A 57671-nucleotide genomic window follows, 5' to 3' on the forward strand; every position below is an offset into this window, starting at 1 on the left:
GAAGACGCTTGTTACTTTTGATTTAGATAACACATTGTGGGATGTGGCTCCTGTCATTATGCGTGCAGAATACGCTATGGCATCTTGGTTTGATGACCGTTTCCCTGGGTTCTCTCGGTGTTATTCTTTATCCGTTCAAGAGGCGTTTAAAAAAGCCATTGTGACCAAAAATCCAGCAATATCCTCTAATCTTACGGCTCTTCGACTGGAGGTTTATAAGCGGGCTTTGAGGCAGTTTGGTTTGCCATCTGAAGAAGCCGATGCTATAGCCAGTGCGGCGTTGGGGCATTTTTGTGAGTGGCGCCAAAAAGTCGATCTTTACCCGCATGTTGTCGATGTTTTAGAGGCGTTGAGCCAGGATTATAGCTTGGCTGTTATAACAAACGGCAATGCTGATGTGTTCCATCCTTATGTGGGGCTGGGGCAATATTTTGATTTTGCCATTCGGGCAGATCAAGCGGGTGTTGCTAAACCTTCTGTCGATGTGTTTCTTGCTGCTGCAAAAACAGCTGGAGTGGATTTGTCTCAGCTTATACATATTGGAGATCATCCGGTTGATGATGTGTATGGCGCTACTAATGCGGGTGCGAAAAGCATCTGGTTTAACCGACATGGTGCGCAACGCTGGGGAGAGGATTGGGGAAATCAATCCAATGCAGAAGTGCATTCATTGCTCGAGTTGCCCACCGTTATTCGCTCCTTGATGTTATAGCGTTTGTCTATCGCGTTAATTAATTAGAACGCATTTTTACCCCAACCATTTAGTGGTACACTAACTTCATTAATTGGTTAATAAATTTTAAGGAATGTATCTATGAGTGAAAATACAATTCAAATCACTGATGCTCAATTTGCAGAAGAAGTGTTGAATTCAGATATCCCTGTTATTGTGGATTTTTGGGCACCTTGGTGTGGTCCATGTAAAATGATTGCACCTGTTTTAGAAGATGTTGCTGCTGAGTTCGCTGGCAAAGTGAAAGTGGTTAAGCTCAACGTCGATGAAAACCAAGAAACAGCGCCTAAGTATAATGTACGCGGTATCCCTACTTTACTTGTCATCAAAGGCGGTGAAGTGGTTGCTACTAAAGTCGGTGCGGTGTCTAAGTCGCAGTTGGTTGAGTTTGTAAGCTCAGCAATATAAGTGATGTTGTGTGATTAAAAAAGCAGCCAATCGGCTGCTTTTTTTGTTCTAGTCTCGCGCTGTCTGGTTTTTAACGGTCTAGTTTTTCAGTAATGCCAGCTTTTGAGCAAAGGAAGGAGAGTGCGATTCTGTTAATGTGGTTACAACCTCTTGTGCATAAGGGAGAAAGTTTTTTAAGTCACTTTTGGGCATAGGATCATCATTAGGCAGTTTGACGGTGACAGGGTTTTTATGGGTGCCGTTTATTCTGAATTCATAATGTAGATGTGGGCCAGTAGCCCAGCCAGTCTGGCCTACATAGGCGATGATTTTTCCCTGTTGTACTCTGGCGCCGCGTTTTGTGCCCCTTGCAAACCCTCTTAGATGAGCATAAAGGGTTTGATAGCCTTTTCCGTGATCGATAATCACCACATTACCATAACCATTTTGCTTGCCAGCAAAAGATATTTTGCCATCGCCAGCGGCTTTAACTGGTGTGCCACTTGCTGCTGCATAATCAACGCCCCTATGTGGTCTAGTGGTTTTGAATACCGGGTGTAGTCTATTGGGGTTAAATTTAGACGATATACGGGTGAAGTCCACAGGGGTTCGTATAAAGGCTTTTCTCATGGCTAAGCCGTCAGGGGTGTAGTAGTTTGCCCCTTTTTTTGTTTCGTATCGGATGGCTTGAAATGTTCTGCCATTGTTGATGAATTGGGTGGCAATGATGTTGCCATGGCCGATTTTTTCGCCATCAAGGAACTTTTCCTCATACAAAACGCTAAGGCTATCGCCCTTGCGTATATCTAGTGCGAAGTCGATATCCCAGCCAAAAATATTAGCAAGCTCAATGAGTAAGGGTTGGTCGATACCGGATTTTAACCCGTCAACAAACAAGGAGTTGTTTATTTCTGCTTCTTTGTAAGTTTGGGTGATTTCTGGTGTTCTTGATGCTTCTTTTCTATCGAACTTGTCTCCGTTGCGCTCAAAGGTAACGCTGTCTAAGCGATTCAGTGTGAGTGTTAATTGCGTGAGTTCACTGGATGTTTCGTTGGTTGTGAAGTTAAGTGTTTGCCCTGGCCTCATTTGCAACAGTGTTTTCTGCGTTTTATCGGCTAAAGAGACCTTGTAAATATCTTGCGCCGTCACGCCTTCACTCGATAGAACTTTTGATAAAGAGTCACCCGCTTTCACTTCAACAGATTGTGTTTTGAAGGTTGGAGGGCTGTTTTTTTTCACTAGGGTGTCTGGTGTGGGGATTTCATAGATATAATTTGTTTCGTTAAGGGGTAAAGACGTGGATGAAGCTACCTTGCTGTTAGGTATTGGTTTTTTTAGGTCTTGGAACACCAGTTTAGACTGGTCTATTACCTCGAAGCTTGCTTCAACAGATATCGTATTGTTGGTTGATTTTTCTTCAGGAACGGCGATAAGCACTATGGCGAGAAGAATGCTCACTGCAGCGATGAGAAGTAAGTGTTTAGTTGGTAGTGATTTAATCAAAATATGTACCCGAAAAATCTTTGTAAATGCCTTATAATCCTACCAACATTACTTTTATAATTGAATGCTTAAATTAAGATAAACTCACTAGGATATGGATCAATATAATGACAGTAAGCAGTGAAGACCTTTTAAATGACTTGCAAGCTCGTGGACTCATCGCTCAGATGACGGCTGAAGATGAGCTAAAAAAACATCTCGATGATGGAAGTCGTACTCTTTATTGTGGTTTTGATCCAACCGCAGACAGCCTACATTTGGGGCACCTTGTCCCTCTTTTGGTGCTAAAGCGCTTTCAAAATGCAGGGCATAATCCAATTGCATTGGTTGGCGGTGCAACTGGCCTTATTGGTGATCCAAGTTTTAAAGCGTCTGAGCGTCAATTAAATACCTCCGAGGTTGTTGCTAGTTGGGCGGAAAAAATTAAAGGGCAAGTCAGTCAGTTTATAAAGTTCGATGGTGTGTCAAATCCTGCGCGAGTAGTAAATAATCTTGATTGGGCAGGTGAAATGAATGTCCTGGATTTTTTACGCGATATCGGCAAGCATTTTTCTATTAACGCTATGATCAACAAGGAATCTGTCCAGCAGCGCCTTAATAGAGAAGGCGCTGGCATTTCATTTACAGAGTTCTCTTATGCTCTATTGCAAGGGATGGACTTTGCAGAATTGAATCGTGTTTATGATTGTACGCTACAGGTGGGCGGCAGTGATCAGTGGGGTAATATTGTTGGTGGTATCGATTTATCGCGTCGCCAAAATCAAGCTCAGACGTTTGGTTTGACGGTTCCCTTGGTTACAAAATCTGATGGGACAAAATTTGGTAAAACTGAATCTGGCGCTGTTTGGCTGGACCCTGCAAAAACCAGCCAATACGCTTTTTATCAATTTTGGATGAATACGGCTGATGCTGATGTCTATAAATTTTTAAGATTCTTCACTTTTCTTGATCTCGAAGAAGTGGCTGCTATTGAAAAAGCCGACCAAGAAAGCGGTGGCAAGCCACAAGCTCAGTCTATTCTTGCTCGTGAAGCAACTAAGTTGGTGCATGGTGAAGAGGGGCTGCAGGCCGCTGAACGTATTACCAATGCTTTGTTTAGTGGCGAGGCAGACCAACTCAGTGAACAAGATTTAGAACAGATCCAGCTAGATGGTTTGCCAAGTAGTTCTTTGAGCGATGTGAATTTGGCTGAAACCCCATTAACTAGCCTAATGGCGGATGCAGGACTGGCAGCCAGTGGTAAGCAAGTTAAGGACGCCCTACAGCGTAACTCTGTTTTCGTAAACGGCGTGGCGAAAGGACTGGAAGATAATATGGCGGCCGCAGACATATTTACAGCGGCAAATGGCTACTTCGGAAAATACTTCCTGATTAAATTGGGTAAGAAAAAACACCACCTGTTCGTGTTGTAGCTTATGAGTTGATGGCGACTGAATAAACAAAGACACTTCGGTGTCTTTTTGTTTATTTGGCGGTATTTAAATTAATTTAAAATTTCTTCAAAAAAGGGTTGCACAAAATCTGTAGATCCTTAATATACGCCCTCGCTGACACGGACAAGGCTTCAGAGCAACGAAGACCAAGTTCAACTTAATCAGATTAAGATCTGGTAAAGAATTCAAGTCAGCCCGCTCTTTAAAATAGATAATCAGATAATTTGTGTGGGCGCTCGCTGGAGGCTTCAGAAGATCATCGCAGACCGGTTTTGCCGAGATGTAGTTGATCAAAAAAATTGAAGTCTTACGAGTGTTTATACAGTAATTCGCTTTATGTTGGCTTGTTGTTTTTCGAAGCAGTGAGTCGATTAAGTTATAGTTAGTGTAATAGATTTGAGTAAGCAAGCTTTTTTAACTGAAGAGTTTGATCATGGCTCAGATTGAACGCTGGCGGCAGGCTTAACACATGCAAGTCGAGCGGTAACAGGGGAGCTTGCTCCTGCTGACGAGCGGCGGACGGGTGAGTAACGCGTAGGAATCTGCCTAGTAGAGGGGGACAACATGTGGAAACGCATGCTAATACCGCATACACCCTGAGGGGGAAAGGAGGGGATCACTTGTGACCTTCCGCTATTAGATGAGCCTGCGTAAGATTAGCTAGTTGGTAGGGTAAAGGCCTACCAAGGCGACGATCTTTAACTGGTCTGAGAGGATGGCCAGTCACACTGGGACTGAGACACGGCCCAGACTCCTACGGGAGGCAGCAGTGGGGAATATTGGACAATGGGCGCAAGCCTGATCCAGCCATGCCGCGTGTGTGAAGAAGGCCTTAGGGTTGTAAAGCACTTTCAGGGGTGAGGAAGGGCGTTTGGCTAATATCCAAATGTTTTGACGTTAGCCCCAGAAGAAGCACCGGCTAACTCTGTGCCAGCAGCCGCGGTAATACAGAGGGTGCAAGCGTTAATCGGAATTACTGGGCGTAAAGCGCGCGTAGGTGGTTTGTTAAGTCGGATGTGAAATCCCAGGGCTCAACCTTGGAATGGCACCCGATACTGGCTAGCTAGAGTATGGTAGAGGGGTGTGGAATTTCCTGTGTAGCGGTGAAATGCGTAGATATAGGAAGGAACATCAGTGGCGAAGGCGACACCCTGGACTAATACTGACACTGAGGTGCGAAAGCGTGGGGAGCAAACAGGATTAGATACCCTGGTAGTCCACGCCGTAAACGATGTCTACTAGCCGTTGGGTTGTAATGACTTAGTGGCGCAGCTAACGCAATAAGTAGACCGCCTGGGGAGTACGGCCGCAAGGTTAAAACTCAAATGAATTGACGGGGGCCCGCACAAGCGGTGGAGCATGTGGTTTAATTCGACGCAACGCGAAGAACCTTACCTACTCTTGACATCCACAGAACATTTGAGAGATCAGATGGTGCCTTCGGGAACTGTGAGACAGGTGCTGCATGGCTGTCGTCAGCTCGTGTTGTGAAATGTTGGGTTAAGTCCCGTAACGAGCGCAACCCTTATCCTTATTTGCCAGCACTTCGGGTGGGAACTTTAAGGAGACTGCCGGTGACAAACCGGAGGAAGGTGGGGACGACGTCAAGTCATCATGGCCCTTACGAGTAGGGCTACACACGTGCTACAATGGCGTATACAGAGGGCAGCGAGCTAGCGATAGTGAGCGAATCCCAGAAAGTACGTCGTAGTCCGGATTGGAGTCTGCAACTCGACTCCATGAAGTCGGAATCGCTAGTAATCGTGAATCAGAATGTCACGGTGAATACGTTCCCGGGCCTTGTACACACCGCCCGTCACACCATGGGAGTTGATTGCTCCAGAAGTAGGTAGTCTAACCGCAAGGGGGACGCTTACCACGGAGTGGTCAATGACTGGGGTGAAGTCGTAACAAGGTAGCCCTAGGGGAACCTGGGGCTGGATCACCTCCTTAAACGATAGAAGGCTCTGGTGAGCGTTCACACAAATTATCTGATGTCTAATTTATGAGAAGCACAGAAAGTATTTGGGTCTGTAGCTCAGTTGGTTAGAGCGCACCCCTGATAAGGGTGAGGTCGGCCGTTCAAATCGGCCCAGACCCACCAGTATATAAATAACAGCGTTATTTAAGATCTCGTTTAGCAGGCTAAACGTCGACCTTAAAAGCCTTGTTCTTGACATCCTGGTAATTGGTTGGAGATATCTTCTTCGATTAACCAAATACGATCAAATAAATAATGGGGCTATAGCTCAGCTGGGAGAGCGCCTGCTTTGCACGCAGGAGGTCTGCGGTTCGATCCCGCATAGCTCCACCATTTATAAATGATCAATCATTCTGTGTAAAAGATTAGAAGAGAGTCCTAAGCAAGACGCTAAACATCTTACATTTAATTGTGTTGGATGATTTTTAGTCTCTGACTTAGTGCTTTGCACTAAACTTGCTCTTTAACAATTCGAATTTTGAAATAACGATAAATCAAGTGTTAAACCGGTGGAAGTTCACTTGCTCTTATTCTTTAAGGATAACAGCTTAGTGACTTCTATTATCGTAAATCCAGAGAGACACAAAAGCTCTTTGGTATGTGATCTGATGGTTGTTTCTACTTTTTATACTGAGTCATTTATGGCTTTTTATTGAATCGTAAAAACTACTTTGGGTTATATGGTCAAGTGACCAAGCGTGCACGGTGGATGCCTTGGCAGTCAGAGGCGATGAAGGACGTGGTAATCTGCGAAAAGGTTCGGGGAGTCGATAAACAGGCTGTGATCCGAACATGTCCGAATGGGGAAACCCACTCTACTTGTAGAGTATCCCACAGTGAATACATAGCTGTGAGGAGGCGAACCCGGGGAACTGAAACATCTAAGTACCCGGAGGAAAAGAAATCAACCGAGATTCCCTAAGTAGCGGCGAGCGAAAGGGGATTAGCCCTTAAGTGATTTTGGTGTTAGTAGAAGGCTCTGGAAAGTGCCGCGATAGAGGGTGATAGCCCCGTATACGAAAACACCTTAATGATGAAAACGAGTAGGACGGGACACGTGTTATCCTGTCTGAATATGGGGGGACCATCCTCCAAGGCTAAATACTCCTGACTGACCGATAGTGAACCAGTACCGTGAGGGAAAGGCGAAAAGAACCCCTGTGAGGGGAGTGAAATAGATCCTGAAACCGTGTACGTACAAGCAGTGGGAGCGGACTTGTTCCGTGACTGCGTACCTTTTGTATAATGGGTCAACGACTTATTTTCAGTAGCAAGGTTAAGCGATTAGTGGAGCCGTAGGGAAACCGAGTCTTAATAGGGCGTTTAGTTGCTGGGAATAGACCCGAAACCGGGCGATCTATCCATGAGCAGGTTGAAGGTTGAGTAACATCAACTGGAGGACCGAACCCACATCCGTTGAAAAGGCTGGGGATGACTTGTGGATAGGAGTGAAAGGCTAATCAAGCTCGGAGATAGCTGGTTCTCCTCGAAAGCTATTTAGGTAGCGCCTCGTATCTCACCATTGGGGGTAGAGCACTGTTTGGGCTAGGGGGTCATCCCGACTTACCAACCCCATGCAAACTCCGAATACCAATGAGTGCAATTACGGGAGACACACGGCGGGTGCTAACGTCCGTCGTGGAAAGGGAAACAACCCAGACCGTCAGCTAAGGTCCCCAAGTGCCAGTTAAGTGGGAAACGATGTGGGAAGGCTTAGACAGCTAGGAGGTTGGCTTAGAAGCAGCCATCCTTTAAAGAAAGCGTAATAGCTCACTAGTCGAGTCGGCCTGCGCGGAAGATATAACGGGGCTCAAACTGGCCACCGAAGCTACGGATGCTTAGTTTACTAGGCATGGTAGAGGAGCGTTCTGTAAGCCGTTGAAGGTCAAGCTGTAAGGCAGGCTGGAGGTATCAGAAGTGCGAATGTTGACATGAGTAACGATAAGGGGAGTGAAAAACTCCCCCGCCGGAAGACCAAGGTTTCCTGTCCCATGTTAATCAGGGCAGGGTGAGTCGGCCCCTAAGGCGAGGCAGAAATGCGTAGTCGATGGAAAACAGGTTAATATTCCTGTACCGATGTATATTGCGATGGAGAGACGGAGAAGGCTAGGCCAGCACAGCGATGGTTGTCTGTGTTTAAGGCGGTAGGCAAGTGACTTAGGCAAATCCGGGTCACTCTTTAAGAGAGGATGTCGAGAACTGATGACGAGCCCTCTTTTGGGCGAAGTGGTTGATGCCATGCTTCCAGGAAAAACTTCTAAGCGTCAGATATACATTGACCGTACCCCAAACCGACACAGGTGGTCAGGTAGAGAATACCAAGGCGCTTGAGAGAACTCGGGTGAAGGAACTAGGCAAAATGGTACCGTAACTTCGGGAGAAGGTACGCCGGCCAGTGTGAAGGGCTTGCCCCGTAAGCACCAGTCGGTCGAAGATACCAGGTGGCTGCGACTGTTTATTAAAAACACAGCACTCTGCAAACACGAAAGTGGACGTATAGGGTGTGACGCCTGCCCGGTGCTTGAAGGTTAATTGATGGGGTTAGCGCAAGCGAAGCTCTTGATCGAAGCCCAAGTAAACGGCGGCCGTAACTATAACGGTCCTAAGGTAGCGAAATTCCTTGTCGGGTAAGTTCCGACCTGCACGAATGGCGTAACGATGGCCACACTGTCTCCACCCGAGACTCAGTGAAATTGAAATCGCAGTGAAGATGCTGTGTATCCGCGGCTAGACGGAAAGACCCCGTGAACCTTTACTATAGCTTCACAGTGAACTTTGAACCTACTTGTGTAGGATAGGTGGGAGGCTTTGAAGCGGTGACGCCAGTTACCGTGGAGCCACTCTTGAAATACCACCCTGGTATGTTTGAGGTTCTAACTCAGGTCCGTTATCCGGATCGAGGACACTGTGTGGTGGGTAGTTTGACTGGGGCGGTCTCCTCCCAAAGAGTAACGGAGGAGCACGAAGGTGTGCTCAGCATGGTCGGAAATCATGCATAGAGTGTAAAGGCAAAAGCACGCTTAACTGCGAGACAGACACGTCGAGCAGGTACGAAAGTAGGTCTTAGTGATCCGGTGGTTCTGTATGGAAGGGCCATCGCTCAACGGATAAAAGGTACTCCGGGGATAACAGGCTGATACCGCCCAAGAGTTCACATCGACGGCGGTGTTTGGCACCTCGATGTCGGCTCATCACATCCTGGGGCTGAAGCCGGTCCCAAGGGTATGGCTGTTCGCCATTTAAAGTGGTACGCGAGCTGGGTTTAGAACGTCGTGAGACAGTTCGGTCCCTATCTGCCGTGGACGTTTGAGATTTGAGAGGAGCTGCTCCTAGTACGAGAGGACCGGAGTGGACGAACCTCTGGTGTTCCGGTTGTCACGCCAGTGGCATTGCCGGGTAGCTATGTTCGGACGGGATAACCGCTGAAAGCATCTAAGCGGGAAGCCTCCCTTAAGATAAGATCTCACTGGGACCTAAGTCCCCTAAAGAGCCGTTCGAGACTAGGACGTTGATAGGTTGGGTGTGTAAGTGCTGTGAGGCATTGAGCTAACCAATACTAATTGCTCGTGAGGCTTGACCATATAACACCAAAGTGGTTTTGCTGACTAGACGAAAGTCGAACAGTAAACACATAGAGACACAGATTACGATAACGCATCAGTCATGATGAGCATCGGTTTAATACTTGATTATTGTTATTTCAAAACAGAATTGTTAAAGATCCAAGCACGTCTTCGCGTGTTTTGGTGAGACGAAAAGTCCAGCCAGAACGAACGCAACAGAATTGCTTGACGATCATAGAGGCGTTGAACCACCTGATCCCATCCCGAACTCAGAAGTGAAAAGCGCCATCGCCGATGGTAGTGTGGGAGATCCCATGTGAGAGTAGGTCGTCGTCAAGCTTTAATTTAGAAAGCCCTGATAGGTTATCCTGTCAGGGCTTTTTTTCGTCTGTAGAAAAATCAGAAACACACTTGTCTTGGTATTTGATTTGCTTGCGCCTGTTTCGCGGGCTCAACGCGTCAGCGCGAATCCAACACCAAGACGAGCTTTTGCGCTTTTGTAGGCCTGATGAGGGAGGCACGACCGTTATCAGGCGTTAGCCTATAGTAGGTTGATTATATTGGTTTTTTGTAGGTCGTGGCTTTAGCCCGACAAGGCGTAATTTGTCGGCATGTTATTTTTTCAGGGTAAATCGCGACCTACAAGATCGACAGAAGCCGTTTAGCGACACCCTTGAAGGCGGAAATCCAACACCAAGACCACGGTAAAAGCTTGCACCTGATTAAGGCAACAGTGAGAGATATACAAAGTGAACGTGCTTGAAAGGTTTTTCGCTGCATCCCTGCAGCCACGGAATCATCCTAAAAAGTGACAGAGCCTCCGTCCTGGAGGCGTAGGCAAATCCGTTGCCCTCTGTCTGTTTATTACCCTATTCTTGTTTTGCTTTTGATACAAGTATTAATTGTCATTTTAATTTACTAGACCAATGATGGTAGGTTTTTTGATTGAGCTTGTATGAATCGAATTAGATCCAGTAGGTTTTATACAAGTATTAGTTGTAGTTTCACTAAACTAAATAGGATGGCCGTTAACTGCTTGATAGCAGGTCATGCTATACGAAGAATGGGCAAGATAAAAATCTTTGTTTTGGAGTGAACAAAGTGTTCTGGTCAAGTCCAACCGGACACTTTCCTAAAGGAGTTTTCATACTCAATGGGTGATTGGTCGCCATTCGACGAATGTAATCGCTCCAGATTGTAATATTTCACATACGCCGCAACATCTTGCTTCATATGCTCTCTTGTTGGTTGTGCTACCTTGAACAACCAATCATGTTTTAAACTGCCGAAGAACCTTTCAACCACGGCATTATCCCAACACGCACCGACGTCACCCATGCTAGAGCGGCAATCAAGCCGTTTTAATAGGCTTCTAAAGTGTTTACTCGTGTATTGCGAGCCTCTGTCGCTATGAAACACTAAGCCCTTTGGCGGCTGTCGTAAGCGATGTGCTTTTAAAAATGCATGCTCAATTAAGTCTGTCGTCATACGTTTTGACGTGTGCCAACCCACTATGCGACGACCAAATAAATCCATTACAATAGCAAGGTATAGCCAGCCTTCGCCTGTTTTTAAATATGACACATCCCCAGCCCACACCTGGTTTGGGCCTAACGGGTTAAAATTCATGTTCAATAAATTATCCGCTACAGCATCACTGTCTTTGCGCTTTGTGGTGACTTTGTAAGCGATACGCTGCTTAACGACTAACCCCAATCGTTTCATCAAGCCAATGACACGATGCCGGCTAACATCAAAGTCTTCTTTGCGAAGCTTTTTCGCAAGCTCTCGGCTACCCAGACTGCCTCGACTATCTTCAAAAAGCGCCTTCGCCCTACGATGTAAATTCAGTGTTTGTGCACTGATAATTATCGCGGGACGTTTTCGCCAAGCATAGTATGCAGATTTGCTAACGCGCATCACTTTACACGATATGGCAACTGGGTACTGCTTACCTAAACTTTTGAGAAATGAATATTTTATTTCATTTCTTTTGCGAAAAACGCTGAAGCCTTTTTTAATATTTCGCGCTCCATCAGCAAGCGCTTATTGTCTTTTCTGAGCTGAACGAGTTCAGCCCGCTCATCCTTCGACAACTCTGAATCTTCATCTTGTTGTTTAAACTTCGCTACCCAGTTATAAAGTAGCTTGTCAGTGATATTCAGTGAAGCGGCAGCCTCAACAACGGAGTAACCTTGCTCAATCACCAGCGCCACCGCTTCTTGCTTAAAATCGTTTGGATATTGTTTGTTAGTACGTTTAGTCATTTTACACCTCAATAATTGGATATTATCCTTTATTGAAGTGTCCGGCTAATTCAACCACAACACAATGAGGTATGTCGCTATGTCAGGATTTGAGCCAGATCACCCGTTTAGAACACTTACACCTAGGGAAGAAAACGCCAAAAGCAATGTGGTGATTGCCTATGTTTTTATGCTGTTAGGCATTTTCACGGGGGTGTTTTGGTTGATTGGTGCCATTTGGGCCATGGCAAAAGTAGCGGAAGCCCGTGGCACCAAGTTTGAAGATCATTACGTCAATATTATCAGTACTTTTTGGTGGGGGATTTTCTGGGGGCTGATTGGTCTGGTGTTGGCTTTATTTTTTATTGGTTATATCGTCTTGTTTGCCGTTTGGGTTTGGTCGATTTTTAGAATGGTAAAAGGGATTGCCAGAGTCACATCGAATCAATCTTATCGGGCCATGTTTAATCCCTTTTAAGCTCGGCGGCTAATTGCTTTGTAGGGTCATCTGGCTGTTTTTATAAAGCGTGCCTTCGTTTGCCAGTAAGGTAAGTGCTTTGAGGCTAATCGGCGAAGCAGGTGACATAGCCAGTGTTAACTGCTTAGGCTCCTGTAAAAAAGCTTGTACAGCCGTGGCAATTTGTTTGGCTTGTGGCGAGTCGGCAGGGGCTAACCCGAGTGCTTGGCTCGCTAAACTCAACGTTATCAGCTGATCTTGTATGACTTTAGGCTGAAGGTCAGATGGAGGGAATAGGTGATGAATTAAGCCTAACTCCTCGTATTTTACCGTTAAAGAATGAAGCTCAATGCCTTCTCCATAAATAATTGCTAATGCTTCAGGCTGACCTAGTGCCAGAGACGCCAGCAAGTCGGTGCGTAGATCCGATAGGTCGACGCTATTGTTCAGCCGTGTTATCGCAGAATCTAGGGTGATTTTACCAAGGTCTTTTATGTCTATTTTCAGCACAGAGGAGACATGCTCATTTTTAATTTGGGAGGTAAAAGAGCCTTTACCCAGCAAAGTATCAATCCCTGCTGCGCGCATTAATCGCCCTGTGTCTCTTGATAGACCATCAATGGGGCTTTCTTGTATCCAAAAATCTATGTCTAGATTTGGGTGTTTAATCATGTAGCTATTAAAGGATATGCGCGCGAATCTTAACCAAGGCGCGTTTTCTGCACCAACGCTGACACCTTCAAGTGACGGTGTTAGGGTGAAAGGATTAAAATAGACGCTTTGGTAGCGTACCAAAGACGCTAAACCTGAGCGCTCTAGTTGCTCTTGGATTTTTTCCTCAGCGTATTGCGCGCCAAAGCGTTGCACCGCATACAGCCCTAATATTGCCAAGCAAGACAGCAAGATAAAATAGGTTAGCACCTTGCCTAACAGGGTTTGAAACTTAGAAGTTGTGTTCAATGTCATAGTCCAGTAAAAAATTAACGGGCGAAACGAGTCAACCGATGTGTGATGGTCATGGTGTCGGTAGGCGAGATTCTAGCGGAAAATGCGTATCATGGACAAAGTTTACGTTTTTCATTTTATTCATTAACAAGGAGTGCGTTATTTCATCTTTGATTCCTTCGCGAGAAGATCTATGGTTTTTACCTCTAGGGGGCACGGGCGAAATCGGTATGAACATGAATCTTTATGGTCATGACGGCCAGTGGCTGATGATCGATTGTGGTGTTTCCTTCAACGAACCGCTCATACCTGATGACCTGCGTACTTCCGAAATTGTCTGCGCCGATCCGCGCTTTATTACTGAGCAAAAAGAGCGTTTGGCGGGCATCGTCATTACTCACGCCCATGAAGACCATGTGGGTGCCTTGCCTTTTTTGTGGCGACGCTTTAAGTGTCCAGTTTATACCACAGCGTTTACCGCCGAGGTGCTGCGTCGCAAGCTGGCGCAAGTGGGCTTGACCGACCAAGTGCCGATTATCGAAGTGAAAGCAAACGAAACCAAAAAAATTGGCGTGTTTAATGTCAAATGGTTGGGGCTGACTCATTCTGTGCCCGAACCTTATGCAATGACGATTGACACGCCAGCGGGGAAGATTTTTCATACTGGCGATTGGAAAATTGATAAACAGCCTATGCTTGGCGAGGCTTTTTCTCCTACGGCTTTTCAGGCGTTAGCCAAAGACAATATTCTCGCCATGGTGTGTGATTCAACCAATGCGTTAAAAGACGGTTTTTCACCGTCCGAAAACGACTGTTATCAGGGCTTATTAACCACCATTCGTGCCGAAAAGAATCGTGTGGTGGTGGGTTGTTTCAGCAGTAATGTCGCCCGTTTAGTGGCTTTGGGGCGAGTCGCCAAAGAAACAGGTCGTTATCTTGCGTTGATCGGACGATCGCTGACCAACATGGTCAGCGCTGCCCGAGTGACAGGCCATTGGCCGGACGATTTGCCTATTATCGACGCCACACACCTTGGCTATTTACCCCGGGAAGAAGTGCTGGCGGTGGTCACCGGAAGCCAAGGAGAGCCACGGGCCACCTTGAACCGATTGGCCGCCGATAATTGCTTTGACCTGAGTCTTGAAGCGGACGACTTGGTGATTTTTAGTGCCATGCGCATTCCGGGCAATGAACAGGCCATCGATCGATTAGCCGAGCAATTTAAGGGGCGAAAAATCCGCACCTTACAAGCCCATGAAACCGACTTAACCATTCATGTAAGCGGCCATCCTTGCCGCGAAGAGCTCAAACAGCTTTACACTTGGGTACAGCCGCAATTGGCGATTCCGGTTCATGGCGAGCCGAAACATTTGGACGCCAACGCCGACGTGGCGAAACTCAGCCATGTGCCGGATCAGTTGGTCGGCCGAAATGGCGACTTATACCAGTTGGCGCCAAACGTCAGCATTCGACGTCAGCAAGTAAAAGTGGGGCGGATAGCGCTGCTTAGATGAAGACAGTAGATAAAGACAGAAAATACCTTGTTAGTCTCTTTCGTTAAAAATCGGTGCGAAGACGCTTTTTGCTGGCTTGCCGGGGATTTCCTTGGCGAGCCTTGGTACTAAATAGCCGGGCAACTCTGCGGCTACTTTACCCATTAGCTGCTGGGCGTTTTCAATGCTGATGTCAAAGTGCGCGGCGCCCTCGACTGGGTCTAAGGTGAACATGTAATAAGGCAAAATACCGGCGTCAAACACGGCTTCGCTTAAATTGACTTGCGCTTCTACCGAGTCGTTTATGCCTTTTAATAATACGCCTTGGTTGAGCAAGGTGACGCCCGATTTTTTCAATTTATCGGCCGCCTGAGCCAGTGCTTCGTCCACTTCATTGGCATGATTAATGTGCCACACCATGACGATGTCCAAACGGCTGGCGTTGATCCATTTCAACATGTCATCGCAAACGCGATCTGGGATCACTACCGGCAAACGTGAATGAATGCGCAGCCGTTTTATCTGCGGCAAGGCCTCAAGCTTGTGTACTTTATCAGCGAGTAGGGCGTCTTTCATCATCAAGGGATCGCCACCGCTTAAAATCACTTCGTTAATTTCAGGATGATCTTGTAAGTAATCAGTTACTGACTGCCATTCCGCTTGGGCGAGTTGATTGTCGCCGTAAGGAAAATGACGACGAAAACAATAACGGCAATTGACCGCGCAGGTGCCCGTGGTGATCACCAACAAACGGCGTTTGTATTTATGCACGATGGCTTTTTGCGGATTATGGTCGGCTTCTTCTAACGGGTCTTTTGTGTAGCCGGCGACTTTTTGCATTTCAGCGGCGCTGGGCAAGATTTGCAGCAGCAAGGGGTCGTTGGGATTGCCGTACTCCATGCGAGACAAATAAGGCCGAGGCACTAAGAGTTTAAAACTTTGGTGCGCCTCTATGCCTTGCTGAGCAAGATTTTTTGGCAGGCCTAAGTGCTCAATCAGTTCTGGCACGGAGGTTAATGCCTGTGATAGGTGCTGCGACCAGCTTAAATTAGGGGTTGTTTGAATCGGTATCACGTCAAATATCTGCAAAATTGTCTTCATTTGGGTTATGATTGCGCCAACTTTATTTTGGTCTACTCGGCCAGTGGCTCTCGCTGACATGATACGTCAGTTAGCGCTTTTTCTCTAAAAATATACGGTGAGGATGTATGGCTAATATTTCTACCAGCGAAATGCGCAGCGGTTCTAAAGTAATGGTCGACAACGATCCATGTGCGATTATCGACAACGAACACGTAAAACCCGGTAAAGGCCAAGCCTTTAACCGCATCAAGCTGCGTAATTTAAAAACTGGCCGCGTGTGGGAACGTACTTTTAAATCAGGTGATACGTTAGAAACAGCAGACGTAATGGACACCGATATGGAGTACTTGTACACCGACGGCGAGTTCTGGCATTTCATGGCGGTGGATGGTTCTTTTGAACAACATGCCGCCGATGAAACTGCCGTAGGCGACACGATTAAGTGGCTAAAAGAGCAAGAAAAATACGTGGTCACCCTATACAACGGTGCGCCATTGGCGGTTGCTGCGCCTAACTTTATTGAGCTTGAAGTAAAAGAAACTGACCCTGGCGTGAAAGGCGATACGGCTAACGGTGGTTCTAAACCTGCTTTCTTGGTGACAGGCGCCATGGTTCGTGTGCCACTGTTTATCAATATCGGTGAAGTGCTGCGCGTTGACACTCGTACTGGCGATTACGTTTCTCGCGCTACGGGTAAATAATTTCCTGCTATTGAAAGCAACAGACAAAAAAACCTCGACTGCTTTGCTAGAGCGCTCGAGGTTTTTTGTATTCTGGCGTTAGCTTGCTAAGATGGCGAGGTTGTTTTCAGTGATGTTTTTGCTGGTTTTTTTTGGCCTATTTCCTAAATGATAGGGACAATTAGGCTATTGTTGTCATACTGTCACTGAGTGCTGTATTTTTAATTTTTTACGCTGAGGGCCTTTAGATGATTATTAAAGGGTTTAATACGTTTCGCAACCGCATTACTTTATTAACGGGCGGGCTTTTGCTTTCTCTTAGTTTGGTTCTTATTACCTACCTTTATCATGTTGCGACGACACGTCTTTCTACCGCCAGTGGTGAGTCTTTAGTCAATATTAGCCAGTCTATTTCCACCATGCTTAGCGCCAATTTAATAGAAAGGGAGCGAGAAATTATCTTGTTGAGTAAGCGCTCGTCCTTGTTTAAAGAGCAGGACTTGAGCGACTTACAAGAAGCCATTGACCAAATTAAAGACTCTTATAAATATTATGCTTGGATTGGTTTTGCCAATCCGGATGGCGTTGTGTTGGCATCGGGTAATGGCCTGTTAAAAGGCGCGGATGTCAGTCAACGTCCTTGGTTTATTAACGGCCAAGCTGGGGCGTTTATTGGCGATGTCCATAAAGCGTTGTTGCTTGAGCGCTTGCTTCCAAAATCACAAACGGGTACACCGATTCGCTTTATTGATTTTTCTGCTCCGGTGATGGGGGAAGATGGTGAGTTAAAAGGCGTGGTCGCCACTCACGCGGACTGGCTTTGGGTTGATGATGTTTTATCGTCTGCGTTTACTCAGGTATCGGAAAGAAAAGGCGTCGACATTTTTATTATTGATAATGAAAACAATGTTCTCTACCCAGATAACGACCTTGGTGACATTGAGGTGCCTAGTGCATTGCCGCAAGAAAATCAGTTTCAGTCATTGGTTTGGCAGGATGGAGAGGATTATCTTACCAGCTTGGTGGCGGTGAATTTTCCTGAGTCGACGAACTTGGGTTGGAAAGTCGTGGTTCGTCAACCCACGGCGATTGCCATGGCAGACGTGAAAGAAGTGCATCGATTATTGTTGGTATTGGGGGTGTTTTCGACTCTGTTATGCATGTGGTTGGCGTATCGATTTGCTAGCTCGCTGAGTCGCCCTTTAGAACGTTTGGCGAAAACAGCCAGAAATATTCAGCAAGGTAATCGCAATGTTTCCTTCCAAGATGACAGTCAATTAAAAGAAGTAACGAGTCTAAGTCGTTCTTTGCAGGAAATGATGTCGTCGTTATTGGATCGAGAGCGTACCTTGTTGCAATTGACGGTCACCTTAGAAGCAAAAGTAAAAGCCAGAACCGCGCAATTAGAAGCCAGTAATCGCTCTTTGGAAGCCCTTGCTCGACAAGATCCGCTGACCAAAATTTTCAATCGCTTAGCTTTAGATGAAGCATTGTTAAAAGAGTATGAGCTGGCCAGAGAGCATAATACGGAATTTGCCATCATCATGGCCGATGCCGATTACTTTAAGAAGGTAAATGACCAATATGGTCATACCGTCGGCGATAACGTACTTAAAAATATAGCGAATGTGATGAAGGACATCGTTGACAGTGCAGGCATGGCGGCGCGTTTTGGTGGCGAAGAATTTACGGTTCTACTGCCCAATACACAGATCGAAAAAGCACAACAAGTGGCAGAAACACTGCGAGAAAAAATCGCCAGCACGGAAATGGACACTGGCTTATTTGTTACCGCCAGCTTTGGCGTCGCTATGTTTAAAATGACCGATGATCATTATGAGCAAGTGCTTAATCGAGCCGATGCCGCGCTTTATAAAGCGAAAGACAGAGGCCGTAATTGTGTTGTGGTGAGTGACTAAGGCCCCAAAACGGACTGTTTTAAAATGGATTGTTTAGCCCTAACGCCAAACAACACAGCAAGCCCTTGATGGATTTACCAACAGGGGCTTTTTTATGATCTAAATCAAAATAAAAAGAATCTCTTCAGTCATAAAGGAACTTGGGCTTCTTTTCTCTGGTCTATCAATTGTTCAGCTTAACTGGCAGAAAGTGAGAAAGCGCTTTAGTCTCAAAAGACGATCGATGTATTTGATGATCTGTGCAGTGATTGCCATAAGCATGAGGATTTAGGAGTGGAAGGCGCATTTTTTGAGCCATTCCTCATTAGGTTAATATAAGGAGTTTGCCTTGTTTGAATTAATTACCCAGTCGTCTTTCAATGAAATTGCGGCTTTATTAGTGTTGGCAGCACTGACGGGGGGGGGCGGCTTATTGCTTAGGCAGCCTTTGATCGTGAGCTTTATTGCCGTTGGCTTGATTGCGGGGCCATCAGTTTTAGATATCGTGCATTCTAAGGAACAAATCAAACTGCTTTCCGAGTTAGGCATTGCTATTTTGCTGTTTCTGGTTGGTATAAAACTGGACATAAAGCTCATTAAATCGATTGGTTGGGTGTCGGTATTAACCGGTCTTGGACAAGTCGCTTTTACCTCTATTATTGGTTTTTTGATCGGCCTGATGATTGGCTTGGATATGACGTCCAGTCTGTATGTTGCGGTTGCTCTGACCTTTTCATCGACCATTATTATTGTAAAACTCCTGTCTGATAAAAGAGAAATCGACTCGCTACATGGGCAAATTGCGCTTGGCTTTTTGATCGTTCAAGATCTTGTCGTGGTGATGGCAATGATTGTTTTGGCGACGATTGGCATTGGGTCTGGGCATGGCGGTTCTGGTCACTCGTCCGTATGGCAAGTGGCAGTTTCTGGTGTGGGGTTGCTGTTATTTGTCATTGTTTTTATACGCTATATTGCCAATCCTCTTACTGGGCTTTTGGCGAAAATACCTGAGCTGTTGGTTATTTATGCGATTGCCCAAGCCGCTTTGTTTGCTGCAATAGGCAATATGGTGGGGCTTGGCATGGAAGTAGGCGGTTTATTGGCCGGGGTTGCGCTAGCTTCTACGCCTTTTCGAGAAAGCATTGCGGCGAGACTGGCGCCGTTACGGGATTTTTTGCTGTTGTTTTTCTTTATTGCATTAGGCGCGACCTTAGATTTGTCATTGCTGGGCTCGCATATCTATGGCGCGATTCTATTTTCGCTGTTTGTTTTGATTGGCAACCCATTGATCGTCTTGGCCATTATGGGCGTGATGGGGTATCGAAAAAGGACGGCTTTTTTAGCCGGTCTAACGGTTGCTCAAATCAGTGAGTTTTCGCTTATCTTTGTGGCAATGGGAATCAGCTTAGGGCATGTATCACAGGATGTTCTAGGTTTGGTGACATTGGTTGGCATTATCACTATCGCGGTGTCAACTTACATGATTACCTATTCTCATCAGTTATACGCATTTTTTGAACCAGCACTGGGAATATTCGAGCGACAACATACCACCCGTGAGCAAAATGTCGAGCAAGGCCCAAGCAATCATCCTCACGTTGTGGTATTTGGTTTAGGGCGTTTGGGTACCGCCATTGCCACTCGATTGTCTGAACAAGGGATTAGAGTGCTGGGGGTGGATTTTAATCCATCAGCGACGAAACATTGGGGGCAATTAGGGCTTCATACGGCCTATGGTGATGTTACCGATGCTGAGTTTATTGCCGAATTGCCGTTGGGGCATGCTAAGTGGGTCGTATCAACGATTCCGCATCATCATACTGGGGTGTCTTTCGAAGACACCAGAAGAACCATTGTGCAGCTGGTTGAAACGACTCGCTTTAGTGGTAAATTAGCGGTTGTATCGCACAGTAAATTAGAAACAGAAGAGTTGAAGCGCCTTGGTGTTAGTCTTGTTCTGGAACCTTTTCAGGATGCCGCTGAGCGTGCAACAGAGCTACTGCTTGACGGTCTAGCTGAACCGTCACCAACAAAGGGAATTTCTCCATGAAAAAATTTAATAATATTGTTTATGTCGCTAATCATGATACCGATGCACTTTCACCTTCCTTTGTTCAAGCGGTTAATTTGGCCAAGGCTAACCAAGCTGATTTTACGCTGTTGCAAGTTCATCCAGATATAAAGTCAGCGGGGCTTTCCCATTTGACGGGTATCCAAGAAGAAGAAATAAAAAGCAAACTGTTAAAGCACGAACACGAAAGGTTAGCGGCACTTATTCAATCCATAGAGCCACCGTTTAACGCCAGTATCGACATACGCTTTGGCAAAAAATACATAGAAACGATTCGCGCTGTGCAGGATAAAAAATTCGACTTGGTGATTAAAGAAGTTACCCATCAAGATTGGCTTGACCGTTTGTTGGGCAGCGATGACATGCACTTGTTGCGCAAATGTCCATCTCCTGTGTGGTTAATGAAAAAAAATGAAAAACCAAAATACCAACACATTATTGTCGCGGTTGATTTGGGCAATGAGTTCGAAACGGATGATCAAAAAATAAATGATGAATTGAATAAAACGCTGTTAGCGCTGTCGAGCTTACTGGCATTATCCGCAATGGCGACGCTGCATGTGGTGAATGCGTATGATGTGCCTCATACAGGTTTTATTGGTTTGTGGGTAGAACAACCAGAAAAAGTAGAGAAACAGTTGTTTGAAAGCGAATATCGCAATAGACGCTATCAAATGAACACCATGATGGAGGGTTTGAAGCAAATGCTAGGAGAGGAAACCTTTGATTATCTGTCACCGCAAACTCATATTATACCGGGGGCGGCTGATCGAGAGTTGCCCAAGTTAGCCAATAGTTTAGGCGCTGATTTGATGGTGATGGGAACCGTGGCGCGCTCCGGTGTCGCTGGGGTGATTATTGGCAATACCGCAGAAACCATACTCGCCCAACTGCAATGCTCGGTTTTAGCGGTCAAACCCGATGGCTTTGTGTCGACAATCTCAGCATAAACCCTTGCACAAATACGAATAATAAAAAACCTCGGTGGTTGCCCAGCGAGGTTTTTTTTATGACGGAATAACTTAGATATAGCGTTTAGTTTTTCGTCGAAATCGCCTTATCCACAGAGAAAGAGCCCGCGCCGCTGAACACCAAAGACAGCGCCACAACCAAAAGCGTTAACGCGAATTCGTAACCATTGTTTGCCATAAACAAACCATTTGAGATGTGTGCAAAAAAAATGGCGATAAGCATGGTAAATGCAATAATGGCAGACGCAGGACGAACCAACAAACCGATTACGAGCGCCAAGCCGCCAAAGAATTCTGCACTCCCTGCCAACAGCGCCATCAAGTAGCCAGGCTCTAAACCAAGAGACGCCATGAACTGCCCCGTCCCTTCTAAACCGTAGCCACCAAAAGAACCAAACAGTTTTTGTGCGCCATGGGCCATTAAAATTAAACCCACTGGAACACGCAAAATTGTGCTAGCGATACCAGAAGTTGTGCTGGTGATGTTTTGAATCAATGTTGTCATTTTTACTTACCTTAGTGTTGGTGGGGGTTACTTAATATATATGTGCACTATATATAACAAAAGAAAAATAAGGTAACGGAGTATTTTGAAGTAAATGATCAGTAAAATTGAACATTACTGGCCACCAAAGATTGATTTGCATTAGTTATGCACAAAAAAGTAGCAGAACTCTCTATAAATACAGTGGTAGCGTGTTGTTGTCTGAATTTTTATCAATGAATAACAATAAGCGGAATAAAAGCATGTCGAAAACATTAATAGGAAAAATCGCGGTGGTGACGGGTGGCGCGTCAGGAATTGGCCTTGCTAGCGTTGAAGGCATGATAGCCGAAGGCGCTCAAGTGGTGATCGTTGACCGAGATGAATCGGCATTGCAAGCGTTGCAAGACAAGCATGGTGACGCGGTCGTGACCTTGGCTGTGGACTTGTTGGACCCCGTTGCTTGCTCGGCGTTGGTGCCGCGAATTTTAGAAAAAACCAACGTGATTGATATTTTTCATGCCAATGCTGGCTTGTATGTCGGCGGTGATCTCGTTGATGCAGACAACGACGCCATAGATCGAATGTTGAATCTGAATATCAACGTGGTTATTAAAAACGTACGCGATGTATTACCGCATATGATCGAACGAGGCGTGGGCGATATTTTAATCACCAGCTCGTTAGCAGGGCATTTCCCGACCCCTTGGGAACCGGTTTACGCCTCGTCAAAATGGGCGATAAATTGCTTTGTTCAGACGGTGCGTAGACAAGTCAGCAAGCACGGCATTCGCGTTGGTTCCGTGTCGCCCGGCCCGGTCATTACGTCTCTGCTATCGGATTGGCCCGCAGAAAAACTCGCAGAAGCCAAAGCAAAAGGCAGCTTGATGGACGCCAGCGACGTCGCTGAAGCGCTAATATTTATGCTAACGCGTCCTCGTCATGTGACGATTCGGGATGTGGTGATGTTGCCGTCGCAATTTGATCTCTAGTGGCAATTTGACTTCTATAATAAGAGCCCTTGGTTGTCAGCTATAATCGAATATAACTATCGAATAGAGTGATCAAATAAAACTAAACCCGTCGAATTTGACGGGTTTAGTTTGGGTTATATTAAGTGGCTATGAACAAAAGCAAGTGGCTATGGACAAAAGCATCAGCTGAAAAATTATACAAGATCAAACAATAGCGCTTTGACGCGTTGCTCGCTGAGTCGTTCAAAGTGTATTTCTGTTACCTCTTCAATTTTTGCGCCGTCGCCGGGTTTAATGGTGATGCCGTCTTCTAGCGAGAGTTCCCCTTCAATGACGTGCACGTAGTAATGGCGCTTGCTGTCGGCTTGCCATGTGGCGGTTTGTTGATCTTCTAGGATCAGTTGGATCAGCTGCATGTTTTGTTTTATGTGCAGTGTGCCGTCCGCGCCATCTGGGGTGATGATGGTGGTGAAGCCTTGTGCTTGGCTAAATTCCTTTTGTTGATAGCCCGGTTGTCCGCCTAGCTGGTTGGGTTGTATCCAAATCTGTAAGAATTTCAGCATGTCACTTTTAGAGGCGTTGAATTCGCTGTGGTAAATGCCTTTGCCTGCGGACATGAGTTGGTATTCGCCGGCGGGCAGTTCTTTTACGTTGCCTGCGCTGTCTTTGTGGGCGATGGTGCCTTCCAGTACTAGGCTCAGGATTTCCATGTCTTTGTGGCCGTGGGTTTCAAAACCTGCGCCGGGTGTGACGGTGTCGTCGTTGATAACGCGCAGGTGGGAAAAGCCCATGTGCTGAGGGTCGTAGTAGTTGCCAAATGAAAACGTATGATGGCTGTTTAACCAACCAAAGTTGGCGTGTCCACGGTCTTGGGCGTTGCGAAGTGTGATCATGGTGTTTCTCCTAAAAGTTGTTTAAGTACTCATGTCTTAACGAATGACGTGAGTGTAGACGGTGGAAAAATAAAAGAAAATCGGAAGGTTTTGAGCTAGTATTTCAAAAAAATTGAATAAAGGTGAAGCAATGGCATACGCGGTGACATTAGAAGCATTACGGGTATTGGAGGCGATCCATCAGTTGGGCAGTTTTGCCGCCGCGGCGGACGCTTTGTTCAAGGTGCCGTCGGCATTGACCTATACGGTGAAAAAGCTGGAAGACGATTTAGGTGTGGCCTTGTTTGATCGATCTCGACAAAAAGCCGTGCTCACGCCAGCAGGGCATCTCGTGTTGGAGCAGGGGAGAGCCATTTTAGCGGCCGCCATGCGCTTAGAAGATTCGATCAAGCAATTTGAGTCCGGCTGGGAGCCTAAGCTGAGAATCGCCCGTGATACCGTGCTGCTGGAATCACCTCTGATGTCGGTGGTGGGGGACTTTTTGTCACAGAGTCGGCCGGTTGAGTTAACCTTGTCGGAAGAAGCGGTCGGTGGTGGTTGGGATGCCTTGCAAGACGATAGGGCCGATTTGGTCATAGGCGCGACAGGCGAGTTGCCAAAAGGCAATGTGCATATTCGTGCCATTGGCGAGATTGAGTTTGTCTTTGCGGTGTCGCCAACGCATCCGTTGGCCTTGACCGCTGGGCCGATTACGGCGGCGCAATTACGTCACTATCCGGCGATTGTGGTGGCCGACAGTTCAAAAATTTTGCCAGCGCGCAGCAGTGGTGTTTTTGAGAGTCGCCAAGTGCTTAGGGTCGATACCATGCGCAGTAAAATTCAGGCGCAATGTTTGGGTTTAGGCGTGGGGTATTTGCCGAAGCATCGTATTGTTGAGGAGCTGAATTCGGGGTGTTTGGTGTTGCGTCAGTGTGAGTTGCCAAGGCCAAATCAAATGGCGTATTTGGCGTGGCGTAAAGATGATCCGGGCAAAGGCTTGTCGTGGTTTGTAGAACAATTGGCCATTCAGGATTGGCAGCTTTGTCATTCCCGCGAAGGGGTGTATCGCTAAACGAATTTCGTCGATCTTGTCGTGCTTTAGCGCGTCAAGGGTTTTGGTTTGGTGTGATCGGGCTTTTGACGGCCTAAAGGCTGACAGGTGATTACCTCGTGCTTTCGGGCAGGGGGCATTTGGGTTATTTTTTAAGGGGTGTTTGTGTTTTCTCTCTCTCTTTCCGTGTTGCCGGTGTTTTTGTTGTTGATGGCGGGGGCGGTGTGCCAGCGTTGGCGCTTTCCGATGGAAGGTTTTTGGTCGGGGGTGGATAAGCTGTCTTATTGGTTGCTGTTTCCGGCCTTGTTGTTTCATAAAACCTCGCAGATCGACTTCAGCAATCCTATGTTGCCAAAGTACGCGTTTATTTTGTTGTTTGCCTTGTTGGTGACGGCGGTTTTTGTGTTTGCCAGTACGTGGTTGATGAAGGTGGTGGCGCCGACGGCGTCGTCTATGTTGCAGGCGGGAGTGCGTTTTAATACCTTCGTGATGTTAGCCTTGGCGGGCAGCTTGTATGGTGATGAGGGGCTGGTGTTGGCGGCGTTGGGTGCGTCGGTGCTGATTCCGTCCATCAATGTGTTTTTGGTGGTGTCGATGACCTTGATGCATGGGCCGTCTTCGGCGGACCGTTCGTCTTCCAGTTCTTTACCCCGTTTATTAAGCAGTGCCTTGATTCGTAATCCGTTGATTGTGTCGATTGTGCTGGGCAGCAGTTTGAATTTGTTGGGCTGGACGCCGATTATTTTGCTCTCCGACGTAGTGGGAATGTTGTCCCAAGCGGCGTTGCCGTTGGTGTTGTTGGCGGTGGGTGCCAGTGTGCGTTTTGAGAGCATTCGTTCTGTCGGCATGACGTTTGTGATGTCGTCGGTAGCGCGTTTTGTGGTGTTTCCTTTGGTGATTGGGGTGATGTGTTGGTGGCTGGATGTGCGTGGTTTGCCCGCCCTGGTGGCGGTTTTGTTTGGCGTGGTGCCAACGGCAACATCGGCTTATGCCTTGGCGCGCCAGCTAGGAGGCGATGCGGATAGAATGTCGGCTTATATTACCATGCAGACCTTGTTGTCTGTGGTGACCTTGCCCGCCAGCGTGTGGTTGAGCCAGATGTATTTAGGCTGAAGCAGAGCAAGGGTGTGGTTGAATAAACAGGGTGAAAAAGATATGTTGCGGTGTTTTTGCATATCAATATTGATATGAGGTTTGCTGTAACTTGCATTTGAAAGCACAGGAAGTGAGTTATATTCTCAATGGCAGAGTGGCATGTGATTGGCAATAAGCTGCTATGTGGCGCTCAGGTACAGATCACAACAAAAACAAAAAGGAATCTAGTATGCAATCTCTCTCTGTTCGTTCTTCTGTTTGCCATTCGTTACCATGGTTGGGTGCTTTTAAGCGCAAGGCTTTGCTGACGACTTTTTCTGTGTTGCTTCCTGTGTTGTCTGCTTCGGCAATGGCCGCTGATCTCACCATAGGTTTTTCGCAAATTGGCTCTGAAAGTGGCTGGCGAACGTCTGAAACCGAATCCATTAAAGCTGAGGCTGAACGCCGTGGCTATGATCTAAAATTCTCCGATGCGCAACAAAAGCAAGAAAATCAAATCAAGGCGGTGCGTTCGTTTATTGCGCAAGGCGTTGATGGCATTTTGCTGGCGCCTGTGGTGGAAACTGGTTGGGATCAAGTGTTAAAAGAAGCCCAACGGGCGAAAATCCCCGTTGTCTTGATTGACCGTGGTGTGGCGGCAGACCCTAGTTTGTACCTAACCAAAGTGGCGTCTGATTTTACTGAAGAAGGTGCCTTGGCGGCTTCTTGGTTAGCGGCGCAGACTAATGGTCGTTGTAACATTGTTGAGCTGCAAGGCTCGGTGGGTTCGTCTGCGGCCATTGACCGTAAAACGGGCTTTGACGCGGTGATTGGTAACTTCCCCAATATGACCATTATCCGTTCTCAGTCTGGTTCCTTTACCCGTGCTGGCGGTAAAGAAGTGATGGAGAGTTTCTTAAAAGCCGAAGGCGGTGCGAAGAATATTTGCGCGCTGTTTGCTCACAATGACGACATGGCATTGGGCGCGATTTTGGCGATGAAAGAAGCGGGCGTGAAGCCAACCAAAGACATTTTAGTGGTGTCTATTGATGCGGTGCCAGATATCTTTAAAGCCATGGCCGATGGCGAAGCCAATGCGACTATCGAGTTGAATCCTCATCTTGGTGGCCCAGCATTTGATGCGATTCTAGCGTCTCAAAAAGGCGAGAAAGTCGACAAATGGATCAAGGCAAACGGTCCATTGTACCTTCCAGACACAGCGGCTGCGGAATACGCGAAGCGTAAATAATAGACAGACACACCTAGGGGCGAGACGCTCCTGTTCCTAGGTGTGAATTATTTTTTATGTTAGCCAAAACGGAGACCGCGAATCATGTCGCATTTAGTCCAAGAAACCTTGGCCGTTACAGAAATTAAAGACCCCCTGATAGCTAAAGAAGCCTTGCGAGTCGCAGCGGCGCACAGTGCTGTTCGTCCTTTGCTCGACATCCAACATTTATGCAAATCTTTTACCGGTGTTCAAGCGCTTAATGGCGTGTCTTTGCAGATTCAACCGGGCGAGATTCGTGCTTTGTTGGGCGAAAATGGCGCGGGTAAATCCACGCTGATTAAGGTGCTAACCGGCGTTTATCCACGCGACAGCGGTGAAATTGTATTAGACGGTATGCCGATTAATGCCTCCGATAGCGGCCATGCTCAGCGTTTAGGCATCAGCACCGTGTATCAAGAAGTGAACCTGATTCCGACCATGTCGGTGATGGAAAACCTGACCTTACAACATCAAGCAAAAACCTTTGGTCTGATTAGCTGGAAGAAAGCCGAAATCCGCGCCCGAGAATTATTAGCACAAGTCGGTTTAGACATTGACCCATTGCGCCAGCTAGACACCTATTCGATTGCCATTCAACAGTTGGTGGCGATTGCCCGAGCGTTAAGTACAGAAGCGAAAATGCTGATTTTAGATGAGCCGACGGCCAGTCTGGACAGTGATGAAATCAAGCAGTTATTTGATCTGATGAAACGTCTGAAGTCCGAAGGCTTGGGCATTATTTTTGTCACGCATTTCTTGGATCAGGTCTACAGCATCACCGATAGTATCACGGTGCTACGTAATGGCGAGTGCATCGGTACTTTTAACACCGCCGAGCTGACGCGGTCCAACTTGGTCAGTCATATGGTGGGTAAGTCGTTGGAAGAGCTTGCGCCAACCGCCCATGACCATTCCATTAAGCGCGAACGCACCGAACTCTTGCAGTTAAATAATGTGGGCAAACAGCGTTATTTGCAGCCGTTAGATTTGAGCATTGCCGCCGGAGAAATTGTCGGCGTCGCGGGGCTACTTGGCTCGGGTCGCACTGAACTGTGTGAATTGGCGTATGGTTCGGTGAAACCAGATCAAGGGGAAGTCACGCTGGGTAAGCATTCGTTGACGAAATCGTCTTTGCGGCGGGCGATCCAAGAAGGCATGGGCTATTGTCCAGAAGATCGTAAGCAAGACGGCATCGTGGCGGAACTGAGTGTCAGAGAAAACATGATTCTTGCGCTGCAAGCGAGCAAAGGTTGGTGGTCGCCGATTTCCATGGCAGAGCAGCAAAACCTAGTGGAAGAAATGATTCAGCGTTTGGCGATCAAAACACCTGATATGGACAAGCCCATCGGTGAGTTAAGCGGTGGCAATCAGCAAAAAGTGATTCTTGCTCGTTGGTTGATTACGCATCCGGCCTTGCTGATTTTAGACGAGCCCACTCGCGGTATTGATATCGGCGCTCACCACGAAATTATCCAGATCATTAAAGAGCTGTGTGAGCAGGGCATGGGCTTGTTGGTGGCGTCTTCTGAGCTGGAAGAATTGGTGATGTTTGCCCATCGGGTGGTGGTGATGAAAGACCATCATAAAATATCTGAGCTGCAGGGCGATGAGGTGTCAGAGCAAGCCATCTTGCGCACCATTGCCAGTTAAAGTGTGATTGTAAGTCTCTTTATTAATCTCTTTTATAAGCCAGTATTCAAAGTAGCTGTTTCTATGAAAAAACATAATTTTCTGCATAAACATCAAAAAACGCTCGCGCCCTTGTTGTCGCTGGTGTTGATTATTTTGGTCACCGCCTCGGTTACACCGGGTTTTTTGAGCATTCAAATGGTGGATGGGCACTTGTTTGGTAGCCTGTTGGATATTCTTCATCGCGCTACGCCAACGGCCTTGGTGGCATTGGGCATGGCGGTGGTGATTGGCACGCGCGGTATTGATTTGTCGGTGGGCGCGGTGATTGCCATTTCTGGGGCGGTCACTGCGGTGTTGACGGTGAATACTGATTGGCCCGTTTGGTTAGTGATTGTATGCGCCTTGGGAGTGGGCATGTTGTGCGGTTTGTGGAATGGAATTTTGGTGTCGGTGTTTTCTATCCAGCCGATTGTTGCCACCTTGATTTTGATGGTGGCGGGACGCGGTATCGCACAGATGATCACCGAAGGGCAAATCGTCACTTTTCATTCTGAGGTATTGGACGCCATTGGCAATGGCTATTTCTTGGCGTTTCCGATTCGGGTGTGGATTGCGATAGGCATGATTGTATTGACGCTGGTGGTGATGCGAAAAACCGCGCTGGGTTTGTTTATTGAAGCGGTAGGCGCCAATGTGCGAGCCAGTCGTTTGATGGGGATCGAAGCGCGTTTGTTGGTCTTGTCGGCTTACGTGTTTTCCGGATTTTGTGCGGCGCTGAGCGGTATTATTCTCGCGGCGGACATTCGTGGCGCGGATGCTAATAACGCCGGATTATGGCTAGAACTGGATGCGATTTTGGCGGTGGTTTTGGCCGGAGCCTCGTTAGCGGGCGGGCGTATTTATTTGCTGCTGACCATTGTTGGTGTGCTGATTATCCAAACCTTAACCACGGCGATTCTAACCAGTGGTTTGCCAGCGCAATACAACTTGGTGGTGAAAGCGACCATTATCCTGGCGGTGCTGCTGATTCAATCACCGAAAACACGTCAATGGATCTCTGGTTTTTTTACGAAAAAGCAGAATGCAGGTAAAGACAGTGTCGGGAAAAACAGTGTCGGTAAAAACAGTACCGATAAAGGGAGCGCGAAAGTATGATAAATGAACGTAACTTGCCAATACTGGCAACCCTGTTGGTTTTCATCCTGCTGTATGGTTTTGGTGTGTACGAATACAAGGGCTTTCGTGACACCTTGGTGTTTTCAAATTTACTGACTGACAATGCATTTTTGATCATCACTGCGATTGGTATGACCTTTGTGATTCTGTCTGGTGGCATTGATTTGTCGGTTGGGTCGATGATCGCCTTTATCGGTGTGTTGATGGCGTATCTTATTTCCAATACGGGCATGCACCCCTTGTTTGCTATTGGCATTGCCTTGGTTGTCGGCGTCGCCTTTGGTGCGGCCATGGGGGTGATTATTGCGTTTTTCGAGATACAGGCCTTTATTGTGACCTTGGCGGGGATGTTCTTGTTTCGCGGCTTGGCGTATCTGATCAACCTAGACGCGGTGCCGATTGATCATCCATTTATTTCAGGACTATACGATATTTATCTGCCTTTGCCGGGACGCGGTGGTTTGACCTTTATTGCTATGGCCATGTTGGTGTTGTTGGCAATAGGCATTCTAATTGCTCGTCGCACGCGTTTTGGTATGAGTGTCTATGCTTTGGGTGGCGACAGTCATTCGGCGGCGTTATTGGGCGTACCGGTGAAAAAAACCATTATTAAAATCTATGCGTTAAGTGGTTTTTACAGCGCCATGTCTGGGGTGATTTTTGCCATTTATACCGGCTCTGCTTATCCCTTAGCGGCGGTTGGAGTGGAGTTAGACGCGATTGCCGCCGTCGTGATTGGCGGTACCTTGTTAACCGGTGGCGTGGGCTATGTGTTTGGTACCTTCTTGGGCGGCATGATCCAAGGCATCATCCAAACCCTAATTACCTTTGATGGCTCGTTAAACAGCTGGTGGACCAAATTGGCAGTAGGGGGCTTGTTGTTGTTCTTCATCTTGCTGCAAAAAGGCATTGTGGTGTGGGTGAAAAAACGCTCAGCGAGTTAGTGGTTTTACAAGATACGGTCGTACCTCCCTCATCAGGCCTACGAAACTAGCATAATCAGGCACAAAAAAAGCCAGTACATTTGATGTGCTGGCTTTTTGATTTATCTTGCTGCGTTTTATTTCTCTGACAAGGTTAGGCTTCAGTCGGATCTTTGTAGATGTTTTTGTAGCAGTAGTTGGTGGCTTCAACAAAGCCGTCTACGCTGCCACAGTCAAAGCGTTTGCCTTTGAATTTATAGGCTAATACGCAGCCTTCTTTTGCTTGTTGCAAGATGGCGTCGGTGATTTGCACTTCGCCGTTACGGCCTGGTGGCGTGTTGCGGATCTTGTCAAAAATATCGGCTGTGAGTATGTAGCGACCAATGATGGCAAGATTTGAAGGCGCTTCTTCTTTAGATGGCTTTTCCACCATGTCGGTCACTCGATATAGGCCTTCCATCATGGATTCGCCTTGGATCACGCCGTATTTGTGTACTTCGTCTTCTGGCACTTCTTCGATGGCAACAATGGTGCAACGGAATTGATTATAGAGTTTGACCATTTGCGCCATCACGCCGTCGTCTTCACCAAAGCAAAGGTCGTCTGCTAGCACCACGCCAAAGGCTTCGTCGCCGATCAGTGGTTCGCCCGTTAATATCGCATGGCCAAGACCTAGCATGTTGTTTTGACGAGTAAAAGAGAAGTTGACGTTGTCGATAAGGTAACGGATTTCGCTTAGGTATTGTTCTTTATTGGTGCCAGCGATTTGGTGCTCTAGCTCGTAGCTGATGTCGAAATGGTCCGCAATGGCACGTTTACCACGGCCAGTCACAAAAGTGACATTGTCTAGCCCCGCTTTGACAGCCTCTTCTACGCCATATTGAACCAAAGGTTTGTTGACGATCGGAAGCATTTCTTTTGGCATGGATTTGGTGGCGGGCAAAAAACGTGTGCCATAGCCAGCAACAGGGAATAGACATTTGCGAATCATAATTTTTCCTTAAAATGGTTGGGTAAAATGGCGGCCCAAATAATGGCTGTCCAACGGTAATAACGCTCCAGCAGTACGTGCAGCCTGCCTGTCTCAATAGAAGTCTTGATTATAGAGCATCTTTTGTGACCGTTAATATCACCTTGGTTAACCGATCTAATACAGCTGAATTAAGTTTGTACCAATGCCAATAAAGTGGCAAGGCCAGTCGCCTGTTTGGTAGCAAGGATACCAGTTTCTTGCTTTTTATTTTCTGTTTAATTTGAATACTAGGAATTAAAGCACAGACCGTGCCACCCATCACCAGCTCCACAAAGCCATGGGAAGAAGGATACCAATGGCTGTGGCTAATGTCGGTTGTGACGTTTAAACACTCGTTTTGATAACGCACCCAGAGTTCATCGTGTTCGTCATAAATTAACGACGGCGATTTTAAAACGGTTTCTGCACTGAGGTCACCTTTTAAATGCGTTTCGATAAAGCTCGGCGTGGCAACCAGTTCGTAATACATATTGCCAAGAAAAACAGAATCCCCACCCGCCACTGGTGTACCAATTTGACTAATACAAGCCACCACTTCGCCCGTTTGCAGCAAGGCGCGTGTTTTGGCTTGGTCAGCGGCTTTTATATGCAGCTTGGTTTTATCGGTCGCAGAAAACTGACTGACCACCTCGGTAAACCAGGTCGCCAGGACATCATTATTGACCGCAATGCTGATGGGCTGTGTGGCTTGATTGCCTTGAATGGCTTCTTGTAAGCCTTCTTCGAGCATGGTGACTTTATTGAAATGTGCCAGCAGTTGTTCGCCAAGTGGTGTGGCAATCACGGGTCTGGCGCGAATTAGCAAGGGTCGTCCGCATTCTTGTTCTAAGCGCTTGATATTTTGTGACACGGCAGACTGTGTGAGGTGAAGATATTCTGCGGCTTTGTCGAAGCTTTGGAATTTTAGGACCGCGTGGAGGCTAGTCAGGGCTTTATAATCCATCATTATTTTTTCTAATATAACTTTAGTTTAATTAATTTTAATTTAATGCCTGCCTTGCGTAAGATCAAGCCATGTTGAGGAAATCGTTCGGATATAGGCGGTAGGATAACGTTATGTTGGCATTTTTGAGTGGTGCGATTACGGGCGGCGGTTTAATTGTCGCGGTTGGCGCGCAGAACAGTTTTTTATTAGAACAAGCATTAAAACGGCATTATGCCTTTCCCATTGCCCTGTTGTTTATCTTGAGCGACGCTATTTCTATTGCGCTTGGGGCCTTTGGTTTGGGGTTGATTCTGCAAAGTCATGATTGGCTTTTGTCGGCATCGCGCTGGGGCGGTGTGGCTTTTCTGGTGTGGTTTGCGCTGGGGAAATGGCGCGCGTCTTTCCAACAAGAGCATTTGATTCTGGAGCAATACAGTCAGCGGCTTGCGCTCTGGCCATTGGTGCTAATGGGGTTCGCGGTGACTTGGTTGAATCCGCATTTTTATTTGGATACGATGATTTTGATGGGCAGCTTATCGAACCAATGGCAAGACGCGAAATGGCAGTTTGTGTTGGGTGGCGTGTGCGCGTCTGTGCTGTGGTTTTTGTCTTTGGCGCTGGTGGGCAAATTTTGTGCAAGATGGTTAGAAAAAGCCGCCTTTTGGCGCTGGTTTAATCGTATTAATGCGATCTTGATTTGGTCTATAGCGTTGAAAATAGCCACACAACCCTTGTCTTAATGGAACAAGCATTGTGTGGCTGGCTGGCTGGCTGGCTGGCTGATAGGGATAGCGATAGGGATAGCAAAGCGCTTACAGTTTGATTTCCACTTCGTGACTTTTTTCTTCTGGATGGGTTGAGGAGTCTGCTTCGACCAACATCTCAGCCGTTGCGACAGACGATACCGTCAAGGCGACTGGAATCTGATCCCCTTGATCTTCAATGATCATCGCTGGCTGATGTTTGATGCGGTACAGAGCCACGACGGCGACGCTGATGTTCAGGAGCGCCACAAACCAGAAAAGCGCGTCAATGCGAATCACATCCATCAAGGCGGCGGCCGCTAAAGGTCCTATCATGCCGCCCACACCGTTTAGCAGTATCATGCCGCTACTGGCAGATAAAATTTGTTCTGGGCGTAACTGGTCGTTAATATGCGATGACGCCAGCGAGTACATAGGGAAGGTAAACGCCCCGACAGAAAACATGCCGAATATCATTAATACCTGACTGCCAAGCCCCACGCCTAATGGCACGATGAAGGCGGCAATGGCACCGACTATGCCCACCCACAAAATAGTGACACGGCGGTCTTGGCGGTCCGACAGTTTACCAATAGGCCACTGCAGCAACATGCCGCCCACGTAGCTGGCACCAATAAAGAGCGAGATCTCCGCGATGTTCATGCCGATACTTTTTGCGTATAAGGCCCCCAAGCCAAGAATAGCGCCCGACGTGGCGCCAGCAATGGTGACGCCAGTTACCCCCAATGGTGCGGTTTTAATCAGCCCCATTATGTTGAGTTTTTCTGGCACATTAATGGTCGGCGACGGTGTTCTTATCAATAAAAGTGGCACTACGGCCAACGAAATCAGCACTGACGTTAAAATAAATAAGCCATAGCCGCTTGGCGAGGATAGGTTGAGTAAAAGCTGACTAATGGTCTGGCTCGCCCATATTTCGATAATATAAATAGAGAACAAGCGGCCACGGGTTTTATTAGTGGCAATATCATTCAGCCAACTTTCTGTGACAATAAATAAACCGGCGTAACACAAGCCCGTCCCCATCCTCATTAGCATCCAAAACCATGGATCAACCACAACGGATTGCAGCAAAATCGTCACCGAAGCCAAAGACGCCACTGCAGCGAATACGCGGATGTGCCCCACATTCTTGACCCAGTTCGGCACTAAAAGTGAACCAAGGATAAAGCCAAGATAGTAGGCAGACATGATCAGACCCGTTGCCGTGGTATTAAACTCTTCGATCGAGGCACGAATACCGATCAATGAGCTTTGTAAGGCACTGGCCATGGTTAAAATGGCGATACCAATCAGCAGACTCCAAACGGGAATCAGGGTTTGCTTTAACATGCAGTGTCCTTATTGAGCGGGCAGTATTTTAATGAAAGCGTGATAATGATCCTAGTTGATCATTATTTGCGCCGACTATACCAAGAGAATGGTTGAATGCAATCAATAATCGAGACCTTTCACGACAGCTATGCTCGCCAATACTTTGTTAAAAATAAACTCAAAATGCTCATTTATAACCCATAGACTCCGCTTTCTCGTCTATTTTTGCCTCGTCTTGCCTTTGCTCGCTACATCGTGAAAAGGTCTCGCATCACCCTAGTAAAAGATAGCAAAGAAAGCGGGGATTTTCTGGGCGAAAGACGCATTTTTCCGTGACGCCATTAAGGTTGTTATATTTTATGCCAATGTCTTTATTTATCAGCAACTTTTTTAACAATAAGTAGGCTCTAGGTGCTTGCTAAGCAAACAGGTTTCAGCGATAACATAACGATGTGAGTCAGCAGCATATGGCTGGCGTGGGCCGTCATGGTTGGGCGTAAAGGCGGGGTAAAACGACCGTGGGTTATCCAGTATCATAATGGCGTAGATGGAATAAGGTGAGTTATGACAGAGTTTGAAGCGTTTTTGAAAGAACATTCTATTACTGAAATTGAGTCCACACTGGCCGACATGACGGGCAATGCCCGAGGCAAGTTTTACCCAACTTATAAGTTTTTGGCCGAGTTGTTTGGTCGCATCCCAGAAACCATATTAGTACAAAGTGTCACGGGTGATTGGGCAGACAACCACTATGAGCTGGTGGATGCCAGTGACCGTGATATGGAGCTTCATCCCGATCCGAATACTTTTCGATTAGTGCCATGGGCAGATGAACCAACAGCGCAAATCATCAACGATTGTTACGATAAAAGCGGTCAACTGCACCCCCTTGCCAGCCGGACGATTTTGCGCAACATTCTTGCGTTGTTTGCCAAAGAAGGCATCACCCCGGTGATTGCACCAGAGGTGGAATTTTACCTGATTGATCCCAACACCGATCCAGATTATGAATTAAAGCCAGCGGTAGGGCGTTCAGGTAAACGAGAAACCTCGCGCCGTTCTTATAGCATCGACGCGGTGAACGAGTTCAATCCGGTGATCGATACCCTTTATAGTTACTGCGAAGCACAAGGCTTGGACGTGGACACCTTGATCCATGAGTCTGGTGCGGCGCAGATGGAAATCAACTTTATTCACGGGGATCCGCTGGACTTGGCCGATCAGGTGTTTGTCTTCAAACGTACCTTGCGAGAAGCCGCCATGAAGCACGGCATGTACGCGACTTTTATGGCCAAACCCATGCAGCATGAACCGGGCAGCGCCATGCATATTCACCAAAGTTTGGTGGACAGCAAAACCGGAAAAAACCTATTTGACAACAATGGCAGCCCGAGTGAATTGTTTTATCACTACCTAGGCGGACTGCAGAAATACACGCCGAACGCCATCAGTTTTTTTGCGCCTAACGTGAACTCTTATCGTCGCTTTTCGCCGGATATGGCCGCGCCAATCAACATGCAATGGGGCTTTGACAACCGCACCGCCGGATTGCGAATTCCGTTCTCGGCACCGGAAGGAACGCGCATTGAAAACCGTTTCCCCGGTGCCGATTGCAACCCGTACTTGGCGATTGCCGCGACCTTGGCTTGTGGTTATCTTGGTATTAAACAGAAGTTACAGCCTACCGAACCGGTGGAAGGCAAAACGCCCCCTTCGGAAGAAGTAGAAATCGCACGAACCTTGGAAGAAGGTTTGCGCTTGCTAGAGGAATGCCAACCGCTTTGCGACATCATGGGCGAGCATTTTGTCAAAGCCTTCATGGGGGTAAAACGCAGCGAATTTGAAACCTTCAACCGAGTCATTAGCTCCTGGGAGCGAGAGCACCTACTACTAAACGTGTGATGCTTAGGATGTTAGGTCAAGTGATAACAAGGCAAGTAAATAGGCGGTTTTTAAAAATGCCAATACAGTCACCAATACAGTCACCAATACAATCAATTATCCAAACCATGTGGCCTGACATACTCAAAATACAAGCTGACGCGTATTCCGAAATCGAGCCAGAAAGCTTAGTCGTACTGCAAAGCAAATGGCAGCAATCGCCGGATTGTTGCTTCGTCTATTTAGAAAATAAGAACGATTTAGACGATAAGAACGACATAGAAGATAAGGACATACTGGGGTATTTATTGGCTCATGCTTGGCACAGCGAAACACCGCCAAAGTTATACCAAACCCTACCGGAAGACAGCCATGGCGCGATATTGTTTTTACATGACCTAGCGATCTCAAAACGCGCGGCGGGAAGGGGAGTAGGCTCTCAAATGGTGAAATATTTACTGGAGAGCGCTACTTCATCTGGTTTCCAACGCGCCTTATTGGTTTCCGTACAAGACTCAGTGCCATTTTGGAAAAAGCACGGTTTTGTCGAAGTTATGAATCAGCAAGCGAGTGAGAGTTATGGGGACGATGCCAAAGTTATGATGAGAGTGCTTTGAAGTGTTTAATTTACTCGCCCATAAAAGGTCTTACTTGCTGCTTCAGATAGAGCTATGCCAGGTTGTGAGTTATAGGCGAGAACCGCCAACATACGCGTGGTATCGCCTTGTGTCGGCGTAACTCGATGAATAGCATTTCGACCACGGAAAAGCACCAAAGCGCCGGGTTCGATTGCCAATTCTTTGACCTTTTTCTGGCCTGCGAGAACCTCACTGACACCGCTATAATTCATCTCGCCAGCATCGGCATCACGCATGTTTTCAATGTATTCAAACACACCGCCGCCCTCAGGCTTTTGAATTAACAAAGTAATAGCAAACGACGAGTTATCGAAATGCCAACCTAGTTCTTGTCCCTTGCTGGCGTAATGTAAATTGATAGAGGAAAGATTATCGGCGTAGTTGTACAGCGCTTCTTCGTCTAACACACTGGCAAGAAAGACTCGAAATAAAGCCGAATCATAAATCTGTCGTAATGGCGATTTACTATCAATTTGGTCGTCAGTGATACAGCCCTTAGACGAAATGACCTGCTTATTTCTCGCATGATCTGCGTCGAAATGTGGATCGACATGCGTTAAGTAAACGTTATGAGTGGACTTGGTATACCACGCGAGATCCTTCTTCGCCTCGCCTTCTTCAATAATGGCCTGAACCGCCTTATGGTTGAGAAAATCAGGCAAGACCAAAGCACCGTTTTTTGCTAAAGTTTTTTTGCAATTTGCTCTAAAATCACTATTTTCAATAGGGTAAGTAGTTGTATTAATGATATTTGATAATGACATGAGAGTTGCCCCTTAGGTTTTGATCTCTTATATTGCCAATGATGATAGCGTTCAGATTAATGACGTTAGCAACACAGTTAAAGCAATATTTTGTACACACATTGTTAATTTTTACTTAATGATAAAACCTATTAAAATTGAACCATAGGATGACGCTTTTTGTTGGAAGGAACAGTGTTGAAAAGTATCATCTTGAGAGCATTATGTTAAAACTGCCTAATCTAAACAGCTTAATCACGTTTATAAACGCCGCCCACACAGGTAACTTTGCGAAAACGGCAAAAGCCATGTGCATCACGCCTGCGGCCGTCAGCCAACAAATAAAACAGCTAGAATCTCACCTAGACGCAACGCTGTTTGAACGCTCAAAAATGGGCGTAGAGCTGACGCAAGCCGGTCAGCAATATCTCTACTTTGCCAACCAAGCGATTGAAAGTTTGCAGCATGGGCAAGCCAGTTTAGACCAATTAAAGCAGCAAATGATTTTTACGCTACACACATTGCCCTCGGTTGCTAGCTTATGGTTAATGCCCAAAGTCCTGCACATCATGGAACAACACCCAGACCTCGAAATACGAGTGGAAGCCAGCCATGCAGCTATCGACTTCAACTTGAGCCGCTGTGATGCAAGCATCAGCTTTGGTAAACAAGACAAATCACTCAACCACGATTTTCTATTCCAAGACGAAGTACACCTAGTCGCCAGCCCATCATTAGTGAACGGAATAGCGCAGGGAGATTTAGATACCTTACTTGAAAAACCAATGATCCATATCGACTGGGGCGACGAGAACCCATATCTACCCAACTGGCAAGACTGGCTAAGCGCCGCCGGTTACCACAACCTAAAGCCCAACAAAGGCCCACAATTCAACCTCTCTAGCATGGCTATCGACGCCGCCATACAAGGCAAAGGCCTACTACTCGGCCAAGGGCTCTTCATCCAAAATGCACTGAAAACAGGGCAACTCGTCACACTCAGCCCAATAACACTTCCTCTAAAAAAAGCTTACTACTTAATCTACCCAGACCGAACCAAAAACAAAACGGCAGCGATGGAATTGATAGAGCAATTGAAAAGCGACTGATCGTATTCACAGGTAAAGGAGCGGAGTTTGGGGTCAGATCAAAAACTAATCATTTTGGTGAATCATGTGATGCTTTATTGACTGATGCTCATTGTCATCATGTGACATTGTATTTCTAGTTTCTTGATCTGACCCCAACACTTAAACCAAAGAGCAACCCCATCCTAACCTTCCCCTTGGAAGTGATAAGGGGAAGGGACAGTTCGAAGAAAAGGGGAGGGAATAAAATCGTCTTATACGTCAAATGACGTATCCCGGAGTTTGGGGTCAGATCAAAAACTAATCATTTTGGTGAATCATGTGATGCTTTATTGACTGATGCTCATTGTCATCATGTGACATTGTATTTCTAGTTTCTTGATCTGACCCCAACACTTAAACCAAAGAGCAACCCCATCCTAACCTTCCTCTTGGAAGTGATAAGGGGAAGGGACAGTTCGAAGAAAAGGGGAGGGAATAAAATCGTCTTATACGTCAAATGACGTATCCCTGTATGTCATTTCGCGCATACCTTGTTCTGGTCAAGTCCAACCGGACACTTTCCTAAAGGAGTTTTCATACTCAATGGGTGATTGGTCGCCATTCGACGAATGTAATCGCTCCAGATTGTAATATTTCACATACGCCGCAACATCTTGCTTCATATGCTCTCTTGTTGGTTGTGCTACCTTGAACAACCAATCATGTTTTAAACTGCCGAAGAACCTTTCAACCACGGCATTATCCCAACACGCACCGACGTCACCCATGCTAGAGCGGCAATCAAGCCGTTTTAATAGGCTTCTAAAGTGTTTACTCGTGTATTGCGAGCCTCTGTCGCTATGAAACACTAAGCCCTTTGGCGGCTGTCGTAAGCGATGTGCTTTTAAAAATGCATGCTCAATTAAGTCTGTCGTCATACGTTTTGACGTGTGCCAACCCACTATGCGACGACCAAATAAATCCATTACAATAGCAAGGTATAGCCAGCCTTCGCCTGTTTTTAAATATGACACATCCCCAGCCCACACCTGGTTTGGGCCTAACGGGTTAAAATTCATGTTCAATAAATTATCCGCTACAGCATCACTGTCTTTGCGCTTTGTGGTGACTTTGTAAGCGATACGCTGCTTAACGACTAACCCCAATCGTTTCATCAAGCCAATGACACGATGCCGGCTAACATCAAAGTCTTCTTTGCGAAGCTTTTTCGCAAGCTCTCGGCTACCCAGACTGCCTCGACTATCTTCAAAAAGCGCCTTCGCCCTACGATGTAAATTCAGTGTTTGTGCACTGATAATTATCGCGGGACGTTTTCGCCAAGCATAGTATGCAGATTTGCTAACGCGCATCACTTTACACGATATGGCAACTGGGTACTGCTTACCTAAACTTTTGAGAAATGAATATTTTATTTCATTTCTTTTGCGAAAAACGCTGAAGCCTTTTTTAATATTTCGCGCTCCATCAGCAAGCGCTTATTGTCTTTTCTGAGCTGAACGAGTTCAGCCCGCTCATCCTTCGACAACTCTGAATCTTCATCTTGTTGTTTAAACTTCGCTACCCAGTTATAAAGTAGCTTGTCAGTGATATTCAGTGAAGCGGCAGCCTCAACAACGGAGTAACCTTGCTCAATCACCAGCGCCACCGCTTCTTGCTTAAAATCGTTTGGATATTGTTTGTTAGTACGTTTAGTCATTTTACACCTCAATAATTGGATATTATCCTTTATTGAAGTGTCCGGCTAATTCAACCACAACACCTTTCTAGTGGTGATTTTTTAATACTGGCTTTACGGATTTGAGGGGGGCTTTGTTTGGGTTTAACTTTAGATAAGCATTTGTGTATTTATCCACATATGAATTACTTTATGCTGTCTTTTTATCGCATCGGCAAAGGTGTCCTAATGTCTATTGAGCAATCCATCGAGTTATCACGCCCTATCGTTTATAAGGTGAATCAGGCCATTACGGCTAAGCAATTTATTGAATTGCTGGCGAAAACCACGTTGGGCACGCGTCGTCCTATTGATCAGTTTGATACCATTGAGGCCATGCTGAAACATGCCAATTTATTGATTACCGCTTGGCAGGGCGATCATTTGGTGGGGGTGGCGCGTTCGGTGACGGATTTTGCTTTTTGCTGTTATTTATCAGACTTGGCGGTGGATGAGTCTGTGCAGGCATCGGGCATAGGCAAAACTTTGATTTGCATGACCAAGCAAGCCTTACAGCCCAAGTGTTCTTTGATTTTATTATCCGCGCCGCAGGCGGTAGATTATTACCCTAAAATTGGCTTTACCCAGCACAATAGTGCGTGGGTGCTGACCAATGTTGATGATTTGAAATAAATACCAACCCCTCCCTAGCCCTCCCCTTGAAGAAAAGGGAGGGGATTTGGGTGCTTAGCCCTTGAAGAAAGGGGAGGGGATTTGGGTGCTTAGCCCTTTGAAGAGAGGGTGATTGAATGCTTAGATCTGGAACTGGTCGACTACTGTGTCTACTTGTTTGGCAAGTTGGCTGAGTCGTTTTGATTGTTCGACACCGGTTTTGCTTTCATCGGCTAGATCGGCGGCTACTTGGCGAATGGTTTCGCTGTTTTGGCTAATTTCGTTGGTGACGGCGGTTTGCTCTTCTGCGGCGGTAGCGATTTGTGTCGCCATGTCTGAAATGCTGATGATGGCATTGGCAATTTCTTCTAGGCTTTCTGTCGCTGCATCCGCATCGGCCACGCTGGTTTGTGCTTTGGCGCTGCTGTTTTGCATCGAGGTAACGGCTTTCGAGGTTTGCTCTTGTAACAGCTCAATCATTTTTTGAATTTCTTCGGTAGAAGAATGCGTGCGCTGGGACAGGGTTCGAACTTCGTCGGCAACCACGGCAAAACCTCGACCATGTTCACCCGCGCGGGCGGCTTCAATGGCGGCGTTCAATGCGAGTAAGTTGGTTTGTTCTGCGATGCCGGTAATGGTTGAGAGAATGCCGCTGATTTGCTGAGCGTGATGATCCAAAGCGGAAATCTGCTCCGTGGCAAGGCTTACTTCGTTAGCCAGTTCATAGGTTGATTTTCGGCTTTTTTGCACTTGGGTGCTGCCCTTGTTGCCAAGTTCAACTGAGTGTCCAGCGGCTTTGGCCGTTTGCTCTGCGTTGCCCGCGATCTCGTGGGTTGCTGCGGCCATTTCGGTCACGGCGGAAGCTACCATGTCGATTTCTAGTTGCTGGGTCGCCACACGAGAGGCGCTTTGAGTAGAAGAGTTCGATACTTTTTGCGCTTCGTCTGCCACGTCTTTAGAAAGTACTTTTAGGCGTTCAACCACACCGTGCATGTGACCAACAAAGTCGTTAAAGCCTTGCGCCAACGCGCCAATCTCGTCATCACGTTTTACTTCAATACGGGCACGTAAATCGCCTTTGCCTTTGGAAATATCCTGTAAGGCTTTGGAGACGCGATTTAAGTCACTAAAGAGCACTTTGAATAACCAGTATAAAAAGCAAATAAAACCGGCTAACAGAAGCAAGGCGGTGACCATTTGACGAACCAATACTTTATAAACTGGTGCCATTAATTCGCTTTTGTCCATGGTGAAGACTAAGGACCAATCGGTGTCTGGAATGGCTTGAGCGTAGGCGAAAATTTCTTTGCCGTTTAGCTCTTCTTCTATCAGTTTGTCTTCTTTGACTAAGTTAGACAGTAATCTAGGCGCAAAAATAGCGGAGATAGACTCGGCTTTTTTCATCACCATGTCTTTGTCGGCGTGGGCAATAATATCGTTATTGGATGCCACCATCATGGCAGAACCGGATCCTGGCACACTAAGTTCGGCTACTTGCTTAGAGAGCTGATCAAGGCTGAGATTGGCACCGACCATGCCAAACGTTTGTCCGTTTCGGTTAACGGGATTAGTCAGAATAATGACCAAATCTTTGGTGGTAGAGCTGAGATTTGGCCCAAGTATGCTGGCTTTGCCTTTGCTCATGGCATCTCGATACCAGTCTTGTTCACGTGGATCATAGTCAGGGCGTTTGGCGTCTATTGCTGGGTCTTGGCGATACATTTTTCCGTCATTGTTGCCGTAATAAGTCAGCGCAAACTGGCCGCTGTCAAATGCTTGTTTGATGGCAATGTAAGGGGATTGTTCTGGGGCGCGTTCTAAGGTGTTGGCAAGAGAAGCGGCAATCACTTTGCGACTGCTTAACCACTCGCTGGTATTGTCGCCGTAGGCGCTGGCAAAGTGGCGCACGTCTTTTAACAAGGAGTCGCGCATTTGCTGAGTGAGTGACAACGTGGTTTCTGTGATGAGGTAAGCCGTCGTGATGACGACCGCGAGAACACTGACACTCAATAGGCGAGTGCGCAGGGAAAGGGTCATGCAGGTATCTCCAATAAAAAAAGGCGCGGCACCTTAGCGATGCCTACGCCCAAAGAGGTTTAAGGTGCGCTAAAGCACAAAAGTGATTAGCAAATTAAATAACAAGGCGGCAGCAAAGCCCAAAGGCGCGGCACGGAACAGCAGTTGAGGAAAAAGTTTGTTTCGACTCTCTTCTGTTGGACAGGCTCCCAGCATTAAACTTCCGCCAGAGGAAAAAGGCGAAATAGCGGTGGCTTGCGCGCCGACAACGATACAGATGAACAACATCATCGGGTCCAGTGACAAGCTTTGTGCAATAGACGGAACAATGGGGAAAAGTGCGGGTGTCACCACGCCCAAGGTACTGGCAAATAGGGACATAAACGCCGCCACAATACCAAACACAACGGGCACGAAAGCCGCTGGGATAGAGGTGCCAATCCAAGAGGCAAGGTCGTCAATGGTGCCAGCTTTTATGGCAACCGAGATCAACATACCCACACCACAAATCATAATAAGTGTCGACCAAGGCACAGAGGCAATGGCTTTGCGTTCGTCGCCTAATTTTAATAACAATGCGATAACAGAGAACACACTGGCAATTAATCCAATGTCCATTTTCGAGTTGATAAAGCTAACGGTGTCATTGTCTGGCAACAGAATGTGAGTGATGGGGGCAAGCAATACTAAGCCCATCATAATAAGTGTGAGTGTTAACGTTTGGCGTTGCTCTTTATTAAAGGGGGTCGGTGCCTCTATTTGAAAGCCACCTTTGGCAATCGTGTTGCGGTGTTTGGTAAAGAAAATAAGCCCGGTAATGACGATAAAAGGAATAATCGCCGTGCTTAGAAAAATGCCGATAGAGTTGATAAAGGCTTGGTTTTCCGTCACGCCTGCGTTGGTCATAATGCCACGGAAGATAATACCGCTCTGACTAGACATAAAGTTTGCGCCAGTGAGCGCGCCATAACCCACGGACATAGAACCAATCACCATGCTCATACCCGTACGTTGGCAAAGTAATAAGGTAATAGGCGCCATAAAGGCTAATACCGTGTAGTAGCCTGCACCCAAGGCTGAAATAATCGTGGTGGTGATATAAATAGCGTAAGGCAACAGATGTGGAAAGTGTCGGCAGCGATACATGAGATGCTCGGCCAGTTTCTCCAAGGTGCCATTGATGATGGCAAAACTGTAAAACAAAGACACTGAGAAGATGATAAAGAAAATCTTCAGCGGCCACATTTTTATGATGTCGTTCGGGCTTAGTTCAAGCGCAAAACTGCCAATTAAATAGGCAAAAGCAATGGCAAAAAGACCAATATTAATGCGCGTTTTATAGCCGAGAATGATGGAGAGTAAGATGGCTCCAACAACAAGTAGACTCATGGTGATGCTTTCCTTTTTGCTTTTCTTATTGGGTGTTAAAATTTAAACAGCTTGCTTGGATTGCTTATCAGTACTTTATTGCGTTCATTCAAGTTGGGTAGTAACGCCTGCATGAAGGCGAATTGGCTTGGGTAGTCGGTTTGTGATTCAAATTGCGTGTGTGGCCAATCGCTTCCCCATAATAGAAGGTCAGAATGACCGTAGGCAGAGCGCAAGGTGGCTAACATGGCTTGTGCTTGCTCAAGATTCGCCTCACAGCGGTAAGCGGCAGATACTTTTGTCCACACTGGGGCGCCACTGCTTAATAAGTCTAAGAAATCTCGGTGGGCTGGATTGGATGCTTCAATGCCATTTAAGGTGCGCCCAAAGTGATCGACAATAATCTCGACGCCTGATTCTAAAATAGCCGGTAAAAAGCTGGCCAAATCGTCGATTTCTCGCTGGATCTCCACCACCCATTTACGTGCTGCCAATTGACTAAAAAAGGCCTGCCAAAGCGGCGAGGTGTAATTCTCTAATGGCTTTTTAATTAGGTTGAGACGTATGCCAACCACACCTGCCGCATCTAATTCGTCCAATTCTGCATCGCTAATACTTGGATCGACGACGGCAATGCCTTTTAATTTTTGCGGGTGTTCGCGCAATGCCGTCAGCATAAAACAGTTGTCAGTGCCCAAAAAACTAGGCTGAACCAATACGCCATGGGACATATTGTGGTCTGCTAATTGGGTTAAAAAATCTTTAGCCACTGCATTGTACTCCGGCGCATATCGACGCTGCTCGGCCATAGGAAGGTCGGTACGAAATAGGTGCGCATGGGTGTCGATGCCAGTTATGGTCAATGTTGAAGAGGTTGTCTGCGAAGCGTGTTTTGTCATTTTTTATTATTCAAAGAGAAAGGTTGATGTAATTTTTTGTAATTCATATATATGAATATATGTTTATATGATTAATAAGTCAACAATCATAGACGCCTTTACGTTCGAGTATTAGAATGCGGCTAACAAAAGTTTACTAACAAGAGACGACAATGACTTTTTTCAAGCACGGGCGAGATCAACGTTTGCCGTTGTATCAGCAGGTACGTGATGAACTGCTGGAGAACATCAGCACGGGAATTTGGCTGCCGGATACGCCCATTCCGACAGAAAGTGAATTAACCAAAAACTATGGCGTGGCGATTGGCACGATTCGCAAAGCGGTGGATACCCTAGTGAATGATGGCTTGCTTTACCGTAGCCAAGGTCGAGGCACTTTTGTGCGTCGTCCTGATTTTAACGCGTCTTTATTGCGCTTTTTTCGACAGATGTCTTCGGATGGGCGCTTTGTCATGCCGAAAAGCCAGCTGTTGTCGAAAACCATGAAACAGCCATCTAAGGCCGCAGCGCAAGCATTAAATATTGATGAGCGTAGCAAGGCCATTTGCCTTGAACGCTTGCGATATTTGGAAGATCGAGTGGTGTTAACAGAAGAAATTTGGTTACCAGCATCACTTTTCTCACGCCTTATAGCGTTAGACTTAGCCGAATTTGGTAACTTGCTCTATCCGTTTTATGAGCAAGAGTGCGGTCAGCTTATTGCCTCAGCGAAGGAAACCCTAACCATTCAGTCAGCAAATACGCGCATTGCAAAAGCGCTAAACATTGCTGACAACAGCCCTGCTGCGGTGATTGAACGAGTGGCTTATGGCTATGACAAAACGCCCTTGGAATATCGGATTTCCCATGGTGCTGCTGAAACATTTTGTTATCAAATAGAGATAGCGTAAACCTCTCATATAGTGTTCGAACACCTTAATATAGTGCTTGACCAACGTCTTCTGCTAACGCCTACTATTACTTATGTTCGCCGTTCAAATGAGCGGCATTTGTTGTCTAGAAGGACTTTAAGGCGTTTTTATGAAGATTACCGATTTACCCTTTGGCGTGACCGATTGGCAAAGCGTGGAAAAAACCACCCACAAAGGTGAGAGTGGCTTTGCCTACTGGCAGACCAAACAATTTGGCGATATTCGTGTTCGAATCGTAACCTACTCAGCAGGGTATTTGGCCGATCATTGGTGTACTAAAGGCCACATTCTTTTTTGTATGAGTGGCGAACTAAAAACGGTTTTAAAAGACGGCCGTACCTTTGTTTTGTCGGCTGGCATGAGTTACCAAGTCGCGGATGACGCTGAACCTCATCGCTCTTCTACTACCGAAGGTGCGACGCTTTTTATTGTGGATTGACCGACACAAAACGTTGACGAAAAGCACTGGGCGTTAACCCCATGATCTTCTGGAACGCCTTGCGACAACTTCCGACATCTTCATAACCTATTTGTAGAGCGATGCTTTCGAACGGCAGTGTTGTTTGTTCTAAGGCATTGCACGCCATTTGAATGCGAAGGCGCTGTATATATTCATTGGGATTTAGCCCTGTGCATTTTGCAAAACGCCTTAAAAAAGTTCTTGGCGTCAACTTGGCTCGCGCTGCCATGCTTTCATTTCTTTGCAGTTCGGCAAAATGGCCTTGTAAATAATGCTGAACCGCCAGAATAGCCGCATCGCCGTGGTCTAAATTCGGTTGAAATTGCTGGTAATAGCGTTGCTCTCGTTTGCCAGTATCAATCACCAATATTTTGCCCAGCTGACGAACGATATGGGCATTGGTCAGGCTTTGCACCAACTCTAACGCCAAATCCATCCAAGACATCATGCCGCCAGCGCTAATCACATCCCCTTGGTTGATCAATATCTTTGACGTGTCCATCGGTTGATTGGGAAAACGCTCTTTGAACAAGCCTTCCAGCGCCCAATGGGTCGTCATGACGCGTTTATCTGTCAGACCTGTATAAGCGAGAAAAAATGCGCCAGCGCAGGCGCTGCAAAGCATGGCGCCTTGCTGATGTTGTTGGATTAAAAAATCATTGATGCTGGAGGTTTTCTCACTGTAACTGGCTTTTTCTAAACTCGGGGGCAATAACACCGCGTGATAAAGAGGTTGGGGGTCTTGGTCTTTTAACAGGTCGGCTTCACGTAAAATGTGAGTCGTGATACGAACGTCTAAACCAGTTTCTGCGCAGGCTTCATTGGCAAGCTCGAACGTCTCTGCAAAACCATATACAGCCGACAAGAGGCAATGGGGATAAGCGATAACTGCGATTTGATAATGTTTCAAGGCAATAACCTGTTTGTCATTTTAGGCCTCTAATATGTCAAATCTGACACTGTAATGGAACCTGTACTTTTGCGATGCTGGGGTTCTTGATACAAGGTATTTGCAAACAACAGACTAGGAGCCAACCATGAGCCGCACCGCATTATTAGTGATCGATGTACAAAATGACTATTTTGACAATGGAAACTTTCCTTTATGGAACACAGAAAAAACCTTAAAAGAGACGCTTAACGCCATTCGCGCCGCGAAAGAGCAAAACGCTGCTGTGGTACTGGTGCAACATGTGGCCGCTGGCGAATCGCCCATTTTTATAGAAGGTAGCGAAGGGGTGAAGCTTCACCAAGCGATTCTAGACGCCGCACCAGATGCGCCTATTGTGATCAAGCAACACGCTGATGCCTTCCAAAACACTAACCTAACGCAAGTGTTAGAAGCGCTAGAAGTCGATCGTTTGGCGATCTGCGGCATGATGACGCAAAACTGTGTCACTCATACTGCGATTTCAGACTCAGCGGCTTCTTACCAAGTTAGTATCCTGCCAGACGCCTGCACGACTCGTGAAGAACTGCTGCATTTTATTGCCCTAGAAGCGATTCAAACAAAAGTCACCTTTACCGATATACAGCAGGCTTTTGAGCGAGTTTAATTCATATTGAAAACCAAACAACACGACCAGAAGAAGGCCGCAGTGTAAGGGATTGGTAGCGTGATTGGTTGAAAAACAGCCTGATAATCAACCACTTTCGAAGATTTATTACACATAAATGGCATACGCTTCTTGGCAAGCGGTAAGCATGCCGCTATAATCTGCAACGCTTTTAGGGCCTGTAGCTCAGTTGGTTAGAGCATCCGACTCATAATCGGCAGGTCCCCAGTTCAAGTCTGGGCAGGCCCACCATATAGAATAAGCCTCGATAGGTTAGTGAAAACTGACGTGTCGGGGCTTTTTTATTGTCTGTACTTTCGTTTTATACTCCGTGCTCCGTGCTTTAGTGCAATTGATGTTGCTTAATCTGTCAAATAGCGTTTGATATTCACTTCATCAATTTGGCTTTTGGGTAGAAATTTTTCGGCGTATTGTAAGTAGATACCGCTTTCTAGAAAGAAACGGAACAGTGGTAGGTCAAGGTGTCCTTCTTGGCACATGCCGTACATGATGTCGATAGCGACGCTGACGGGTTTGGCTGTTTTGTAGGGGCGATCGGAGGCGGTGAGGGCTTCGAATACATCGGCGATCATCAGTACTCTGTCGGGAATGCTAAGTTGTTCGGCATTGAGTTTGCGTGGGTAGCCTTGTCCGTCCATTCTTTCATGATGGGTTGAGGCGTAATGTGGTACCCGTTTTAGCTCGGGTGGAAAGGGCAGGCTTTCGAGCATGGTGATGGTGCTGATGATGTGTTCGTTGATTTTAAATCTGTCTTCTTTGGTCAGTGTGCCTTTTTGTATGGTGAGGTTGTAGATTTCACCTTGGTTATATTGGTGTTTTGGTATGTCCATTTTGATGCCTAAAGATGGATTAAATGTCATTTCTTTGAAACGCGGAATGATGTGCTCGGCTTTGTCTGATAATAGGCTTTCTGTGACGCCTTGCGGTGCGGTTTCTTCGTTGGTTAGATGGCCCGCTTGGGCTTGTTGGATGCGCATTGTTTCTTCTGCGGGCGATAAGCCTAAACGATTGTTAAAGTGTCGTGTCCATTTTTGGGCGCCAATGTCTCTGACTTTTTGTTGGTCTTCTTCACTCATGAATTCGCTGCCAAGGTTGGCTTTGGCGATAAAAGCAAATTGTTCTTGTAAGGTGGTTTGGCGTTTTTGCCATGTGGCTAAGGCGGTGGCGGGGTCTTGCTGTTGTGTGTGTATTGCATGTAAGTAATCAATTTCGGCATCGCGCCATAAGACTTCAAAGCGAGTACGGATTTCATGAATCCGATTATAGAGGCATTCGAGTTTGGAGCCTTTGTCTATGATGTGCTCCGGCATGGTGATTTTGCCGCAATCGTGCAGCCAAGCCGCAATGCGAAACTCGAGTCGTTCATTGTCATTGGCGAATTGGAAGTCTTTATAAGGCCCTGTTTGGGCTTTTTCTAAGGCATCGGACAGCATTAATCCGAGCTCTGGCACGCGGTAGCAATGGCCGCCGGTATGGGCTGATTTGTCATCTATGGCGGTGGCGATAAGGCGGATCAGTGCCTCCATGAATTCTTTCTGGATGACTTCGTGCTGTTTAATGTCTTGTGACATGGTGACAAAGGCGTTGGAGAGTTGCCAGATCTCTTTGATGTGAGAATCAGTGAATGAAACATCGTCAAATTGGCGTTGTTTTATTTTTTCTGTTTCTCGCTGTAATTGTCGAATGGGGCGTACGATGGGTGCGCTGAAAAGCCAGATGATCGGCAATAAAATGGTCATGACTAACGCGCTTAGTAAGGCAGAATGAAGGGCTTCTTTGGTTGCCTGTTGAAACAGTGCGTCTTCTGGCAGAATCATGGCGAGATATTGCTGATTCAGTATGTCATTGCCGATGGCGGCGATAAAAACATAGTCTCGGTGAGCGTTTTCTTGTTCGATCAATACGGGTTGTTGTGCGTTTGGGTTATTGGCAATGTCGATTAATTTTTTTGGCGGTATGCCAAAATAACCTTCTACCGATGGAAGAAGTGTCGAGCGGTCTGAGTCATAGAGAATCATGTTTGAAGCAATGATTTTACCCTCTTGATTCATCAAAATAGTCTGCTCTTGGCCGTTTATGCGTTTTGATGAAGACAAAGAAAGTTGATCAGATAGGGAGGATAGCAGTATATCTAAACCAATTACCTGCTCTGTGTTGCGGATGCGTTGAGCGTAGGTTTGTCCTGGTATTTGTAAGTGCTGAAAAAAATAAGGCACGGTTTTATAAAGGTTATTTTTCATTGATGCTGCAAACCATGGCCGCTCGGTAGGAAAGAAATTACTGCTTTCAGCGTGTTGGTGATTCAGACGAAAGGTGGCGGAATAATAATAGCTGTGCCGTAAGCGTTTTTCTCCTTGGCCTGAAATGTCGATGACGGCCCAACGGTCATCCTCTCGCGCATTCATTTGCTGTCTTGTGTCTTTTGCGGAATCTAGGTTGATGATCTGAAAAAAGTCTTCCTGTTTGTCGCCAAGATAAAGGCTGTAGAGTTCAGGGCGTTTTATGAGGAATTGAGCCAGTAAGCTGCTTTTGCGTTCAATACTGGCGCCTGATAAATCGCTATTGATGAGTTCTGCTAGTAGCTCGACGGTTTGTCTTGCATCGTTTTCTAGGGTGTAAACACTGTCTTTCATATGATCAGACAGTAGGCTCATGCTGGATAGCATATGGTTGACTGCCATTTTTTTACTGGCGTTGTAGTGCAGCGAAATGGCAATGCCCGCGGTAATCACAATTGCCATCAGGAACATATTGGCAACAAGGATTTTGATTGAGAAGCGCTTGGATATTCGTTGGTTTTGGCTCACCATTGACTTCCTTGTGATTAGTTGTGAATGCGGATTTTAATGGGATGTTGCTGCTCTTTAATACAAGTTGAGTTTGTGCAATTATGCAAATTAATAAGTAAGAATTTGCGGCCTGTGATGGGGTCATAATGCGTTCAAGTTTTTTCCTTATTCGTTTTTCTTATATAAGTTAATGATTTTTCCGTCTTATCCATTTGGTCAGCATCTTGTTATCATGGCGGCAATGTATCGGCCTTCCTGTTTCTCGCTTTCCTTTCTTTAGTCTTCCTTTTTTAAGGGGGCAGGTGACAGGTGTCGGTGTTCTATTGGTTATTTTTTTAAGGTTCTCTTCCATGTTGTATCCCATTCTTAACTTAGCGGTTTTCGCTTTGTTAATTGCTTTGTTGTTCAAGCTGCAAAAAGCGAAAAAGACATTGTCCACTCAGGTGTTTGCCGGTTTGGGCTTAGGTGTGGCGTTTGGTGCGGCGTTGCAGTTTATCTACGGTGTTGGCAGTGCGGAAGCCAATGAGACGTTAGAGTACGTCAATATTGTTGGCTATGGTTATGTCAGCTTGCTGAAGATGATCATTATGCCGTTGATTTTGGTGTCGATTATTGGCGCCATTGTGAAAGTAAAAGACACGGGTTCTTTGGGTAAGATGTCGGGTTCTATCATTGGTATTTTGCTGGCAACGACGGCGGTGTCTGCCTTGATCGGTGTGTTTGTGAGTAATTTATTTGGTTTGTCTGCGGAAGGTATTGTACAGGGCGCTCGTGAAATGGCCCGTGGAGCCGCATTGGAGACGAGTTTAGATGGATTGGCCAGTGTGTCTTTTGCTGACATGATTACCTCTTTCTTCCCCGGTAACCCTTTTGCTGATTTAGCCGGCAGCCGTCCGACGTCGACCATTGCCGTGGTGATTTTTGCGGCTTTTGTGGGGATAGCGGGTGTTACCGTTGCTCGTAAAGAGCCGGAATTGGGTGCTAGCTTTGAGCGTTTTGTGGATGTGGCTCAATCGCTTGTTAGAACCTTGGTTCGCATGGTGCTCAGTTTGACGCCTTACGGTATTTTGGCGCTGATGACCAAGGTCGTGGCAGGATCGAATGTGTCTGATATTTTGACCTTGCTGAACTTTGTTGTGGCGTCTTATGTGGGTTTGGCGCTGATTTTGGTGATGCATTTGTGTTTGCTGGCGTTTAACGGTATTTCACCGCTGCGCTATTTTAAGAAAGTGTTGCCTGTCTTGTTGTTCGCTTTTACGTCCCGTTCAAGCGCTGGCACGATTCCGCTGAATATTGATGCTCAGGTAAAACGCCTTGGTAATGGCGAAGGTGAGTCGAATTTCTCGGCGTCGTTTGGTGCCACCATGGGCCAGAATGGCTGCGCCGGTTTGTATCCGGCGATGCTCGCGGTGATGATTGCCCCAACGGTGGGAATTAACCCGCTGGATCCAAGCTTCATTATTTCACTGATTGCGATTGTTACCATTAGTTCATTTGGTATTGCAGGTATTGGTGGTGGGGCGACCTTTGCGGCCTTGATCGTATTGTCAGCCTTAGACATGCCGGTTGCCTTAGCGGGTTTGTTAATTTCGATCGAGCCTTTGATCGATATGGGTCGTACCGCGGTGAACGTGAATGGTTCGATGACGGCGGGCAGTATTACGTCTAAGTGGTTAGGCCATTCTGATGCGGCTGTGTTTGCTCGTGATGAAGAACAAGAGCTAGAACTAAAGAACAGTTAGTTCAAGTGATAAGACACAAAAAAACCACCCGAGCGGTGGTTTTTTTGTGTCTCTATAACGATAACCAAGCCTGTTTCAATAATGCACTTTCGATTGATTAGCTATTATTGCTGGGCTTGCGGTTACGGCGAGCCGGTGCAAGTGGCTTGCTACGCAGACCTTGGCCCGGTGTCATTTCGGCCTGTGGTGTTTTTGTTCTGTCGGTTGGACGACGGTTGCCAGATTTAGGCGCATTGCCTTGTTTTGCTGGATTGCTGCCTTGTTTCGCGCCATTGCCCTGTCTTGCGCCACCGTGCTGATCACGTGGGGCTTTTGGGCTTTTGGGGCGGTTAGGTTTAATGGGGCGCGTATCGAGTGTGGTATCTGGCAACATGTGTGTTGGCATGAAGTCATCTTCGTAGCGACGCTCAATGAGCTTTTGAGTCAGGCGTTCAATCGCGCGTAATTGATCTAGTTCGTCAGCGGCAACCAAGGAAATGGCTTTACCTGTTGCGCCCGCGCGGCCCGTACGGCCAATACGGTGCACGTAATCTTCTGCCACATCGGGTAGGTCAAAGTTGACTACGTGAGGCAGCTGTTCAATGTCCAATCCGCGTGCGGCAATGTCGGTGGCGACTAGAATGCGAATGCGGCCTTCTTTAAAGTCTGATAGGGCGCGAGTACGTGCGCCTTGGCTTTTATTGCCGTGAATGGCGCTGGCACGAATGCCTGCGTCTTCTAATTGTTTGGTGATCTTGTTGGCACCGTGTTTGGTGCGAGAAAAGACCAAGGCCTGATCCCAACGGCCGTCAGCGATAAGTTGAATTAACAACTCAGTTTTGCGTTTCTTGTCGACAGGATGTAGCCACTGTTCAACAGACACCGCTGTTGCATTACGTGGTGTAACGGAAATCTCGATTGGGTTGTTGACTAAACCTTTGGCTAACTGGCGAATTTCTGGAGAAAAAGTCGCAGAGAACAATAGGTTCTGACGCTTTTTCGGTAGGATTGCTAAGATTTTTTTGATGTCATGGATAAAGCCCATGTCCAACATACGGTCGGCTTCGTCGAGTACGAGAATTTCGAGCTTATCGAAACGTACGGCTTTTTGGTTGTATAAATCCATCATACGACCTGGGGTGGCGATCAAAATGTCGGCACCACGGCGTAGCGCCATCATTTGTGGGTTGATTTTTACACCGCCAAACACCACGGTCGATTTTAGGCCTAAATGTTGTCCGTAGTTTTTGACGCTTTCTGCTACTTGAGCGGCCAATTCACGCGTTGGTGTGAGTACTAAGGCACGCACTTGATTACTTTGCGCGTGTTCGCCTTTACTAAGAATTTCAAGTAAGGGTAAGGTAAAACCAGCGGTTTTGCCTGTGCCCGTTTGGGCTGCGGCCATCACATCTTGGCCATCAAGAATAGCGGGTATGGCCTGAGCTTGTATTGCAGATGGCTCAGTATAGCCTTGATCTTCAATGGCTTTTAGGATGGGGGCAGAAAGCCCAAGTTTGTTGAAACTCATAGATGTTCTCATGTTTTATAAAGGCAGGTGCAAAGCTGAAAGGTCAGGTTATGCAAGAATTGTGCGAAGCTTACCTTATATCGGCTTTGCATGCTATGTACATTCAAGTCAACGTACATTCAAGTCAAACTCTTCTGACATCCACCGAGACGGCTAGTTGTTGGGAGCCGCCGCCTTCAAATATGACGCCTTGTAATGGGGTGACATCGGAATAATCTCTGCCCCATGCGGTAACAATATGTTGCTCGTTGGGCATTAAGTCATTGGTGGGATCGAATTCTACCCAGCCAAAATCTGGCGTAAATACCGCAAACCATGCATGGGAAGCATCGGCGCCGACCAGTTTTTCTTGTCCCGGTGGCGGTAAGGTTTCTAGGTAGCCGCTCATGTACCGCGCTGGGATGCCCACTGAGCGCAAGCAGCCAATCGCCAAATGGGCGAAATCCTGACACACGCCGCTGCGTTGTTTGAGCACTTGTTCAAGTGGCGTGGCCACGGTTGTGGTGCTTGGGTCGAATTTAAATTCGCTGAAAATTTTGTGGGTAAACGCCATGGCGGCTTGCAATAGAGGCTTGTCATCGCAAAAGGTGCTTTGGGCGTAGGCTTTTAAGTTTTCTGAATGATGGATTTGTGGCGAATCCAATAAATACTCCTTTGCCATGCGTAGCTCAGGGGTGTTTGGCGCTTTTAATAATGCACGTAACTCGCCGCAGGTAAGAGAGCTTTGTGTTTGCCATTCAAGTACGTTTAAGGGCGCTATTTCAAAATCCGTGGTGACATCAATCACCAGCTTTTTGTGGGCTTCTTGAATGGAAAAATAGAAGGTTTGGTTGCCAAAATAGTCCTCACCGTCGTTTTGGTAAACTGGCGGTGGGTTGATTTGTATTTTCTGATGAAGGCAGCGTTGATTACGGGTATCTCGTGGCAGTAAATGTGCCATGTTGTAACACAAGCTGACCGGAGCGCCGTAGGTGTATTCTGTGATATGGCGAACGCGATATCTCATAAATGTGTTCCCTTAATGGCATCGGTCAATGACTGGGGGCCAGCGGTGTGATCAAAATATTTATCACTAATCAGCACGGTGAATTGCTCGAGTTGCGCGAGGAGGTCGGTCATCAGTTGTTCAAGTTTTACCCGTCGTTGTGTTTCGGTATCGACTTTGGCCAGCTCTTCTAAATCGGCAAGTTGTATATCGTTTAACGATTTAATAATGATTTTATGCTCAGGACTAAGGCCCGCCGTGGGCGCTTCGTTTCTGGGTAATTCTTGAATGTATTTACGCAGTTGATCTACCTGATACAGCAAAGAGCGTGGGTTGGTGCCATCAATCATTAGTAGATCTAAGCCATAGGCAACACGCGCTCGGTTGCGATAGCGGCGGCGAAAGGAGATAAGGGCTTCGACGCTTAATAACACCGACTCTAGGATCTGCTGCTGGGGCCCAGAAGATAACGGCTTGGTTAAGGCGGAACGCAGTAGTTTTGCGGTTTGTAATGCGCGTTCGGTACGGCGGCCAATTTCTTGGAAGGTCCAATCCAGCCCACGCAACATGCTTTCATGATTCAAACCAGACAGCGCCAGTAAAGAGGTAACTAGGCTATCGAGAGACTCTTCTGGTGCTGACGGCAAGCCATTGGTGTAAGCCCGATCTAGCTCATGGATATGGTCACGCAGTTCGTTGATAATAATGCGCGTATCGGCGGAGAGCATTTCTTTGACTTGTTCACCGCAGCTTAACATGGCTTGTAGATTGGCTTTGACTGAACCGGCTCTGGTGCCGTCGGTAATGATGGCAACCAATTCGGCTTCTGGGTTGGCCAGCATGTCGTCATCGGCTTTCATAAAACCGGGCAAGCAGCCAGTTTGCGTCGAGGCCATTTCCAATAATGTCCGCAGGCTTTCTTCGGGCAGAAGGTCCACGCCGTTCATTTGCTTGAAGATAGTACGCAGCAATCGCATGCTGATTTCCGCGCGTTCGGCATAGCGTCCCATCCAGAATAAATTCTCAATGACTCGACTCGGCAAATTGGCTTGCAGGGCTTCATCGTGCAACAGCGCCTGTTCGATAAACGTCGTGTGTTCTTCAGGTTCTGCCGCGAGCACCCAAGTGTCTTTGCTTTTTGAGTTGGAAATATTCGAGACGATGGTTTCCTGGGCGGACTCGCCCGTGCGAGACAACCCGCCGGGCATGACGGTGTAACCGGTTGGGTTCGACACGGTGAATGCGCGCAAAATGCTGGGTCTGGCCTGCATTTTGCCTTCTAACCAAATCGGTGACATGGAGCCTGGCACATAACTTTGTGCGGCATACAGGTGCGGTTGTTTTTTGATTTTTTCGAGGGTGCTGAGCTTTTGTTTTTCTGTCAGCGTATGGCCATAAATGCTGTTGTGATGGCGAATCGCAGGCTTGATGATCAGATTGTTAAGATTCGCCAAGACGTACTGCAGATCATCGCTGTCGCCACACCACCAGGTTGCGACGGAAGGAAGGGCGAGTTGTTCGCCCATTAAAAATTCGCTGACGGCGGGTAGAAACTTGATTAGCGCGGGCGTTTCTAGAATGCCGCTGCCTAAGGGGTTGGCTAATACCACGTTGCCCGCTCGTACCACTTCTAATAATCCTGGCACCCCAAGAAACGAATCGGCTCTCAGTTCCGCTTGATCGCAGTAGGCGTCATCGACGCGACGTAAGATGACATCAACACGGGCTAGGCCGTTGAGGGATTTCATCCACACTGCGCCATTGCGAACGGTTAAATCGCTGCCTTGTACCAGTGAAAAACC

At 46.8% G+C, this 57671-nt stretch carries 45 protein-coding genes, 3 tRNA genes and 3 rRNA genes (3 of these 51 cut by a window edge); 32 read left to right on the plus strand and 19 right to left on the minus strand.

Features of this window, described 5'->3' with window-relative positions; genetic code table 11:
* Positions 1-2, plus strand: partial view of a DUF484 family protein gene (locus tag J8N69_RS10800; protein WP_168827315.1) — a 2-nt sliver only. The gene continues 664 nt to the left of window position 1, outside the view; a 2-nt sliver of its 666-nt coding sequence is all that appears in the window; the start codon falls outside the window, past its left edge; the stop codon is cut by the window's left edge — 2 of its three bases fall inside, at positions 1-2.
* Positions 1-712 carry the 3' portion of an HAD family hydrolase gene (locus J8N69_RS10805; RefSeq protein WP_168827313.1) on the plus strand. The gene continues 2 nt to the left of window position 1, outside the view, so 712 of the gene's 714 nt are visible here — the last part of the coding sequence; only part of the start codon is in view: it crosses the left edge, with 1 base visible at position 1; it ends in the stop codon at positions 710-712. The genes J8N69_RS10800 and J8N69_RS10805 overlap by 4 nt, the downstream gene beginning before the upstream one ends.
* A gap of 102 nt (positions 713-814) precedes the next feature.
* The gene (gene trxA, locus J8N69_RS10810) at positions 815-1141 is read left to right on the plus strand and encodes a thioredoxin TrxA (RefSeq protein WP_168827311.1); all 327 of its coding nucleotides are present in this window, start codon (positions 815-817) and stop codon (positions 1139-1141) included.
* Between the two features lie 78 nt (positions 1142-1219).
* Here trxA and J8N69_RS10815 read toward each other — a convergent pair whose 3' ends face one another.
* Entirely contained in the window at positions 1220-2623 is a 1404-nt protein-coding gene (locus J8N69_RS10815; protein WP_168827309.1) for a peptidoglycan DD-metalloendopeptidase family protein, read from the minus strand.
* Between the two features lie 107 nt (positions 2624-2730).
* Between J8N69_RS10815 and tyrS the strand changes: the two genes are divergently transcribed.
* The 6 genes from tyrS (at position 2731) to rrf (ending at position 9939) form a co-directional block, all read left to right on the plus strand.
* Positions 2731-4035, plus strand: a complete 1305-nt coding sequence (gene tyrS, locus J8N69_RS10820) for a tyrosine--tRNA ligase (protein WP_168827307.1) — start codon at positions 2731-2733, stop codon at positions 4033-4035.
* Positions 4036-4471: 436 nt separating this feature from the next.
* Positions 4472-6009, plus strand: a 16S ribosomal RNA gene (locus J8N69_RS10825).
* Positions 6010-6083: 74 nt separating this feature from the next.
* Positions 6084-6160: transfer RNA gene (locus J8N69_RS10830), tRNA-Ile, on the plus strand.
* Between the two features lie 134 nt (positions 6161-6294).
* Positions 6295-6370, plus strand: a tRNA-Ala gene (locus J8N69_RS10835).
* A gap of 349 nt (positions 6371-6719) precedes the next feature.
* A 23S ribosomal RNA gene (locus tag J8N69_RS10840) occupies positions 6720-9618 on the plus strand.
* Between the two features lie 206 nt (positions 9619-9824).
* A 5S ribosomal RNA gene (gene rrf / locus J8N69_RS10845) occupies positions 9825-9939 on the plus strand.
* The 16S, 23S and 5S rRNA genes sit together here with 2 tRNA genes alongside, the layout of an rRNA operon.
* A 771-nt stretch (positions 9940-10710) precedes the next feature.
* On the opposite strand, the gene J8N69_RS10850 is transcribed toward rrf, so the two are convergent.
* Positions 10711-11867 (minus strand): IS3 family transposase gene (locus J8N69_RS10850; RefSeq protein ID WP_168827682.1). Its coding sequence is split into 2 segments (ribosomal slippage): positions 10711-11597 and positions 11597-11867, totalling 1158 coding nucleotides; the frame shifts between segments, so codons are not numbered across the junction.
* Positions 11868-11946: 79 nt separating this feature from the next.
* Between J8N69_RS10850 and J8N69_RS10855 the strand changes: the two genes are divergently transcribed.
* Positions 11947-12324 carry a DUF4870 family protein gene (locus tag J8N69_RS10855; RefSeq protein ID WP_168827524.1) on the plus strand — a complete coding sequence of 126 codons (378 nt, stop codon included), beginning with the start codon at positions 11947-11949 and terminating at the stop codon, positions 12322-12324.
* Positions 12325-12333: 9 nt separating this feature from the next.
* On the opposite strand, the gene J8N69_RS10860 is transcribed toward J8N69_RS10855, so the two are convergent.
* Positions 12334-13263, minus strand: a complete 930-nt coding sequence (locus J8N69_RS10860; RefSeq protein WP_168827526.1) for a hypothetical protein — start codon at positions 13261-13263, stop codon at positions 12334-12336.
* Between the two features lie 215 nt (positions 13264-13478).
* On the opposite strand from J8N69_RS10860, the gene J8N69_RS10865 reads away from it, so the two are divergent.
* On the plus strand, positions 13479-14762 hold the full coding sequence (locus tag J8N69_RS10865) for a ribonuclease J (RefSeq protein ID WP_227803873.1): 1284 nt from the start codon (positions 13479-13481) through the stop codon (positions 14760-14762).
* Between the two features lie 30 nt (positions 14763-14792).
* On the opposite strand, the gene epmB is transcribed toward J8N69_RS10865, so the two are convergent.
* Positions 14793-15815, minus strand: a complete 1023-nt coding sequence (gene epmB, locus J8N69_RS10870; protein ID WP_168827565.1) for an EF-P beta-lysylation protein EpmB — start codon at positions 15813-15815, stop codon at positions 14793-14795.
* 134 nt (positions 15816-15949) lie between these two features.
* Between epmB and efp the strand changes: the two genes are divergently transcribed.
* The 4 genes from efp (at position 15950) to J8N69_RS10890 (ending at position 21423) form a co-directional block, all read left to right on the plus strand.
* A complete protein-coding gene (gene efp / locus J8N69_RS10875; RefSeq protein WP_168827528.1) occupies positions 15950-16525 on the plus strand; it encodes an elongation factor P in 576 nt (191 codons plus the stop codon).
* A gap of 227 nt (positions 16526-16752) precedes the next feature.
* Complete coding sequence (locus tag J8N69_RS10880) at positions 16753-18423, plus strand: sensor domain-containing diguanylate cyclase (RefSeq protein ID WP_168827530.1); 1671 nt, start codon at positions 16753-16755, stop codon at positions 18421-18423.
* 328 nt (positions 18424-18751) lie between these two features.
* Positions 18752-20452 (plus strand): cation:proton antiporter, encoded by a 1701-nt coding sequence (locus tag J8N69_RS10885; RefSeq protein ID WP_168827532.1) that lies wholly within the window; start codon positions 18752-18754, stop codon positions 20450-20452.
* Positions 20449-21423: a universal stress protein gene (locus J8N69_RS10890; protein WP_168827534.1), complete on the plus strand. Its 975-nt coding sequence runs from the start codon at positions 20449-20451 to the stop codon at positions 21421-21423. Before J8N69_RS10885 ends, J8N69_RS10890 begins: the two co-directional genes overlap by 4 nt.
* Positions 21424-21508: 85 nt before the next feature.
* Here the strand turns inward: J8N69_RS10890 and J8N69_RS10895 are convergent, their stop codons facing one another.
* A complete protein-coding gene (locus J8N69_RS10895; protein WP_168827536.1) occupies positions 21509-21949 on the minus strand; it encodes a DoxX family protein in 441 nt (146 codons plus the stop codon).
* Between the two features lie 242 nt (positions 21950-22191).
* Between J8N69_RS10895 and J8N69_RS10900 the strand changes: the two genes are divergently transcribed.
* Entirely contained in the window at positions 22192-22920 is a 729-nt protein-coding gene (locus J8N69_RS10900; protein WP_168827538.1) for an SDR family oxidoreductase, read from the plus strand.
* Between the two features lie 176 nt (positions 22921-23096).
* Here J8N69_RS10900 and J8N69_RS10905 read toward each other — a convergent pair whose 3' ends face one another.
* A complete protein-coding gene (locus tag J8N69_RS10905) occupies positions 23097-23795 on the minus strand; it encodes a pirin family protein (protein ID WP_168827540.1) in 699 nt (232 codons plus the stop codon).
* A 130-nt stretch (positions 23796-23925) separates the two neighbouring features.
* Between J8N69_RS10905 and J8N69_RS10910 the strand changes: the two genes are divergently transcribed.
* From J8N69_RS10910 to yjfF, 6 genes are all read left to right on the plus strand, one after another.
* The gene (locus tag J8N69_RS10910) at positions 23926-24846 is read left to right on the plus strand and encodes a LysR substrate-binding domain-containing protein (RefSeq protein WP_168827542.1); all 921 of its coding nucleotides are present in this window, start codon (positions 23926-23928) and stop codon (positions 24844-24846) included.
* 144 nt (positions 24847-24990) lie between these two features.
* Positions 24991-25938 (plus strand): AEC family transporter, encoded by a 948-nt coding sequence (locus tag J8N69_RS10915; protein ID WP_168827544.1) that lies wholly within the window; start codon positions 24991-24993, stop codon positions 25936-25938.
* Between the two features lie 211 nt (positions 25939-26149).
* Positions 26150-27148 (plus strand): ABC transporter substrate-binding protein, encoded by a 999-nt coding sequence (locus J8N69_RS10920; protein WP_269751512.1) that lies wholly within the window; start codon positions 26150-26152, stop codon positions 27146-27148.
* An 84-nt stretch (positions 27149-27232) separates the two neighbouring features.
* Positions 27233-28819 carry a sugar ABC transporter ATP-binding protein gene (locus J8N69_RS10925; RefSeq protein WP_211085220.1) on the plus strand — a complete coding sequence of 529 codons (1587 nt, stop codon included), beginning with the start codon at positions 27233-27235 and terminating at the stop codon, positions 28817-28819.
* 63 nt (positions 28820-28882) lie between these two features.
* Positions 28883-29956 (plus strand): ABC transporter permease, encoded by a 1074-nt coding sequence (locus tag J8N69_RS10930; RefSeq protein ID WP_168827546.1) that lies wholly within the window; start codon positions 28883-28885, stop codon positions 29954-29956.
* Positions 29953-30921 (plus strand): galactofuranose ABC transporter, permease protein YjfF, encoded by a 969-nt coding sequence (gene yjfF / locus J8N69_RS10935; RefSeq protein ID WP_211085223.1) that lies wholly within the window; start codon positions 29953-29955, stop codon positions 30919-30921. The genes J8N69_RS10930 and yjfF overlap by 4 nt, the downstream gene beginning before the upstream one ends.
* 133 nt (positions 30922-31054) lie before the next feature.
* Here yjfF and galU read toward each other — a convergent pair whose 3' ends face one another.
* Positions 31055-31891, minus strand: a complete 837-nt coding sequence (gene galU, locus J8N69_RS10940) for a UTP--glucose-1-phosphate uridylyltransferase GalU (RefSeq protein WP_168827548.1) — start codon at positions 31889-31891, stop codon at positions 31055-31057.
* Positions 31892-32000: 109 nt separating this feature from the next.
* Positions 32001-32879, minus strand: coding sequence for an ArgP/LysG family DNA-binding transcriptional regulator (locus J8N69_RS10945; protein ID WP_168827550.1), 879 nt, complete (start codon positions 32877-32879; stop codon positions 32001-32003).
* A gap of 110 nt (positions 32880-32989) precedes the next feature.
* On the opposite strand from J8N69_RS10945, the gene J8N69_RS10950 reads away from it, so the two are divergent.
* Positions 32990-33598, plus strand: coding sequence for a LysE/ArgO family amino acid transporter (locus J8N69_RS10950; RefSeq protein WP_168827552.1), 609 nt, complete (start codon positions 32990-32992; stop codon positions 33596-33598).
* 72 nt (positions 33599-33670) lie between these two features.
* Here J8N69_RS10950 and J8N69_RS10955 read toward each other — a convergent pair whose 3' ends face one another.
* Entirely contained in the window at positions 33671-34954 is a 1284-nt protein-coding gene (locus J8N69_RS10955; protein ID WP_168827554.1) for an MFS transporter, read from the minus strand.
* Between the two features lie 546 nt (positions 34955-35500).
* Here J8N69_RS10955 and J8N69_RS10960 point away from each other — a divergent pair.
* Positions 35501-36838, plus strand: a complete 1338-nt coding sequence (locus tag J8N69_RS10960; RefSeq protein ID WP_168827556.1) for a glutamine synthetase family protein — start codon at positions 35501-35503, stop codon at positions 36836-36838.
* Positions 36839-36894: 56 nt separating this feature from the next.
* Positions 36895-37434, plus strand: a complete 540-nt coding sequence (locus tag J8N69_RS10965) for a GNAT family N-acetyltransferase (RefSeq protein WP_168827557.1) — start codon at positions 36895-36897, stop codon at positions 37432-37434.
* 5 nt (positions 37435-37439) lie between these two features.
* On the opposite strand, the gene J8N69_RS10970 is transcribed toward J8N69_RS10965, so the two are convergent.
* On the minus strand, positions 37440-38219 hold the full coding sequence (locus J8N69_RS10970) for a HalD/BesD family halogenase (RefSeq protein ID WP_168827559.1): 780 nt from the start codon (positions 38217-38219) through the stop codon (positions 37440-37442).
* Between the two features lie 203 nt (positions 38220-38422).
* Here J8N69_RS10970 and J8N69_RS10975 point away from each other — a divergent pair, with 203 nt between their 5' ends.
* Positions 38423-39307 carry a LysR substrate-binding domain-containing protein gene (locus tag J8N69_RS10975; RefSeq protein ID WP_168827561.1) on the plus strand — a complete coding sequence of 295 codons (885 nt, stop codon included), beginning with the start codon at positions 38423-38425 and terminating at the stop codon, positions 39305-39307.
* Positions 39308-39828: 521 nt separating this feature from the next.
* Here the strand turns inward: J8N69_RS10975 and J8N69_RS10980 are convergent.
* A protein-coding gene (locus J8N69_RS10980) for an IS3 family transposase (RefSeq protein WP_168827682.1) occupies positions 39829-40985 on the minus strand; the annotation gives its coding sequence in 2 pieces (ribosomal slippage) (positions 39829-40715 and positions 40715-40985; 1158 coding nt in all).
* Positions 40986-41192: 207 nt separating this feature from the next.
* Here J8N69_RS10980 and J8N69_RS10985 point away from each other — a divergent pair.
* Positions 41193-41636: a GNAT family N-acetyltransferase gene (locus tag J8N69_RS10985; RefSeq protein WP_168824717.1), complete on the plus strand. Its 444-nt coding sequence runs from the start codon at positions 41193-41195 to the stop codon at positions 41634-41636.
* Positions 41637-41756: 120 nt separating this feature from the next.
* Here the strand turns inward: J8N69_RS10985 and J8N69_RS10990 are convergent, their stop codons facing one another.
* The 3 genes from J8N69_RS10990 to J8N69_RS11000 all read right to left on the minus strand — a co-directional run bounded on the left by J8N69_RS10990 (position 41757) and on the right by J8N69_RS11000 (position 45898).
* Positions 41757-43652, minus strand: a complete 1896-nt coding sequence (locus J8N69_RS10990) for a methyl-accepting chemotaxis protein (protein ID WP_168824716.1) — start codon at positions 43650-43652, stop codon at positions 41757-41759.
* Between the two features lie 69 nt (positions 43653-43721).
* Positions 43722-45020: an SLC13 family permease gene (locus tag J8N69_RS10995; RefSeq protein ID WP_168824714.1), complete on the minus strand. Its 1299-nt coding sequence runs from the start codon at positions 45018-45020 to the stop codon at positions 43722-43724.
* Positions 45021-45055: 35 nt separating this feature from the next.
* Positions 45056-45898 (minus strand): amidohydrolase family protein, encoded by an 843-nt coding sequence (locus J8N69_RS11000; protein WP_168824712.1) that lies wholly within the window; start codon positions 45896-45898, stop codon positions 45056-45058.
* 152 nt (positions 45899-46050) lie between these two features.
* Here J8N69_RS11000 and J8N69_RS11005 point away from each other — a divergent pair, with 152 nt between their 5' ends.
* Both J8N69_RS11005 and J8N69_RS11010 read left to right on the plus strand, forming a co-directional pair.
* Positions 46051-46788 (plus strand): GntR family transcriptional regulator, encoded by a 738-nt coding sequence (locus J8N69_RS11005; RefSeq protein ID WP_168824710.1) that lies wholly within the window; start codon positions 46051-46053, stop codon positions 46786-46788.
* 130 nt (positions 46789-46918) lie between these two features.
* Positions 46919-47248: a DHCW motif cupin fold protein gene (locus J8N69_RS11010; RefSeq protein WP_168824708.1), complete on the plus strand. Its 330-nt coding sequence runs from the start codon at positions 46919-46921 to the stop codon at positions 47246-47248.
* Here J8N69_RS11010 and J8N69_RS11015 read toward each other — a convergent pair.
* A complete protein-coding gene (locus J8N69_RS11015) occupies positions 47235-48179 on the minus strand; it encodes a GlxA family transcriptional regulator (protein WP_168824706.1) in 945 nt (314 codons plus the stop codon). The two genes, J8N69_RS11010 and J8N69_RS11015, sit on opposite strands and share 14 nt — an antisense overlap.
* Before the next feature lie 127 nt (positions 48180-48306).
* On the opposite strand from J8N69_RS11015, the gene J8N69_RS11020 reads away from it, so the two are divergent.
* Both J8N69_RS11020 and J8N69_RS11025 read left to right on the plus strand, forming a co-directional pair.
* Entirely contained in the window at positions 48307-48825 is a 519-nt protein-coding gene (locus J8N69_RS11020; RefSeq protein ID WP_168824704.1) for an isochorismatase family protein, read from the plus strand.
* Positions 48826-49000: 175 nt separating this feature from the next.
* Positions 49001-49077: transfer RNA gene (locus J8N69_RS11025), tRNA-Ile, on the plus strand.
* A gap of 110 nt (positions 49078-49187) precedes the next feature.
* Here J8N69_RS11025 and J8N69_RS11030 read toward each other — a convergent pair.
* On the minus strand, positions 49188-51656 hold the full coding sequence (locus J8N69_RS11030) for an HD domain-containing phosphohydrolase (protein ID WP_227803875.1): 2469 nt from the start codon (positions 51654-51656) through the stop codon (positions 49188-49190).
* A gap of 329 nt (positions 51657-51985) precedes the next feature.
* Here J8N69_RS11030 and J8N69_RS11035 point away from each other — a divergent pair, with 329 nt between their 5' ends.
* Positions 51986-53377 carry an L-cystine transporter gene (locus J8N69_RS11035; RefSeq protein WP_168824700.1) on the plus strand — a complete coding sequence of 464 codons (1392 nt, stop codon included), beginning with the start codon at positions 51986-51988 and terminating at the stop codon, positions 53375-53377.
* A 97-nt stretch (positions 53378-53474) separates the two neighbouring features.
* On the opposite strand, the gene J8N69_RS11040 is transcribed toward J8N69_RS11035, so the two are convergent.
* From J8N69_RS11040 to J8N69_RS11050, 3 genes are all read right to left on the minus strand, one after another.
* Positions 53475-54884 (minus strand): DEAD/DEAH box helicase, encoded by a 1410-nt coding sequence (locus J8N69_RS11040; protein ID WP_168824698.1) that lies wholly within the window; start codon positions 54882-54884, stop codon positions 53475-53477.
* 124 nt (positions 54885-55008) lie between these two features.
* Positions 55009-55890, minus strand: a complete 882-nt coding sequence (locus J8N69_RS11045; protein WP_168824696.1) for a transglutaminase family protein — start codon at positions 55888-55890, stop codon at positions 55009-55011.
* On the minus strand, positions 55887-57671 hold the 3' portion of the coding sequence (locus J8N69_RS11050) for a circularly permuted type 2 ATP-grasp protein (RefSeq protein WP_168824694.1). 786 nt of this gene lie beyond the right edge of the window; only the last 1785 of its 2571 coding nucleotides appear in the window; its start codon lies off the right edge, out of view; its stop codon occupies positions 55887-55889. The genes J8N69_RS11045 and J8N69_RS11050 overlap by 4 nt, the downstream gene beginning before the upstream one ends.

Origin of the sequence: Marinomonas profundi (assembly GCF_020694005.1) — a bacterium.
Taxonomy (GTDB): domain Bacteria; phylum Pseudomonadota; class Gammaproteobacteria; order Pseudomonadales; family Marinomonadaceae; genus Marinomonas; species Marinomonas profundi.

Bases quoted from the DNA above. Each gene is read 5' to 3' on its own strand.
- J8N69_RS11010 (WP_168824708.1), top strand. From the start codon at position 46,919: ATGAAGATTACCGATTTACCCTTTGGCGTGACCGATTGGCAAAGCGTG.
- J8N69_RS11020 (WP_168824704.1), top strand. From the start codon at position 48,307: ATGAGCCGCACCGCATTATTAGTGATCGATGTACAAAATGACTATTTT.
- trxA (WP_168827311.1), top strand. From the start codon at position 815: ATGAGTGAAAATACAATTCAAATCACTGATGCTCAATTTGCAGAAGAA.
- J8N69_RS10975 (WP_168827561.1), top strand. From the start codon at position 38,423: ATGTTAAAACTGCCTAATCTAAACAGCTTAATCACGTTTATAAACGCC.
- J8N69_RS10970 (WP_168827559.1), bottom strand. From the start codon at position 38,219: ATGTCATTATCAAATATCATTAATACAACTACTTACCCTATTGAAAAT.
- J8N69_RS11030 (WP_227803875.1), bottom strand. From the start codon at position 51,656: ATGGTGAGCCAAAACCAACGAATATCCAAGCGCTTCTCAATCAAAATC.
- J8N69_RS10900 (WP_168827538.1), top strand. From the start codon at position 22,192: ATGTCGAAAACATTAATAGGAAAAATCGCGGTGGTGACGGGTGGCGCG.
- J8N69_RS10955 (WP_168827554.1), bottom strand. From the start codon at position 34,954: ATGTTAAAGCAAACCCTGATTCCCGTTTGGAGTCTGCTGATTGGTATC.
- J8N69_RS10960 (WP_168827556.1), top strand. From the start codon at position 35,501: ATGACAGAGTTTGAAGCGTTTTTGAAAGAACATTCTATTACTGAAATT.
- J8N69_RS11045 (WP_168824696.1), bottom strand. From the start codon at position 55,890: ATGAGATATCGCGTTCGCCATATCACAGAATACACCTACGGCGCTCCG.
- J8N69_RS10990 (WP_168824716.1), bottom strand. From the start codon at position 43,652: ATGACCCTTTCCCTGCGCACTCGCCTATTGAGTGTCAGTGTTCTCGCG.
- tyrS (WP_168827307.1), top strand. From the start codon at position 2,731: ATGACAGTAAGCAGTGAAGACCTTTTAAATGACTTGCAAGCTCGTGGA.
- J8N69_RS10950 (WP_168827552.1), top strand. From the start codon at position 32,990: ATGTTGGCATTTTTGAGTGGTGCGATTACGGGCGGCGGTTTAATTGTC.
- J8N69_RS10995 (WP_168824714.1), bottom strand. From the start codon at position 45,020: ATGAGTCTACTTGTTGTTGGAGCCATCTTACTCTCCATCATTCTCGGC.
- J8N69_RS10965 (WP_168827557.1), top strand. From the start codon at position 36,895: ATGCCAATACAGTCACCAATACAGTCACCAATACAATCAATTATCCAA.
- yjfF (WP_211085223.1), top strand. From the start codon at position 29,953: ATGATAAATGAACGTAACTTGCCAATACTGGCAACCCTGTTGGTTTTC.
- J8N69_RS10905 (WP_168827540.1), bottom strand. From the start codon at position 23,795: ATGATCACACTTCGCAACGCCCAAGACCGTGGACACGCCAACTTTGGT.
- galU (WP_168827548.1), bottom strand. From the start codon at position 31,891: ATGATTCGCAAATGTCTATTCCCTGTTGCTGGCTATGGCACACGTTTT.
- J8N69_RS11000 (WP_168824712.1), bottom strand. From the start codon at position 45,898: ATGACAAAACACGCTTCGCAGACAACCTCTTCAACATTGACCATAACT.
- J8N69_RS10910 (WP_168827542.1), top strand. From the start codon at position 23,926: ATGGCATACGCGGTGACATTAGAAGCATTACGGGTATTGGAGGCGATC.
- J8N69_RS10985 (WP_168824717.1), top strand. From the start codon at position 41,193: ATGTCTATTGAGCAATCCATCGAGTTATCACGCCCTATCGTTTATAAG.
- J8N69_RS10895 (WP_168827536.1), bottom strand. From the start codon at position 21,949: ATGACAACATTGATTCAAAACATCACCAGCACAACTTCTGGTATCGCT.
- efp (WP_168827528.1), top strand. From the start codon at position 15,950: ATGGCTAATATTTCTACCAGCGAAATGCGCAGCGGTTCTAAAGTAATG.
- J8N69_RS11040 (WP_168824698.1), bottom strand. From the start codon at position 54,884: ATGAGTTTCAACAAACTTGGGCTTTCTGCCCCCATCCTAAAAGCCATT.
- J8N69_RS10930 (WP_168827546.1), top strand. From the start codon at position 28,883: ATGAAAAAACATAATTTTCTGCATAAACATCAAAAAACGCTCGCGCCC.
- J8N69_RS11035 (WP_168824700.1), top strand. From the start codon at position 51,986: ATGTTGTATCCCATTCTTAACTTAGCGGTTTTCGCTTTGTTAATTGCT.
- J8N69_RS10925 (WP_211085220.1), top strand. From the start codon at position 27,233: ATGTCGCATTTAGTCCAAGAAACCTTGGCCGTTACAGAAATTAAAGAC.
- J8N69_RS10865 (WP_227803873.1), top strand. From the start codon at position 13,479: ATGAACATGAATCTTTATGGTCATGACGGCCAGTGGCTGATGATCGAT.
- J8N69_RS10890 (WP_168827534.1), top strand. From the start codon at position 20,449: ATGAAAAAATTTAATAATATTGTTTATGTCGCTAATCATGATACCGAT.
- J8N69_RS10880 (WP_168827530.1), top strand. From the start codon at position 16,753: ATGATTATTAAAGGGTTTAATACGTTTCGCAACCGCATTACTTTATTA.
- J8N69_RS10945 (WP_168827550.1), bottom strand. From the start codon at position 32,879: ATGATGGATTATAAAGCCCTGACTAGCCTCCACGCGGTCCTAAAATTC.
- J8N69_RS10920 (WP_269751512.1), top strand. From the start codon at position 26,150: ATGCAATCTCTCTCTGTTCGTTCTTCTGTTTGCCATTCGTTACCATGG.
- J8N69_RS10855 (WP_168827524.1), top strand. From the start codon at position 11,947: ATGTCAGGATTTGAGCCAGATCACCCGTTTAGAACACTTACACCTAGG.
- J8N69_RS11005 (WP_168824710.1), top strand. From the start codon at position 46,051: ATGACTTTTTTCAAGCACGGGCGAGATCAACGTTTGCCGTTGTATCAG.